The sequence below is a fragment of the Nocardioides ginsengisegetis genome (assembly GCF_014138045.1).
GTDB lineage: Bacteria > Actinomycetota > Actinomycetes > Propionibacteriales > Nocardioidaceae > Nocardioides > Nocardioides ginsengisegetis.
This window is the reverse complement of sequence record NZ_JACGXA010000001.1, coordinates 2,208,063-2,265,733: the sequence shown is the minus strand read 5'-3', so window position 1 is coordinate 2,265,733 and position 57,671 is coordinate 2,208,063. Positions and strand designations below refer to the sequence as shown.

Genomic DNA, 57,671 nt, shown 5'->3' with positions numbered 1-57,671 from the left:
GCCGCGCCGCAGGGTCGCGTGCGCGTCGGTGTCGGACCGCTCGATGCGCACCGGCACACCGGCCGGCCGCACCAGGCCCCGGCCGCCGAGGCGGATCGCGCGCCACAGCCGAGAGCGGTCGCTCTCGCTGAGGTCCCGCGGCTCCCACCCGGGCTGCGCCCGGCGCAGGTCCTCGTGGTGGACGAAGTACTCCAGGGTGTTGAACGCGACGTCCACCGGCGGCAGGGCGTACGGCGTGAGGCCGGGCCGGCGCAACCGCTCCACGAGCACCGCGAAGTCGCGGCGGCCGACACGCTCCATCGCCTTCTCGGTCAGCACCTCCAGCCCGGGGACCGCGATGCCGGTCGCCCCCAGCGGGCTGTGCTCGCGCACCAGGCAGTGCTCGACCAGCTGCTTGGCCGTCCAGTCGCCGCACAGCGTCGGGGCGTCCTCGCCGACGGCCAGCGCGGTGTCGCACATCGCGACCCGCTCCCGCCGTGCGAGCGACGTACTGCCCGTGAGCGCGCTCAGGGAGAGGGTCATGGCGGTGATCGTAGGGCCGATGCCGGGCCGCGCGGGAGGAAGCAGGACGCAACCCCCGGGAATGGGGTGCCGTCGGTGTCGCCGACTACCCTGAGCCAGTGGCAGATGAACGGGTGGAGCGTCGCGCCGCGACGACGCGTCAGGGCTTCTCGGTGCTCCTGGTGGCGATCCGTCGCGAGCCCTGGATCTTCACCCTGTCCGCGGTCGGGAGCCTGCTCTTCGGCGCGTTGACCGTGGCCGACGCCTGGGTGCTCGGCTGGTCCACCGACCACGTCGTGCTGCCGGCTTTCAAGAACGGCGAGATCGGCAACGGCCTGCTCGTCGCGATCCTCGCGCTCTTCGTCGGCGTGGCCATCCTGCGGGCGATCGGCATCGTGGCGCGCCGCCTGGGCGCCGGCGTCATGCAGTACCGCATGCAGGCCCACACCCGCCGCGCCGTGACGCGTCAGTACCTCTCCCTCCCCATGGAGTGGCACCAGCGGCACCCCACCGGGCAGCTGCTCTCCAACGCCAACTCCGACGTCGAGGCGGCCTGGGGCCCGATCGCGCCGCTGCCGATGGCGGTCGGCACGGTCGCGATGATGGTGATCGCGGTCGTCCAGATGTTCGCCGCCGACCTGGTCCTGGCGTTCGTCGGCCTGCTCGTCTTCCCGCTCGTCATCGCCGCCAACATCGTCTACCAGCGGGTCGCGTCGCCGCTGATGACCCGGGCGCAGCAGCTGCGCGCCGAGGTCAGCGAGGTCGCCCACGAGTCCTTCGACGGCGCGATGGTCGTCAAGACCCTGGGCCGCGAGGGCGAGGAGACCGCACGCTTCGCGGAGAAGGCCCACGAGCTGCGCGACGTCAACATCCGCGCCGGCCGGATCCGCGCCGCCTTCGACCCTGTCCTGGCCGCCCTGCCGAGCTTCGGCGTCCTCGTCGTGCTGGCCGTGGGCGTCGACCGGGTGATGAGCGGTGCCACCGCGGCCGGCGACGTCGTCACCGTCGCCTACCTGCTCACCATCGTGTCCTTCCCGATCCGCTCGATCGGCTGGCTGCTCGGCGAGTTCCCGCGCAGCGTCGTGGGCTACCGCCGGGTGCGCCAGGTGCTGGACGCGACCGGCGAGATGCCCTTCGGCGAGACCCCCGCCCCGTCGGGCGACGACCCGGCCGGCGCCCACCTGGTCGTCGACCACCTCAGCTACTCCTACGTCCCCGACCAGTCGCTGCTGTCCGACGTGAGCTTCGAGGTGCAGCCCGGCCGGACGGTCGCCATCGTCGGCGCCACGGCGTCCGGCAAGAGCACCCTGACCACCCTGATGACCCGTCTCGTCGACCCCGACGGCGGCCGCATCCTCGTCGACGGGGTGGACCTCCGCGACCTGGCGCGGGGCGAGCTCGCCGCCGCGATGGCCGTGGTCCCGCAGACGGCCTTCCTCTTCGACGACACCGTGCGCGGCAACGTCACCCTCGCCCACGACGACGATGCGACCATCTCCGACGACGAGGTCTGGGCGGCGCTGCGCGCGGCGCAGGCCGACGGCTTCGTCGCGGCCCTGCCCCACGGGCTCGACACCCGCCTCGGCGAGCGCGGTACGTCGCTCTCCGGTGGCCAGCGGCAGCGCATCTCGCTGGCCCGCGCGCTGGTCCGCCGGCCGCGGGTGCTGATCCTCGACGACGCCACGTCCGCGGTCGACCCCGAGGTCGAGGCCCGGATCCTGGCCGCCCTGCGCGACGGCGACCGCGGCACCACCCTCGTCGTCGTGGCCTACCGCAAGGCGACCATCGGGCTGGCCGACGAGGTGGTCCACCTCGAGGACGGCCGGATCGCCGACCGCGGCACCCATGCCGAGCTGCTGCGCCGCAGCAGCTCCTACGCCCACCTCGTCAACGCCTACGAGCAGCACGCGGAGCACGCCGGGCTGGCCGGGCACGCCGGCGAGACCGAGATGGCGGGGGACGCCTCATGACCACGCTCGCCCCCGACGGCACCCGCATGGAGACCGGCGAGGACCTGCCGGCCCTCGAGACGATCCGCCGCGGCGTCCACCACTCGCCCGAGCTGCGCGAGGGCATCGGGATCACCCTGCTGCTGGCCGTGCTCGCCAGCATCGGGCAGGTGGTCGTGCCGATCGCCGTCCAGCAGACCCTCGACCACGGCCTCGACGCCGCCGGCGGCCCCAACCTGCGCTTCACGGTCCTGATGGGGATCGGGGCCGCGGTCGCGCTGGCGGTGACCAGCTGGGCGTCGTACGCCATGACCAGCCGGCTGTTCACCAGCTCCGAGCGCGGCCTGGCCACGCTGCGGATCAAGGCGTTCCGCCACGTCCACGACCTGCCGCTCCTCACCCAGAACACCGAGCGCCGCGGCGCCCTGGTCTCGCGCGTCACCAGCGACGTCGACCAGGTCAGCCAGTTCCTGGTCTTCGGCGGCCTGATCTTCGTGGTCAGCGTCGGCCAGATCCTGGTCGCGACGGTCCTGATGGTGATCTACAGCTGGCAGCTCGCGATCGTCGTGTGGGTCTGCTTCGCGCCGCTGTTCCTCTCGCTGCGCTACTTCCAGCGCAAGCTGTCCGACGCCTACGGCACGGTCCGCCGCCAGGTCGGCGTGATGCTGTCCGCGATCTCCGAGCCCGTCGTCGGCGCCGCGGTCGTCCGCTCGTACGCCGTCGAGGACCGCACCCAGCGCCGCATCGACACCGCGATCAGCACCTACCAGGCCGCCAGCACCCGCGCCCAGGGCTTCACGGCGTTCTCGTTCTCCCTCGGCGGCATCTCGGCCGGCCTGGCCAACGCCGGGGTTCTCATCGTCGGCATCTGGCTCGGCTTCGCCGGCGACATCACCGCCGGCAAGGTGCTCGCCTTCGCGTTCCTCGTCTCGCTGTTCGTCGGTCCCGTCCAGATGGGCACCCAGATCCTCACCGACGCCCAGAACGCCATCGCCGGCTGGCGCCGCGTGATCGGCATCCTCGACACCCCGGCCGACCTGGTCGACCCCGGCAGCGACGGCCAGGTGCTGCCGCGGGGCCCCATCGACGTGCACTTCGAGGACGTCACGTTCTCCTACCCCGGCGGGCCGCCGGTGCTGCGCGACGTGACGATGGAGATCGCCGCGGGCCGCCGCGTCGCGATCGTGGGGGAGACCGGCTCGGGCAAGTCGACCTTCGCCAAGCTCCTCACCCGGCTGATGGACCCGGCCGAGGGTGCCGTGCTGCTCGACGGCGTCGACGTCCGCGAGATCGCGCAGGTCTCGCTGCGGCGCAGCGTGGTGCTGGTGCCGCAGGAGGGGTTCCTCTTCGACGACACCATCGCCGCCAACGTCCGCTACGGCCGGCTGGGCGCCACCGAGGCCGAGATCCTCGCCAGCGCCGACCAGCTCGGTCTCGGCGACTGGGTCGCCGGGCTGCCGCGGGGGCTGGAGACCCGCGTGGGCCAGCGTGGCGAGTCGTTGTCGGCCGGCGAGCGCCAGCTCGTCGCGCTGCTGCGTGCCCACCTCGCCGACCCCGACCTGCTCGTGCTCGACGAGGCCACCAGCGCGGTCGACCCCGCCCTGGAGATGCGCATCGGCCGCGCCCTCGAGACCCTCATGAGCGGCCGCACCTCGGTCACGATCGCCCACCGCCTCTCCACCGCCGAGAGCGCCGACGAGGTCGTCGTGGTCGACAAGGGCCGGATCGTCCAGCGCGGTCCTCACCGCCAGCTGGTCGCCGAGGACGGCGTCTACGCCGGCCTGCACGCCAGCTGGGTCAGTCAACAGGGCTCGTGACCCACCCGCGATACTGGAGCCCGTGACCACCCTCGACCCCGCGATCGCCGACCGCCTCAAGCGCACCGACACCGGACTGGTGCCGGCGGTGGTCCAGCAGCACGACACCGGCGAGGTGCTGATGCTCGGCTGGATGGACGACGAGGCCCTGGCCCGCACGCTCACGACGGGGCGGGCGACCTACTGGAGCCGGTCCCGCCAGGAGTACTGGGTCAAGGGCGACACCTCCGGCCACGTCCAGTGGGTCAAGGAGGTCCGGCTCGACTGCGACGGCGACACGCTGCTCGTCAAGGTCGACCAGGAGGGCGCGGCCTGCCACACCGGCGACCGCACCTGCTTCGACGCCGACCTGCTCGGATCCGCCGATGGCTGAGCGGTCCCGCCGCCGCACCTTCGGGCCGGTCGTCCTGCTCGGCCTCGCGGCCGGCACCCTCACGGCCGTCGCCGGCAACAAGACCTGGGCCACCGTCGACGTCTCGGCGCGGTCCACCCGCCTGGGCGCCGACTGGTACATGGGCTTCGGCGGCAGCGTCGACGCCGGCAAGATGCCCGTCACCACCGCCCTGGCCCTCGTCGTGCTCGCCGCCTGGGGCGTCGTCCTGGTCACCCGGGGACGCGTACGCCGCGGGGTGGCCGTCCTCGGTGCGCTGGCGGCGATCGGCACCCTCGCGGCCGTCGTCGTGGGCTGGTCCCAGGTCGGCGACTCGCTCCGCGCCGACCTGTCCGGGGTCGGCGTCCTGGACGCCAGCACGAGCCACACCGGCTGGTTCTGGGCAGCCGCCGTGGGCGCCGTGCTGTCGGTCCTCAGCAGCGTCCTGGCCGTCCTGCTCACGCCCCAGTGGCCCGAGATGGGCAGCCGCTACGACGCACCCACCGGCGGCGACGACCCGACGCCGCCGGCCACGCCGCTGGAGGAGCAGACCAACATCGACCTCTGGAAGGCGATGGACGAGGGCCACGACCCCACCGCCTGACCCGGCGCCGGCACCGGCTGAATAGACTGTGCCCCGCACGACCGATCCCGCCCCGAGGAGCACGCATGTCTGACAACCACGGCAACACCCCGGCAGCCTGGAGTGCCGTCGCGGTCGGCCTCCTCGCCTTCCTGGTCGGTGGCATCGGCCTCATGCTCGACCCGGTCTCGATGACGATCTTCTGGATCGGCGTGGCCATCGGAGTCGGCGCCATCGTGCTCTACGTCGTGATGGCCAAGCTCGGCTACAACACCGAGAGCCACTGACGGACACCCTCCCGCGCTCGGGCACCGGCCGCCTGCAGCGACTGGCCTCCCCGCTCGCCGTCGGCGCGGCCGCGGCCGCCGGGGCGGTCGCCCTGCACGTGCGCGACCCGCACACCGACGGCTCCTGGGGGCACTGCCCCACGGCGCTGCTCGGCTTCTGGTGCCCGCTGTGCGGGAGCCTCCGGGCGGTCAACGACCTGACCCACCTCGACCTCGGCGCCGCCGCGTCGAGCAACCTGCTCCTCGTCGTGGCCCTCCCGGTCGTCCTGGTGCTGTGGGTCCACCGCCTCGTTGCGTGCTGGCGCGGCGGCCCGGCCCTGGCGCCCGTCGCCGTCCCGCCGGCCGTCTGGTGGACGCTGGCGGTCGTCGTCACGGCGTTCACCCTGGCCCGCAACGTCCCGGGCTCCTGGCTCGCTCCCTGATCCCGTCTCGGTCGGGCAACCGCGCGGGTGAGAGGCTAGGGACCGGCCACCCGCACCCACGATTCCCTGAGATGGAGGACCCGATGTCCGTGCTCGACGACATCGTCGCCGGCGTACGCATCGACCTCGCCGCCCGGGAGGCCGCCACGCCGATCGCGGACCTGCGCGCCGCGCTGGCCGACGTCGACCCGCCGCGTGACCCGATGCCGCACTTCCGGGCAGCCGGCTCGAGCGTGATCGCCGAGGTCAAGCGCCGCAGCCCCTCCAAGGGCGCACTCGCCGACATCCCCGACCCCGCGGAGCTCGCCACGGCGTACGCCGCGGGCGGGGCCGCCGCGATCAGCGTGCTGACCGAGGAGCGCCGCTTCGGCGGCAGCCTGGCCGACCTGCGGGCGGTGCGCGAGGCGGTCGACACCCCGATCCTGCGCAAGGACTTCATCGTCACCGGCTACCAGCTGGTCGAGGCGCGCGCGGCCGGCGCCGACCTCGCGCTGCTGATCGTCGCCGCCCTCGACGACAGCGAGCTGACCCGCCTGCACGACATGGCCCGCGAGCTCGGCCTGACCGTGCTCGTCGAGGTCCACGACGAGGCCGAGACCGAGCGGGCCGTGGCCCTCGGTGCCGAGCTGATCGGCGTGAACGCGCGCAACCTCAAGACGCTGGAGATCGACAGCGACGTCTTCGGGCGGCTGGCGCCGCTGGTGCCCGACGACCGCGTGAAGGTGGCGGAGTCCGGCATCTTCGGTCCCCAGGACGTGCAGCGCTTCGTCGGGGAGGGGGCCCGCGCGGTCCTCGTCGGCGAGGCGCTCGTGAAGGACGGCGACCCGCGTGGAGCGGTCGCCGCGATGACGGGAGTCGAGGCATGACCACCACCACCTGGGACGCCGACGAGCGTGGCTGGTTCGGGGGGCCCGAGCACGGTTGGGGCGGCCGGTTCATGCCCGAGGCGCTCGTGGCCGCGCTCGACGAGCTGACCGTCGCCTGGCAGGACGCCATGGCCGACCCGTCGTTCGTCGCGGAGTTCGAGGCGATCCTGCGCGACTACGCCGGCCTCCCGAGCCCGCTCTACTTCGCCGAGCGGCTCTCGGACAAGGTCGGCGCCCGGATCCTGCTCAAGCGCGAGGACCTCAACCACACCGGCGCCCACAAGATCCGCAACGTCCTGGGCCAGGCCCTCCTGACCAAGCGGATGGGCAAGACCCGCGTCATCGCCGAGACGGGCGCCGGCCAGCACGGCGTCGCCAGCGCGACGGCCGCCGCCTACTTCGGCCTCGACTGCACCGTCTACATGGGCGCCGTCGACACCCGCCGCCAGGCGCTCAACGTCGCCCGGATGAACCTCCTCGGCGCCAAGGTGGTGCCGGTCGAGTCCGGCAGCGCGACCCTCAAGGACGCCATCAACGAGGCGCTCCGCGACTGGGTCGCCAGCGTCGACCACACGGCGTACCTCTTCGGCACCGCCGCCGGGCCGCACCCCTTCCCCAGCATGGTCCGCGACTTCACCCGCGGCATCGGCGACGAGGCACGCGCCCAGTGCCTCGAGCAGTACGGCGCCCTGCCGGACGCCATCGCCGCGTGCGTCGGCGGCGGCTCCAACGCCATCGGGCTGTTCACGGCGTTCCTCGAGGACGAGGGCGTCGAGATCTTCGGCTTCGAGGCCGGGGGAGAGGGCGTCGACACGCCCCGCCACGCCGCCACGATCCACGCCGGCCAGTCCGGTGTCCTGCACGGCGCCCGCACCTACGTGATGCAGGACGAGGACGGCCAGACCGTCGAGTCGCACTCGATCTCGGCCGGCCTGGACTACCCCGGCGTCGGCCCGCAGCACGCCCACCTGGCCGCCACCGGCCGGGCGACCTACCTGCCCGTCACCGACGACGAGGCCATGCAGGCGCTCGCGCTGCTCAGCCGCACCGAGGGGATCATCCCCGCGGTCGAGTCCGCCCACGCGGTGGCCGGCGCGCTGCGCCTCGCCGCCGAGCGTCCGGGCCAGACGATCCTGGTCAACCTGAGCGGCCGCGGTGACAAGGACATGGGCACCGCCATCGAGTACTTCGGGCTGGGCAACCCCGACGAGGTCACCGAGGAGCCCGTGGGATGACCGTGACCAGCACGCGCATCGCGTTCGAGAAGGCGAAGGCCGACGGCCGCGCCGCCCTGGTCGGGTACCTGCCGGCCGGCTTCCCCGACGTGGCCGGCGGCATCGACGCGCTCAGGGCCATGGTCGAGGCGGGCTGCGACGTCATCGAGGTCGGCCTGCCCTACAGCGACCCGGTCATGGACGGTCCGACCATCCAGGCCGCCGCACAGCAGGCGCTCGAGGGCGGCATCCGCACCACCGACGTGCTGCGCACCGTCGAGGCGGTCGCCGCCACCGGCACGCCCACGGTCGTGATGACCTACTGGAACCCCGTCGAGCGCTACGGGGTCGAGCGGTTCGCCGCCGACCTGGCGAGCGCCGGGGGAGCGGGCCTGATCACGCCCGACCTGACGCCCGACAGCGGCCCCGAGTGGATCGCGGCGGCCGACGCGCACGACCTCGACAAGATCTTCCTCGTCGCCCCCTCCTCGACCGACGAGCGGATCGCGATGACCACCGCGGCGTGCCGCGGCTTCGTCTACGCCACCGCCGTCATGGGCGTCACCGGCGCTCGCACCACCACCAGCGACCTGGCCGGCCCGCTCGTCGCCCGCACCCGCGCGGCCACCGACCTGCCGGTGGGCGTCGGCCTCGGCGTCAGCAACGGCGACCAGGCGGCCGAGGTGGCGTCGTACGCCGACGGCGTGATCGTCGGCTCGGCGTTCGTGCGCACCCTCCTGGACCACCCCCACGACCGGGCCGCCGGCCTCCGGGCGCTGGCCGCGCTCACCGAGGACCTGGCCGGTGGGGTGCGGCGTGCGTAGGAGCCTGACGACCAGGACCCTGCTCGCCGTCCTCTCGCTCGTCCTGCTCGCCGGGTGCAACAGCTCGGCCGACGGCAAGGCGGCGACGCTCCAGGGCATCACCCTGGACCAGCCCTACGTCGTCCCGTCGACGCCGCTGACCGACACCTCCGGTGCCAGCTACTCGCTCACGAAGGACACCGACAAGCCGCTCACGCTGGTGTTCTTCGGCTACACCAACTGCCCCGACATCTGCCAGGTCGTGATGTCCACGCTGGCCAGCGCGATGACCCGCCTCGACGCCAGTGACCGCGCCCAGGTCGACGTCGTCCTGGTCACCACCGACCCGGCGCGCGACACCGGACCGGTGCTGACCCGCTACCTCTCGCACTTCGACCCGACGTTCATCGGGCTGACCGGCGACCTCGACACGATCGCGGCGATCGGCAGGCCGATGGCGGTCGCGGTCGAGCAGGGCAAGAAGCTGCCCAGCGGCGGCTACGAGGTCGTGCACAACACCCAGGTCAGCGCGATCGGGGGCGACGACAAGGTCCACATCCTCTGGACGCAGGACACGTCCGCCGCCACGATCGCCTCCGACGTACACCTGCTGCTGGAGAAGTCATGATCACCTCCCTGTCGATCCCGAGCCCGTCCCAGGGTGTCTGGTACCTCGGCCCGGTCCCCATCCGGGGCTACGCCCTCGCGATCATCCTCGGCATCGTCGTGGCGATCTGGATCGCGGAGAAGCGCTGGGTCGCGCGCGGCGGCAAGGACGGCGACGTCAGCGACCTGGCGATCTGGGCGGTGCCCTTCGGCCTCGTCGGCGGCCGGATCTACCACGTGATGACCGACCACGCGCTCTACTTCGGCGAGGGCAAGCACCCCATCGAGGCGCTCTACGTGTGGCGCGGCGGCCTCGGGATCTGGGGCGCGATCGCGCTCGGGGCGCTGGGCGTGGTGATCGGCGCGCGGCGCAAGGGCATCCGGCTGCTGCCGGTGCTCGACGCGATGGCGCCGTCGGTGCTGGTGGCGCAGGCGCTCGGCCGCTGGGGCAACTGGTTCAACCAGGAGCTCTTCGGCAAGCCCACCGACCTGCCCTGGGGCCTGGAGATCGCGCCGGAGAACCGGCCGCTGGGCTACGAGCAGTACTCCACGTTCCACCCGACGTTCCTCTACGAGTTCCTGTGGGACCTCGGCGCCTTCGGTTTCGTGGTCTGGGCCGACCGCCGGTTCCGCCTCGGCCACGGCCGGGTGATGGCGCTCTACGTCATGGCCTACACCGCGGGCCGCGGCTGGATCGAGATGCTCCGCATCGACGACGTCGAGCTCAAGGACGTCGGTGGGCTGCGCTTCAACGTGTGGACCTCGATCGTGCTGTTCGTCGCCGCCGCCGTCTACTTCGTCGTCTCCAGCCGTCGCCGCCCCGGTCGCGAGGAGCAGGTGTACGTCGATCGCCCCGACGAGACCGTGGCGTCCGTGGAGACCTCAAACTAGGGCGCTCGTCACGCGTCCGCGCCGCGGTCGGGCCCTGCTCGGCCCGCTGATCCGGTGGTAGCCTGAGTCCTCCGCTAGGGCCAATGTCGTCCCCTGCAATGCACGATCTGCAGTTCCTCTTGCACGGCCGAATCTGCCTGATGTGAGCTCGGCACCAGCCGGGCCGCACGGCACAGACGACGACGGGAGAATGCCCGGTGCCTTTCCAGCACGCATTCCCGCCGCCCCAAGGGCTCTACGACCCCCGCCACGAGCACGATGCGTGTGGCGTGGCGTTCGTCGCGACCCTGACCGGCGTTGCCAGCCACGACATCGTTGCCAAGGCGCTCACCGCGCTGCGCAACCTCGAGCACCGCGGCGCCGCGGGTGCCGAGCCCAACTCCGGCGACGGTGCCGGCATCCTCATGCAGGTGCCCGACGCGTTCCTGCGCGACGTCGTCGACTTCGACCTCCCGGCGCAGTTCGCCTACGCCGTCGGCACCGCCTTCCTCCCCGGTGACGAGGAGGAGGTCGCCAAGACCCGTCGCCGGATCGAGGAGATCGCCACGGAGGAGGGCCTCGCGGTCCTCGGGTGGCGTGACGTCCCGACCGACCCCGACATCCTGGGCGCGACCGCGCTCGGCGTGATGCCGGCCTTCAGCCAGGTGTTCGTCTCCGGTGCTGCCTCGCGGCTGTCCGGGATGGCGCTGGAGCGGCTGGCGTTCGTGCTGCGCAAGCGCGCGGAGCACGAGACCGACGTCTACTTCCCGTCGCTGTCCTCGCGCACGCTCGCCTACAAGGGCATGCTGACGACCGACCAGCTCGACAAGTTCTTCCCCGACCTGACCGACCCGCGGGTCGCGTCGGCGATGGCCGTGGTCCACTCGCGGTTCTCCACCAACACCTTCCCGAGCTGGCCGCTGGCCCACCCGTTCCGGTTCATCGCCCACAACGGCGAGATCAACACCGTCATGGGCAACCGCAACTGGATGCGGGCCCGCGAGGCGCTGCTGGCCTCCGACCTCATCCCGGGCGACCTCGAGCGGCTCTACCCGATCTGCACCCCCGGTGCGTCGGACTCCGCGTCGTTCGACGAGGTCCTCGAGCTGCTGCACATGGGCGGCCGCTCGCTGCCCCACTCGGTGCTGATGATGATCCCCGAGGCGTGGGAGAACCACACCGAGATGGACCAGAAGCGCCGCAGCTTCTACGAGTTCCACTCCGCGCTCATGGAGCCGTGGGACGGCCCGGCGTGCGTGGTGTTCACCGACGGCTCCCAGATCGGTGCGGTCCTGGACCGCAACGGCCTGCGCCCCTCGCGCTACTGGGTCACCGACGACGGCCTGGTCGTGCTGGCCTCCGAGGTCGGCGTGCTCGACATCGACCCCGCGACCGTGGTCCGCAAGGGCCGCCTCCAGCCGGGCCGGATGTTCCTCGTCGACACCGACGAGCACCGCATCATCGAGGACGAGGAGATCAAGTCCGAGCTCGCGGGGGAGCACCCCTACGACGAGTGGCTGCACGCCGGCCTGATCCACCTCGACGACGTCACCGAGCGCGAGCACGTCGTGCACACCCACGCCTCGGTCACCCGTCGCCAGCAGGTCTTCGGCTACACCGAGGAGGAGCTCCGGGTCCTCCTCACCCCGATGGCCAACACCGGCGCCGAGCCGATCGGCTCGATGGGCACCGACACCCCCATCGCGGCGCTCAGCGCCAAGCCGCGACTGCTGTTCGACTACTTCGCCCAGCTGTTCGCCCAGGTCACCAACCCGCCGCTGGACGCCATCCGCGAGGAGCTCGTCACCTCGCTCAACGGCACCATCGGCCCGGAGGCCAACCTGCTCGAGCCGCAGCCCGCGTCCTGTCGCCAGGTCGTGCTGCCGTTCCCGGTGATCTCCAACGACGACCTCGCCAAGATCCGCCACATCAACCGTGACGGCGACATGCCCGGCTTCATCACGCACGTCGCCCGGGGCCTGTACGACGTCGAGGGCGGCGGCACCGCGATGGCCGAGCGGATCGAGGAGATCTGCCAGGAGGTGTCCGGCGCGATCGCGGACGGCGCACGCATCATCGTGCTCTCCGACCGGCACTCCACCGCCGAGCTCGCGCCGATCCCGTCCCTGTTGCTGACCGGAGCGGTCCACCACCACCTGGTGCGCGAGAAGACCCGCACCCAGGTCGGCCTGCTGGTCGAGGCCGGCGACGTCCGCGAGACCCACCACGTCGCGCTGCTCGTCGGCTACGGCGCCGCCGCGGTCAACCCCTACCTCGCCATGGAGTCCGTCGAGGACCTCGCGCGGGAGGGCTACTACGTCAAGACCGATCCCGAGGCGGCCGTCGCCAACCTCGTGAAGGCGCTCGGCAAGGGCGTGCTCAAGGTGATGTCCAAGATGGGCGTCTCCACCGTCGCGTCCTACACCGGCGCCCAGATCTTCGAGGCCGTCGGCCTGTCGCAGTCCGTCGTGGACCGCTACTTCACCGGCACCACCTCCAAGCTCGGCGGCATCGAGCTCGACACGATCGCCGAGGAGGTCGCCCGGCGCCACGCCGCGGCGTACCCCCGTGGCGGCATCGCGCCGGCCCACCGCGAGCTCGAGATCGGCGGCGAGTACCAATGGCGCCGCGAGGGCGAGCCGCACCTGTTCGACCCGGACACGGTCTTCCGCCTCCAGCACGCCACGCGCGCCGGTCGCTACGACGTGTTCAAGCAGTACACCCAGCGCGTGGACGAGCAGTCCGAGCGGCTGATGACGCTGCGCGGCCTGTTCCGCTTCAAGGACGGCGCGGCCACCGGGCGCACCCCGATCCCGATCGAGGAGGTCGAGCCGGTCTCCGAGATCGTCAAGCGCTTCTCGACCGGTGCGATGTCCTACGGGTCGATCAGCCAGGAGGCGCACGAGACCCTCGCGATCGCGATGAACCGGCTGGGCGCGAAGTCCAACACCGGTGAGGGCGGCGAGGACGCCGACCGGCTCTACGACCCCGAGCGCCGCAGCTCGATCAAGCAGGTCGCGTCGGGCCGCTTCGGCGTCACGTCGGAGTACCTCACCAACGCCGACGACATCCAGATCAAGATGGCGCAGGGCGCCAAGCCCGGCGAGGGCGGCCAGCTGCCCGGCCACAAGGTCTACCCCTGGGTGGCCAAGACCCGGCACTCCACGCCGGGTGTCGGGCTGATCAGCCCGCCGCCGCACCACGACATCTACTCCATCGAGGACCTGGCGCAGCTGATCCACGACCTCAAGAACGCCAACCCGTCGGCCCGCGTGCACGTCAAGCTGGTCTCCGAGGTCGGCGTCGGCACGGTCGCGACCGGGGTGTCCAAGGCCCACGCGGACGTCGTGCTGATCTCCGGCCACGACGGCGGCACGGGCGCGAGCCCGCTGACCTCCCTCAAGCACGCCGGTGGTCCGTGGGAGCTCGGCCTGGCCGAGACCCAGCAGACGCTGCTGCTCAACGGCCTGCGCGACCGGATCGTCGTGCAGACCGACGGCCAGCTCAAGACCGGCCGCGACGTCGTCGTGGCGGCGCTGCTCGGCGCCGAGGAGTTCGGCTTCGCGACCGCACCGCTGGTCGTCTCGGGCTGCATCATGATGCGCGTCTGTCACCTCGACACCTGCCCGGTGGGCGTCGCCACCCAGAACCCCGTCCTGCGCGAGCGCTTCTCCGGCAAGCCGGAGTTCGTGGTGACGTTCTTCGAGTACGTCGCCGAGGAGGTCCGCGAGCTGCTCGCCGAGCTCGGCTTCCGCAGCCTCGAGGAGGCGATCGGCCACGTCGAGACCCTCGACGTCGCCGACGCGGTCGACCACTGGAAGGCTGCGGGGCTCGACCTCTCGCCGATCCTGCACATGCCCGAGCTCCCCGAGGGCGCGGCGCTGCACAACACGACCGGCCAGGACCACGGCCTCGACAAGGCCCTGGACAACGAGCTGGTCCGGATCGCCGAGCCCGCCCTGGAGCGGGGCGAGCCCGTCCGCGCCCAGCTCGAGGTGCGCAACGTCAACCGCACCGTCGGGACGATCCTGGGCCACGAGGTGACCAAGCGCTACCGCGGCGAGGGCCTGCCCGACGGCACGATCGACATCACCTTCACCGGGTCCGCGGGCCAGTCGTTCGGCGCGTTCGTCCCGAGGGGCGTGACGCTGCGCCTCGAGGGCGACGCCAACGACTACGTCGGCAAGGGCCTCTCCGGCGGCCGGATCGTCGTACGTCCCGACCGGGCGGCGACGTTTGACGCCTCGCAGCAGATCATCGCCGGCAACGTCATCGGCTACGGCGCCACCTCGGGCCAGATCTTCCTCCGCGGTGTCGTCGGCGAGCGCTTCTGCGTCCGCAACTCCGGCGTCCACGCGGTCGTCGAGGGCGTCGGTGACCACGGCTGCGAGTACATGACCGGCGGCATCGTGGTCATCCTCGGCCAGACCGGGCGCAACTTCGCGGCCGGTATGTCCGGCGGCTACGCGTTCGTGCTCGACCTCGACGAGGGCCGGGTCAACCACGAGCTGGTCGACCTCGGCAAGGTCGAGGGCGACGCCGCCGACGAGCTGCACGCCCTGGTCAGCGCCCACTTCGAGGAGACCGGGTCGACCGTCGCGGAGGAGCTGCTGGCCGACTGGCCCGCCGCCCTCGCCCGGTTCACCGAGGTCATGCCCAGTGACTACAAGCGGGTCCTCGACGCTCGTGCCGAGGCCCTCGAGGAGGGCCTCGACGAGGAGCAGGCAGCGGCCCGGATCATGGAGGTCCTCCATGGCTGAGCGCAGCGAAGACATGGAAATTCAGCACAGCATGGTGGGCCGTTGCTCGCCGACGGAGGAGGCGTGCAATGGCTGATCCGAAGGGTTTTCTGAAGGAGGGCCGCGAGGTTGCCACGCGCCGTCCGGTGGACGAGCGCGTCAAGGACTGGAACGAGGTCTACCCGGACGGCATCGGCCGGGCCCTGCTGCCGATCATCAGCAAGCAGGCCGGACGCTGCATGGACTGCGGCATCCCGTTCTGCCACCAGGGCTGCCCGCTCGGCAACATCATCCCCGAGTGGAACGACCTGGTCTGGCGTGACGACTGGGAGGGCGCGATCGAGCGCCTGCACGCGACCAACAACTTCCCGGAGTTCACCGGTCGCCTCTGCCCGGCTCCCTGCGAGACCGCCTGCGTCCTGGGCATCAACCAGGACCCGGTGACCATCAAGAACGTCGAGGTCTCGATCATCGACAAGGCATGGGAGTCCGGCTACGTCCGGCCCCAGCCGCCGGAGTGGCTCTCGGGCCGCACGGTCGCCGTGATCGGCTCGGGCCCCGCCGGCCTGGCCGCCGCCCAGCAGCTCACCCGGGCCGGCCACACCGTCGCGGTCTACGAGCGCGCCGACAAGATCGGTGGCCTGCTGCGCTACGGCATCCCCGAGTTCAAGATGGAGAAGAAGCACCTCGACAAGCGCCTGGACCAGATGCGCCGCGAGGGCACCGTCTTCCGGGCCGGCGTCAACGTCGGCGAGGAGCTGACCGGCGCCAAGCTGCGCGAGCGGTACGACGCCGTGGTGCTGGCCATGGGCGCCACCGAGGCCCGTGACCTGCCGGTCCCCGGGCGTGAGCTCGGCGGCATCCACCAGGCCATGGAGTTCCTCCCGCAGGCCAACCGGGTCTCGCTTGGCGAGGAGGTCGAGGGCCAGATCACCGCGACCGGCAAGCACGTCGTCATCATCGGCGGCGGCGACACGGGCGCGGACTGCCTCGGCACCTCCACCCGCCAGGGCGCGGCCTCGATCACGCAGCTCGAGATCATGCCCGAGCCGCCGACCGAGCGCCCCGCGGGCCAGCCGTGGCCGACGTACCCCATGACCTTCCGGGTCTCCTCGGCCCACGAGGAGGCGGGGGAGCGGGTCTACGCCGTGTCCACCCAGGAGTTCCTCGGCGACGAGGACGGCAACGTCCGGGCCCTGCGCCTGGTCGAGGTCTCCTTCGAGGGCGGCAAGCTCGTCGAGCACGAGGGCACCGAGCGGGAGATCCCGGCCGAGCTCGTCCTCTTCGCGATGGGCTTCACCGGCCCCGAGAAGCCGGGTCTGGTCGAGCAGCTCGAGGTCGACCTCGACGAGCGCGGCAACGTCGCGCGCGACAACGGCTACATGTCCTCGGTCCCCGGCGTCTTCGTCGCCGGCGACGTGGGCCGCGGGCAGTCGCTCATCGTCTGGGCGATCGCCGAGGGCCGTGCCGCGGCGGCCGCCGTCGACACGTTCCTGACCGGGTCGACCACGCTGCCGGCGCCGATTCCGCCGACCGCACGGCCCCTCGTCGTCTGACACACCAGCCCCACACCAGCACCGCACCCCCGCCGTCTCGGCGGGGGCGCGGCGTGGTTGTTGGAACGATCTAATCCGGCTAGGGTTCTCGGGTGCGTAGAGCCAAGATCGTCTGCACCCTCGGCCCGGCCACCGCGTCCCCGCGACGCATCAAGGAGCTGGTGTACGCCGGCATGGACGTGGCCCGTCTGAACATGAGCCACGGGTCCCACGAGGACCACGCCGAGTCCTACCGCCTGGTGCGCGAGGCCTCGGACTCCAGCGGCCACGGCGTCGGCATCTTCGCCGACCTCCAGGGCCCGAAGATCCGGCTCGAGACGTTCGCCGACGGTCCGGTCCAGCTGCGCCGTGGCCAGCAGTGGACGATCACGACGCGTGACGTCGAGGGCGACGCCGAGATCTGCGGGACGACGTACAAGGGACTGCCGGGCGACGTGAACGTCGGCGACCCGATCCTCATCGACGACGGCAAGGTCCGGCTGCGGGTGACCGGGGTCGACGACACCGACGTGACGTGCGACGTGCTGGTCGGCGGCAAGGTCAGCAACAACAAGGGCATCAACCTGCCCGGCGTCGCGGTGTCGGTGCCCGCGCTGTCGGAGAAGGACATCGAGGACCTGCGCTTCGCGCTGCACCTCACGGTCGACTTCATCGCGCTGAGCTTCGTCCGCAACGCCCAGGACGCCGAGGACGTGCGCCGCATCATGCGCGAGGAGGGCGTGATGCTGCCCGTCATCGCCAAGATCGAGAAGCCGCAGGCGGTGGAGAACCTCGACGAGGTGATTGCGGCCTTCGACGGCTTCATGGTCGCGCGCGGTGACCTCGGGGTGGAGTGCCCGCTCGAGGACGTGCCGTTCCTCCAGAAGCAGATCATCGAGAAGGCACGGCTCAACGCCAAGCCGGTCATCGTGGCCACCCAGATGCTCGAGTCGATGATCTCCAACCCCGCGCCGACGCGCGCCGAGGCCTCCGACGTCGCCAATGCCGTCCTTGACGGCGCCGACGCGGTGATGCTGTCGGGCGAGACCAGCGTGGGGGAGTACCCCGTCCACACGGTCGAGACCATGGCCCGCATCATCACCTCCACCGAGAAGCACGCGATGGAGGGCGTCTTGGGCCAGGTCAAGGAGATCGACTGGGACCCGCACACGCGCTCCGGCGTCATCGCCAAGGCGGCCGAGGAGGTCGCCGAGCGGGTCGAGGCGAAGTACGTGGTCGCGTTCACCAAGTCGGGTGACTCCGCCCGCCGGATGTCGCGCCTGCGTGGCCCGATCCCGGTGCTGGCGTTCACGCCCGAGGCGTCCGTGCGCTCGCAACTGTCGCTGTCGTGGGGCGTCGAGACGTTCAAGACCCTCGAGGTCGAGCACACCGACGAGATGGTGCGCCAAGTCGACGAGCAGCTCCTCCAGATCGGCCGCGTCGAGGAGGGCGACCTCGTGGTCATCATCGCCGGCAGCCCTCCGGGCATCCCCGGCTCGACCAACGCCCTGCGGATCCACCGGATGGGCGACGCCATCAACGAGGCGGCCCCGGCCTACCGCCGCAAGCAGACCCCCTGACCGACCGCGGACTGTTCCCTGGCGCCCGCGCCGCCCGCATGCGCGGGCGCCTCGGTCTGGCGCTGGGGTCCTGTGTGCGCAGGATCATCATTCCTGTGCTTTCGGTGATGATCCTGCGCACTCCTGCGGTCGGAATCACCGGTTAACCGGTGATTCCGACCTTCGCAGGGGGTGCGCCGAGGGCTCGCGATCGCCTACGCGGCGCAACCGCACTGGTGCCCCGGGTGGGATTCGAACCCACACTGGATGGTGTTTGAGACCACTGCCTCTGCCGTTGGGCTACCGGGGCCTGCGCGGGCGAAACCCTATCCGATCGGGGCGGCCGGCCACCCCTTGGCCAAACAATACTAATCAACTACAGGTAAACAAGAAGAGGCCGCGCAAGCACACCGGGAGTTCCCCATGTTCAGTCCCACGCAGTGGAGTCGCGCCAGCAACCAGCGGGCGGTCGACAACGCCCGGGCCGCCGCGACCGAGCTGAGCCGCCTCCGGGTGGAGCGGGAGGACGTCGAGCTGTTCCTCGCCGAGGTCGCCGAGCGGCACACCGCGGCGACCCAGCCCGCCTGAGCGGGCCGCCTGCCGATAATCTGTGCGGCGTGACCCAGCAGGAGAACGCCCCCACGCCGTCCGGCACGCGCCGCGTCGTGATCGCCGAGGACGAGGCGCTGATCCGCATGGACCTCGCGGAGATGCTCACCGAGGAGGGGTACGACGTGGTGGGCCAGGCGGCCGACGGGGCCAAGGCGATCGAGCTCGCCGAGTCCCTCCGCCCCGACCTGGTCATCCTCGACGTGAAGATGCCGGTCCTCGACGGCATCGCGGCCGCCGAGCGGATCGCCAGCAACCGCATCGCCCCCGTCGTCATCCTGACGGCCTTCTCCCAGCGCGACCTGGTCGAGCGGGCCCGTGATGCCGGGGCCATGGCCTACCTCGTCAAGCCGTTCAGCAAGGGCGACCTGGTGCCGGCCATCGAGATGGCCGTGAGTCGCTTCTCCGAGCTGACGATGCTGGAGGGCGAGGTGGCCGACCTCCAGGAGCGGCTCGAGACCCGCAAGGCCGTCGACCGCGCCAAGAGCATCCTCCAGCAGCAGCTCCAGCTCTCCGAGCCGGACGCCTTCCGGTGGATCCAGAAGACCGCCATGGACCTGCGTCTCTCGATGCGCCAGGTCGCCGAGGGCGTCGTGACCCACGGCCCCGGCATCGCCGGCTGACGCGCCGTCCACGTCCGATCGGTGCCCGGCGGGCAGATGTCGTCCAGATCACAAATCGACAACGCAGGCGAACTTGCCGAAGAAATTCCACCGTCGCCGCTCGCCAAGCACTAGTTTGACGGCCATCGACATGCTTCGCGCCCTGAGGCGCGGGGTCCGTGAGCCCGATGGAGGGACTTCCATGATTCGCTTCTCCAAGTCAGCCCGGATGTTGGCCGTGGTGGCCGCCGCCGGTCTGGCGCTCAGTTCCTGCGGCAGCGACAACAAGAGCGACAACGCCTCCAGTGGCAGCTCTGGCGGCAGCGAGCTCTGCGGCAAGAACCTCGCCTTCCTCGGCGCGCTGACGGGCGACGCCGGTGCCCTCGGCCAGAACATGGTCGGCGGTATCGAGCTGGCGCTCAAGGAGTACAACGACAAGCACGCCGACTGCCAGATCGGTCTGAAGAAGTTCGACTCGCAGGGCAGCCCGGACACCGCTCCGGGTCTGGCGACGCAGATCGTCAACGACGACACCATCTTCGGCCTCATCGGTCCCGGCTTCTCCGGTGAGTCGCTCGCGACCGGCAAGACCTTCTTCGAGGCTGGCCTCCCGTCGATCTCCCCCTCGGCCACCAACGTGACCATCACCCAGCAGGGCTGGACCACGTGGCACCGGGTCATCGGCAACGACGACGCCCAGGGCGCGGCGGACGCGCAGTACCTCACCGACAACGGCGCCGCCAAGGTCTACGTCGTCGACGACGGCCAGGACTACTCCAAGGGCCTCGCCGGCAAGGTCACCGACACCCTCGGCGACGCCGTGGTCGGCACCGACCAGATCTCGGTCGGCCAGACGGACATGTCCGCCGTGGTCACCAAGGTCAACGCCGCCAAGGCGGACGCGGTCTTCTACGGTGGCTACTACACCGAGGCCGGCCTGCTCGCCAAGGCGCTTCGCCAGGGCGGCTTCAAGGGCACGTTCATGTCGGGTGACGGCTCCGAGGACCCGAACTTCGTCAAGGTCGCCGGTGCGCAGGCCGCCGAGGGTGCGGTCCTGTCCGCTCCCGCGGGTCCGCCGCCGGCCGACTTCGGTGCCACGGGTCTCTACGCCACGCAGTCCTACGACGCCGCGAACATCTTCCTGGCTGCGCTGGACGACGGTGCCAGCACGGGTGAGGAGATCAACACGTTCATCGGCAGCTACACCGCTGACGGCGTCAGCGGCCCGATCGAGTTCGACGAGAACGGCGACATCACGCAGTCCAAGATCTACGCGTACTTCGTCAAGAACGGGGAGCTCGACGTCGAGAACCCCCAGGCGATCTCGTGATCCGTTGATCTGACGCACTGACCCGGGCTGCGGCCGGGGAGACCTTCTCCCCGGCCGCAGCCACTCAGATCGGCTGAGGAGAACTTTCTGTGGATTTCGGCGCCCTGTTCGGCAGCTTGGACAACTTCCTCAGCTTCACCATGGGTGGGCTGGTGTTCGGGGCGATCTACGCCCTCATCGCGCTCGGCTACACGATGGTGTACGGCGTTCTCCAGCTCATCAACTTCGCCCACTCCGAGGTCTTCATGTACGGCACGTTTGCCGTCGCATGGGTCTTCATCGCGTTGCACGGCACCGGCTCGGCGACGTGGAGCCTCGGCCATGCGATCCCCTACCTCCTGGTCGCCCTCATAGCGGCCATGCTCCTCTCGGCCGGCGTGGCGTTGCTCCTCGAACGCCTGGCCTACCGCCCCCTGATCAACAAGGGGGCGCCGAAGCTCATCGCCCTGATCTCGGCCATCGGTGCCTCGTTCGCGCTCGCCGAGGCGATGGGGCTCCGCGACCGGATCGCGAGCTGGGTCGGCCTCGACGGCAAGCTCGCCAACTACGTCGCGCCCAACAAGGCGCGCGACGTCTTCTCCAACCCGGTCTCCATCCAGCCGCACGGCCTCTTCGAGATCGGCGGCTACAAGGTCACCGACGTCGACCTGGTCATCGTCGTCGCGGCGCTCGTGATGATGGTCGCGCTCGATCAGTTCGTCCGCCGCACCCGCTTCGGTCGCGGCATCCGTGCCGTGGCCCAGGACCCGGAGTCTGCGGCCCTCATGGGCGTCAACTCGACCCGCGTCGTGCAGCTGACCTTCCTGATCGGTGGCCTGATGGCCGGCGCGGCCGCCACCCTCTACATGATGAAGATCGGCTCGACCCGCCAGAACGCCGGCTTCCTGCTGGGCGTCAAGGCGTTCACCGCCGCCGTCATGGGCGGCATCGGCAACCTGCGCGGCGCACTCCTCGGCGGCCTGATCCTGGGCGTCATGGAGAACTGGGGCTCGGCCGTCTTCGGCTCGGAGTGGAAGGACGTCGTGGCCTTCATCCTCCTGGTCCTGATCCTGCTGGTCAGGCCGTCGGGCCTGCTCGGTGAGTCGCTCGGAAAGGCACGCGCATGATGGGCCGCGACCTGGGCATCGCCCGCCGTTGGGACCGCGTCGTCGACCGCTACCAGGCCTCGTCCCGGCCGGTGAAGATCGTGGCCGTCACGCTGGTGCTCGTCTTCGCCTACGCGCTGCCGCTGCTGCGGCCGCCCATCATCACCACCCAGAGCATCGACTTCGGTGGCGTGATGTTCCGCGTCATCGCCTTCGCGCTCGTCGCGCTGGGCCTCAACATCGTCATCGGGTACGCCGGCCTCCTCGACCTCGGCTACGTCGGCTTCTACGCGTGCGGCGCCTACACCACGGCCGTGCTCACGACCTACCACTGGCACTGGCCGTTCTTCCTGGCGCTGCCGGTCGCGATCCTGGTCACGATGGTCACCGGCGTCGTCCTCGGGGCGCCCACCCTGCGCGTGCGCGGCGACTACCTCGCCATCGTCACGCTCGGGTTCGGAGAGATCATCCGGATCACGGTCACCAACGTGGAGTGGCTCGGCGCTGCGGCGGGCATCAAGGACATCGCCCACCCGAACAACATCGGCAAGGCGCCCACCCCGCCCTTCGACCCGGGTGGCATGTTCGCCATCCCGCGCCTGACGTGGGAGGGCTTCGTCCCCTCAGTCGACCACAAGCACGAGACGCACGTGCTGATCTTCGGCGCGCTCGACGCGATCCCGTACTACTGGCTCGTCCTCACGGTGCTGATCCTGGTCCTCATCGGCGACCGCCTGATCAAGGCGAGCCGGGTCGGCCGGGCGTGGGAGGCCACGCGCGAGGACGAGGACGCCGCCGAGTTGATGGGCGTGCAGACCTTCAAGTACAAGCTCATGGCCTTCGCGCTCGGCGCGGCGATCGGCGGCCTCTCCGGCTCGTTCTACGCCAGCAGCCAGAGCGGCTACATCAACCCCTTGAGCTTCCCGCTCCTGCTGTCGATGCTCTTCGTGGCCTCCGTCATCGTCGGTGGCGCCGGCAACCGCTGGGGAGCCATCGCCGGTGGTGCGCTCGTGGCCTACCTGCCCGAGCGGTTCCGTGACTTCGCCGACTATCGCCTGCTGGTCTTCGGCCTCGCGCTCACCGTCCTGGCGGTCTGGCGGCCGGAGGGGCTGCTGCCACCACGCCGGACACGGCGGGCCAAGAAGGCCGAGGCGGAGATCGAGGCCCTCGAAGAGGGAGAGCTGGACGAGGTGGACCATGCCTGAGGCACGCGCACTGCTCGAGGTCGACAACGCGACCCTGCGCTTCGGTGGCCTGACCGCCCTGGACCAGGTCACCTTCGACATCCGCGAGGGCGAGATCCTGGGGCTGATCGGGCCCAACGGCGCCGGCAAGACCACCTGCTTCAACGCGATGACGGGTGTCTACCAGCTGACGTCGGGCCAGATCCGGTTCGACGGTGACTCGCTGGCCGGCCGCAAGCGCCACTCGATCACCAAGCTCGGCATGGCCCGGACCTTCCAGAACATCCGCCTGTTCAAGGCGATGACGGTGCTCGAGAACGTCATGGTCGGGGCCGACGCCCACAGCAAGGTGAGCTTCTTCGAGGCGCTCTTCCGGATGCCCCGACACCGGCGCACCGAGGCCGCATCGCTCGCCCGGGCCAAGGAACTGCTGGACCTGGTCGGGATCAAGGCCCGTCACGACGAGCTCGCCACCAACCTGTCCTACGGCGACCAGCGGCGGCTCGAGATCGCCCGCGCCATGGCCACCAACCCCAAGCTGCTCTGTCTCGACGAGCCGGCCGCAGGCTTCAACCCGGCCGAGAAGCAGCGGCTGATGGAGCTGATCCGGAAGGTGCGCGACCAGGGCATCACCGTGCTGCTCATTGAGCACGACATGCGCCTGGTCATGGGCGTCACCGATCGCATCGTCGTCCTGGAGTTCGGGCGCAAGATCGCCGAGGGCACGCCCGCGGAGATCCGCGACAATCCTGCCGTCATCGCCGCCTACCTGGGAGTGGACGAAGAAGATGCTTCTTGAGGTCGAGGGCCTGTGCGTCAACTACGGACACATCGAGGCGATCCGCAACATCAGCTTCTCCGTCGAGGAAGGCACGATCGCGACCCTGATCGGCGCCAACGGCGCCGGCAAGACCACCACGATGAAGACGCTCTCCGGCCTGCGCAAGGTCCGTGAGGGCAAGGTGGTCTTCGCGGGCAAGGACATCACCCACCTGCCGCCCTTCGAGCGGGTCAAGATGGGCCTGAGCCAGTCGCCCGAGGGACGCGGCATCTTCCCGGGCATGACGGTGCGCGAGAACCTCGACATGGGCGGCTACGTCCGCAAGGACAAGGCCGGCCTGGCGGCCGACCTGGAGCGGGTCTTCGGGCTCTTTCCGCGGCTCCAGGAGCGCTTCGACCAGGTCGCCGGGACGATGTCCGGTGGCGAGCAGCAGATGCTCGCGATCGGGCGCGCGCTGATGGCGCGCCCGCGCCTGGTCCTGCTCGACGAGCCGTCGATGGGTCTGGCCCCCAAGCTGATCCAGCAGATCTTCTCGATCATCACCGAGATCAACGAGCAGGGCACCACCGTGCTGCTCGTCGAGCAGAACGCCGCCCAGGCCCTCAAGCGGGCCCACACGGCCCACGTGCTCGAGACCGGCGAGATCAAGCGCTCGGGCACCGGGGCCGAGCTGGCCGGCGACGACGCCGTCAAGGCGGCGTACCTCGGCGGCGACCTCTGACCTGACCGACCCCCGAAGGGGCCGGTCAGGGACCGCTCAGAGGACCTTGGACAGGAACGCCTTGGTGCGGTCGTGCTGGGGGTCGGCGAGGACCTGACGCGGGTCGCCCTCCTCGACGATCACGCCGCCGTCCATGAAGGCGAGTCGGTCGCCGACCTCACGGGCGAAGCCCATCTCGTGGGTGACGACCATCATCGTCATGCCCTCGGCGGCCAGGTCCTTCATGATCGACAGGACGTCGCCGACCAGCTCGGGGTCCAGGGCCGACGTGGGCTCGTCGAAGAGCATCATGTCGGGGTCCATCGACAGGGCACGGGCGATCGCCACGCGCTGCTGCTGGCCGCCGGAGAGGTGTGCTGGGTAGGCCTTCTCCTTCTCCGAGAGACCGACCTTGGCCAGGTTGGCCCGGGCCACCTGGACCGCCTCGTCGCGCGAGCGCTTCTTGACGCGACGCTGGGCCACGCACAGGTTGGCCAGGACGTCCATGTGCGGGAAGAGGTTGAACTGCTGGAAGACCATCCCGATCCGGCTGCGGACCGCGTCGAGATCGGTCTCCGGGTCGGTGATGTCGATGCCCTCCACGAGGATCCGGCCCGAGGTCGGCTCCTCGAGGCGGTTGACGCACCGCAGGAGGGTCGACTTGCCCGAGCCGGACGGCCCGATGACGCACACGACCTGGCCCTGGTCGACCCGGAAGTCGATGCCCTTGAGCACCTCGTTGTCCCCGAAGTACTTGTGCAGGTCGGAGACCTGGATCGCGGGGGTGGCGCTGGCGGTCGTCGTCATCGAGATGCCCTCTGCTGTCGGCGTTCGAGATGGGCGACCAGCTGGGTGGCCGGGATGGAGATCACGAGGTACACCAGGGCGATCGCGAGCAGGGGGCTGGCGTTGGCGTACGTCGTCAGGCCGTTCTGGCCGAAGGACGTCAGCTCGACCTGGTTGGCCTGCATGCCCACGATCGCGAGGAGCGAGGTGTCCTTGACCAGGAGGATGAACTCGTTGGTCAGGGGCGGGATCACGATCCGGACCGCCTGCGGCAGGATCACGGTGACCATCGTCCAGAGGCCGTTCATGCCCAGCGAGCGGGCCGCCTCGTGCTGGCCCTTGGGCACCGCCTGGATGCCGGCCCGCAGGGTCTCGGCCATGTAGGCCCCCGACACCAGGATCAGCGCGATGATGCCGGCGCCGATCGTGCCGCCCGGAGGGATCCAGCCGAACGCCAGGGGCACGCCGAGCGCCATGAAGATGATGACGACCAGGGCCGGCAGTCCGCGGAAGAACTCGATGTACGCCGTGGCCAGCCAGCGGTAGAGCCGCAGCGGGGACAGCTTCATCAGTGCCAGCACCAGCGCCAGCAGGATGCCGCCGGCGAAAGCGGTCACGGTGTACTTCACCGTGTTCTTCGCCGCGGTCAGGATGATGTCCGGCCACAGCTCCTTCCACGTGTCCTTGTCGAGGAAGTTGGCCGAGATCGCGTCCCGGTTGGCCCGGAGGACGACGAGCAGGACCACCGCCGCCAGGACGGCGTACAGCGTGCCGTCCCGGAGGCGGCGGCGGGTGGAACGCTTGAGGGTCACTTGGCTGTCGCGAAGTAGGAGTCGTAGATCTTCTGGTAGCTGCCGTCGGACTTCATGTCGCCGAGCGCCTTGTCGACTGCGTCGATGAGACCGGTGTTGGTCTTCTTCATGGCGAAGCCGTACTTCTCACCGGTGTCGTAGGTCTCGACGACCTTGAACGCGCCGCTCTGGCTGGGGTCGTTCTGGTGGTCGATGTTGACCGGGAGGTCCTGGAGCAGGGCGTCGACCTGGCCGGCCTTGAGGGCGGCGTACATCTCACCGTCGCTGGGGAAGACCACGATGTCCGCGCCCGAGGCGTGGTCGTTGGCGTAGGCCTCGCCGGTGGTGCCCTTCTGGACGCCCACCTTGACGCCGGAGAGGTCGGAGATGCTGGCGATGCCGGAGTCGGCGCCGACGAGCAACGACTGCTCGGAGTCGTAGTAACCGTCGCTGAAGCCCATCGCCTGCTCGCGCTCCGGCGTGATGGTCATGGCGCTGGCTACCAGGTCGCACTGGTTGGAGTTGATCGCGAGCCCGCTCTTGAGGGCGTCGAAGGAGGAGTCCTTGATCTCGACCTTGACGTCGAGCTTGGCCGCGATGGAGTTCACGACGTCGACGTCGAAGCCCTTGAACCCGGTGTCGGAGGACTTGTCGAAGTCCTCGAACGGCGGGTAGGGGACGTCCGAGCAGACGGTCAGGGTGCCGTCACTGATCAGGCCGAGGTCGTTGCCGGAGCTGGACGTGGAGGAGCCGCCGGAGGAGCACGCGGTCATGCCGAGCGCGAGGGCCGACAGGGTGGCGGCCACGAGGGCGCGCGAGGGTCGATTCTGCATGCGGCCAATTTTAGGCCTGTCCCGGCCGGTGTGGTCGGGCGAACCGCCGACCGCGGGTCTCAGGTGTACGACGAGACGATCTCGACCAGGACCGGGGCCACGAGCAGCGCTGGGAGCAGGTCGGCGACCGGGATCTCCCGGATCCGGAGCAGGCGCAGAGCCACGCCGACCAGGAGCAACCCGCCCGTGGCCGTCAGCGCCGAGAGGTGCGGATCGGGCAGCACGTCACCCAGCAGGAATCCGAACACCGTCAGGCTGCCCTGGATCACGACCACGGTGAGCGCGCTGGCGGCGACGCCCCAGCCGAACGACGCCGCGAAGGCGATGGCCGCGAAGCCGTCGAGCACGGACTTGAGGAACAACTGGTCTGCACTATTGCCGAGGCCGTCGTTGAGCGATCCCAGGATCGTCAGCGGGCCCGTGCAGAACAGCAGTGAGGCCGTCACGAAGCCCTCGATGAAGCGGTGCCGCTCGACGGTGCCGTGGTCGCCGGACAGTCGGGTCTGCAGCCAGCCGCCGAACGACTCGACCCGCTGCTCGAGCCGGAGCAGCGACCCGGCGATGCCGCCGATCAGCAGCGAGCCGAGCACGATCAGCATCGGCGCGCTCGAGCCGACGGCGTCGGCCAGTCCGCTGTCGAGCACGGCCATCGCCGACGTGGCGGCGATCAGCAGCGTCACCAGGCCGAGCGCGTCGGTGACCACGTCGCGGGTGCGGACGGGCAGGCGGTTGCCCAGGAGGACACCGATGGTGGCTCCGAGAAGCACGGTCGCCACGTTGACGAGGGTGCCGATTCCGGCGATCACGGGGTCTCCTCTGACAATCCGGGGAGGCTGAGCGTAGTCTCGCGCCCGTGGGTCGCAGATCGGGGGACCAAGACGCGCTGCCCACTCAACTCCGGAAGGCGGGACGATGAGTCGTTCGCTGGTGTCCTTGCGTTGTGCGCTGCCGTCCGACGCACCCCAGCTGGCTGTGCTGTGGAGCGACGTCATCCGACGCGTCGAGCACGACGAGCAGGTCGCCGACCTCGTCTCGGTCATCGAGTCGGCCGCCATCTCCGACACCGAGCGCCTCGTGGTCGCCGAGTACGACGGCGAGCTGGCCGGCGCGGTCTACCTCCGCATCACCCCGCTCAGCCCCATCAACCTCGAGCCCACCGTGCAGGCCATCTCGCCGCACGTCCTCCCGCAGTACCGCCGCAAGGGCGTCGGTCGCTCGCTGATGGACGCCGCGGTGTCCTACGCCGAGGAGAACGGCGTCGGCCATCTCGCCACCGCCGCGGCCTCCGCCTCCCGCGACGCCAACCGCTTCATGGCCCGCCTGGCGCTGGGCCCGCAGGCAGTCTTCCGTGTCGCCACCACCCACGCGGTCCGCTCCAAGCTCACCGCCCAGAGGCCTGCGCTGCAGCGCACGAGCGGCCGTCAGCTGACCCACGTCCTCGCCGCGCGACGGTCGTTGCGGCGAGCCCAGAGCACTTCGTCGTAACGGTTGTCGCCCGCTTCGCGGGCGGGTTGCCGCTGCGCGGGGCTGCCTCCCCGGGGGTTCCTCCACCCGGGCAGGGCCGGCGGGACGATCCCACGGTCCCCTCGCGAGTCCCTGGGGTCGCCGTGTCGCCGCTACAGGCGGTTTCCTTCCGTGTTCGCCGTCGGCGGCGCCACGCCGACCTTTTACGGGACCTCGCGAGGGGCCCGCGTGCTCGCCCCACCGTCCCGGCCTGCTTCCCGGCCACCGGGCGGGCGGGGGTCAAGGGTCGCCACCTGACCCGTTCCGCGCTGACGCGGAATGTCCCGTGTCTTGCGGCAGCGCAGACTGGTTGGTCGACCGGATCTTGTTCCCCGCCCGCCCGGGAGCCGGGCGGCGAGCCGTGGGGACGGGCGGGCGCGCACGCGGCGACGATGCGAGGTCCCGTCAAAGGGAGGCGCGGCGCCGCCCGGCGGCGGCCCGGCAGGAAACCCACGCCGTGGCGAGCGACGCGGCGAGCATAGGGACTCGCATCGTCGACGTGGGAGCGACCGTCCGGCCCCACCACCCCGCGCCGAGATGTCCCGGGGAGGCAGCCCCGCGCAGCGGAAATCCGCCCGCGAAGCGGGCGAAAAGCTCAGCCCACCCGCTCCGCGGGGATCAGCGCGCAGGTGATCCGTGACGTGCAGACCCTCTTGCCGCGCTCGTCGGTGATCACGACCTCGTAGCACGCCGAGGTGCGGCCGAGGTGGATCGCGGTGGCGACGCCGGTGACCGTGCCGGAGGTGGCGGCGCGGTGGTGGGTGGCGTTGATGTCGACGCCCACGGCGACCTTGTCGGGCGCGGCGTGGGCGTAGGAACCGACCGAGCCGAGCGTCTCGGCCAGCACCACCGACGCGCCACCGTGCAGGAGCCCGAAGGGCTGGGTGTTGCCCTCGACGGGCATCGTGCCGACGACGCGCTCGGCCGACACCTCGTGCAGCTGGATGCCCATGCGGTCGTTGAGCGCGCCCATGCCCTGCGGCATCGCGGCGACGTACTCCTCGATCGTCATCTGGTCGTGCGGACGGTGTGCGGAATCGGCGCTCATGCTGCCATTGTTGCCGACCGTCCGGCTGTCCACGGCGACGGATAGAGTCGCGGGGTGCCTGAGCTCGCTGCCACTCCTGTCGACACCGCCCGCCCCCGTCTGCTCCTGCTGGACGGCCACTCCCTGGCCTACCGCGCGTTCTTCGCGCTCCCGGTGGACAACTTCTCGACGACGACCGGCCAGCACACCAACGCGGTCTACGGCTTCACCTCGATGCTCATCAACGTGCTCCGCGACGAGCAGCCGACCCACGTCGCGGTCGCGTTCGACGTCTCGCGCCAGACGTTCCGCATGGAGGAATACGCCGAATACAAGGCCAAGCGCAACAAGACCCCCGACGAGTTCAAGAGCCAGCTGCCGCTGATCGAGGAGGTCCTCGACGCGCTGCGCATCCCGTTCCTGAAGAAGGACGGCTACGAGGCCGACGACATCATCGCCACCCTGGTCACCCAGGCGCTCGCCGACGACCTCGACGTCCTGATCCTCACCGGCGACCGCGACTCCCTGCAGCTGGTCACCGACCACTCCACGGTGCTCTACCCCATGCGTGGGGTCTCCGACCTCGCCCGGATGACGCCGGAGGCGGTCGAGGCCAAGTACGGCGTGCCGCCCCACCGCTACCCCGAGATCGCGGCGCTGGTCGGGGAGGACTCCGACAACCTGCCGGGCGTGCCCGGCGTCGGCCCCAAGACGGCGGCCAAGTGGATCAACCAGTACGACGGCCTCGACAACGTCATCACCCACGTCGACAAGATCACCGGCAAGGCCGGCGACAACCTGCGCGCCCACCTCGGCGACGTGATGCGCAACCGCCGCCTCAACGCGCTGGTGCGCGACCTCGACCTCGAGCTGACCCCCGCCGAGCTGGCCGTCCGCGCCTGGGACCGGCAGGAGGTGCACACGCTCTTCGACAGCCTGGAGTTCCGGGTGCTGCGCGACCGGCTCTTCGAGACGCTGCAGTCCGAGGAGGAGATCGACGACTCCGGCTTCGAGATGGCCGGGCAGCGCCTCGCCCGGGGCGAGGTCGCCGGCTGGCTGGCCGAGCACGCCGCCCCCGCGTCCGGCGTCCGCACCGGCGTCTCCCTGACCGGCACCTGGCGGGCCGGCACCGGCGAGGTCTGGTCGGTGGCGCTCGCGGCGCCCGACGGCAGTGCCGCGTGGTTCGACGCCACCGAGATCAGCCCCGAGGACGACGCGGCGGTGGCCGCCTGGTTCGCCGACCCCGCCAGCGCCAAGGTCCTCCACGACGCCAAGGGCCCGATGCTGGCGCTCGCCGCGCGGGGGTGGCCGCTCGCCGGACTGGTCAGCGACACCGCCCTCGCCGCCTACCTCGTCCGCCCGGACCAGCGCTCCTACGACCTGGCCGACCTCACGCTGCGCTACCTCAAGCGCGAGCTCAAGCAGGAGACCGCCGACAGCGGCCAGCTCACCTTCGACAGCCTGGAGGGTGCCGACACCGGCGCGGCCGACACCGCGATGCTGCACGCGCGCGCGGTCCTCGACCTCGCCGAGGCCCTCGACACCGCCATCGACCAGCACGGGGGAGCCCAGCTGCTCGCCGAGATCGAGCTGCCGCTGGTCAACCTGCTGGCCCGCATGGAGCAGATCGGCATCGCCGTCGACACCGACCACCTCGAGTCGCTCGAGGGCCACTTCGCCGGTGAGGTGAAGAAGGCCGCCGAGGAGGCCTTCGGCGTGATCGGCAAGGAGATCAACCTCGGCTCGCCCAAGCAGCTCCAGGTGGTGCTCTTCGACGAGCTCGACATGCCCAAGACCAAGCGCACCAAGACGGGCTGGACCACCGACGCCGACGCCCTGCAGCAGCTCTACGAGAAGACCGAGCACCCCTTCCTGCTCGCGCTGCTGCGGCACCGCGACGTGACCCGCCTGCGCCAGACCCTCGAGGGCCTGCTCAAGACCGTGGCCAGCGACGGCCGCATCCACACCACGTTCAACCAGCTGATCGCGGCCACCGGCCGGCTCTCCAGCACCGACCCCAACCTCCAGAACATCCCGGTCCGCACCGAGGAGGGGCGACGGATCCGTGAGGGCTTCGTCGTCGGGGCCGGCTACGAGTGCCTGATGACGGCCGACTACAGCCAGATCGAGATGCGGATCATGGCGCACCTGTCCGAGGACGCCCTGCTCATCGAGGCGTTCAAGTCCGGCCAGGACTTCCACTCGATCACCGCGGCCCGGGTCTTCGGCGTCCCGGCCGAGGACGTCACCTCCGAGATGCGGGCCAAGATCAAGGCGATGAACTACGGCCTCGCCTACGGCCTGTCGGCGTTCGGCCTCAGCCAGCAGCTCCGCATCGAGCCCGGCGAGGCGCGGGGCCTGATGGACGAGTACTTCCAGACCTTCGGCGGGGTCCGCGACTACCTCGCCGGGGTCGTCGACGAGGCCCGCCGCAGCGGCTTCACCGAGACGATCCGCGGCCGCCGCCGCTACCTGCCCGACCTGACCAGCGACAACCGGCAGCGCCGCGAGATGGCCGAGCGGATGGCCCTCAACGCCCCGATCCAGGGCTCGGCCGCCGACCTGATCAAGGTCGCGATGCTCAACGTCGAGAGTGCGCTCGCCGAGTCCGGGCTGCGCTCACGGATGCTGCTCCAGGTCCACGACGAGCTCGTGTTCGAGGTCGCCGAGGGGGAGCGGGAGGCGCTCGACGCGCTGGTGCGCGCGCAGATGGGCGGCGCGGCCGACCTGGCCGTCCCGCTCGACGTCTCCGTCGGCACCGGCCGCAGCTGGCACGAGGCCGCCCACTAGGCAGGTCAGACAGGTCAGACGGGCGGAGCGGCCGGGGCGGCGGGGGCGGGCAGCCGCATCCGCCACAGGCTGAGCGCCAGCAGCAGCACGAACAGCGCGCCGTCGACCACGGTGACGGCCAGGATCAGTCCGGTCAGGGAGTGGATCCACGCGCTGGCGCCGACCAGGCCCAGCACGGCCAGCCACACGACGTACGCCGACCGGGTGCCCTGACGCGCCAGCACGCTGTAGACGAGCAGCTGCAGCATCGAGAGCAGCGTGCCGATGACCGCGAACCGCCACAGGTCGGACTCGATGTCGAGGTAGCCGTCGCCGCCGACGAAGACCATGGCGATGCCCGAGAGCAGCCAGGCGCCGAGGGTGCAGACGACACCGATGACCGCGACTGCCGCGAGGCTGCGCACGAGCGCCCGGCGCCGCTCCTCGACCGTCGACATCGACGGGAAGGCGACCACGACCACGAACTGCGGCAGGAACAGCACGGCCTTGGTGAGGATCAGGCCGCCGGCGTAGAGGCCGGCGTTGTGGTCGTCGAGGATGTTGCGGGCGACCACGATGTCGAGGTTGGACAGCACGAAGAAGGCGAGCAGGGCCTGGGAGCTGATCAGCGTCTCGCGGACGATCGGCCGGGCGAGGTGGTCCTCGCTCGTCTCGCCCTCGTCGCGGCCGTGGCGCAGCGCCCACCAGCCGATGACGGCGGGCACGAACAGGCCGACCATCACGCCGAACATCGCCGAGGTCTCGCTCGGCCGCCAGAGGATGAAGGCCGTGCCGATGAGCAGACGCGGGACTCCGACGGCCATGTAGACGCCAGCCAGCGGCAGCCAGCGGCGCTCGCCCTGGAGGATGCCGGCCTGGCCGCCCATGATCGTCAGCGGGACGGCGGCGACGGCGAGCAGGATCGCGGGGACGATGCTGTCGAGCCGGAGCAGCACCCACACGGCGGGGGAGACGAGCAGCATGACGCCGCCGAGCACGAAGGCGGCCTTGTAGGTCACCGCGAGGATGACCTGCTCGATCTGGGCGACGTGGCCCGGCGTCGCCGAGATGCGGCGGGCGGCGGTGGCCTGCAGGCCGAGCTGGAGCACGGCGATCACCATGAGCAGGGCCATCAGGCCGGCGATGGCGCCGTAGTTGCTCGGCCCCATCAGCCGGGCCGCGACCATCTGGAAGCCGTAGGTGGCGACGTTCATCACCGCCATCGCGACCGCGATGCCGGCGCTGCCGCGGAGGAGTCCGCGCAGACGGCTGGGTGCTTCCCCCGTCATGGTGCTCACGACTCGAGCCTAGATGGTCACCCTGTCCGGAACCTGACCGGAGACCCTGCAATGCCTCAGAAGGGGTCGGCGGCGCCGTCGTGGCCGAGCAGGCGCGCCAGCGGGCGCAGCCGGAGCCTGAGGAGGACCTTCACCACGAGGTTGCGCACCCACCACGGCAGCTCGGCCAGCATCCGGAGCCGGTCGCGGCGCGAGGGCGGCGCGACCTGCAGTCGGGCCAGGGACCCGACGCGCCCGGCGTAGCGCAGCGACCGCGACGGCAGGACGTCACGCAGCAACGCGGTCGTGACGCCGAGGGAGGAGAACGCGTCGTGGACCAGCACCCAGCCCCCGGGGGTGACGTGGTGGGCCCAGTGCAGGTCGTCGCGGACCGTCCAGTGGTCGTGCTTGCCGTCGACGTAGACGAGGTCGAGGGGCCCGGTCCAGTCCCGGCGGACGTCGGCGCTCGTGGCGACCCGGACGTCGACCCGGCCGGCCACCCCGGCCCGGGCCAGGTTGGCGCGGAAGGACTGCTCGGTGCCGGGGGCGCCGTACCGCCAGTCGGAGGGGAACGGGTCGACCGCGACCAGCCGCGCTCCCACGGGGAGCGCGGCGGCGAGCACGACCGCCGACCGGCCGTGGTGGCTGCCGATCTCGACGGCGACGCCGCCCGCGGGCACCTGCGACGCGGCCTCGCGCAGGAGCGCCGCCTGGTCGGGTGTCAGCCAGCCGGGGATCGCCTCGAAGTCGCCGACGGGGCGGGGAGTGACGGCCATAGGGTGAGCCTATGCGTCGACGGCCCCGGGATCTCGCGCTCGACGCGTGGCCCCTGCTGCTCGCCGTCGTGCTCACCCTGCCGCTGCTCACCCACGGCGGCTATCCGCTGGCGCGCGACCTGGTGTTCGTCCCGCACCAGCCGTGGACCGACGCCTCGGTGGGCCTCGGCCACGCGGCGCCGCGGGCGGTGCCGCTCGACGCGGTGGTCTCGCTGCTGACGAAGGTCGTCGACGGGGGAGTGCTGGCCCGGCTCGTCCTGCCGCTCGTCCTCGCGACCGCGGGCTGGGGCACGCATCGCCTGGTCCGCGAGCTCGGCACCGTCGGCCGGCTCGCCGCGGGCGGCTTCGCCGTCTGGAACCCGTACGTCGTGGAGCGGCTCGCGCTGGGGCAGTGGGCCCTGCTCGCGGCGTACGCCGCCCTCCCGTGGCTGGTGATGGCGGCCCGGCGCTTCCGCGAGGGCGGCGGCCCGCGCGACCTGGGCGCCGTGACCGCCTGGCTGGGCCTCGCCGCCCTCACCCCGACCGGCGGCGCCCTCGGCGCCGTGGTCGCCCTGGTGGCCGGCGCCCGTCGTGCCCGCCGCACCTGGTGGCTGGTCGGCGTCGGCGTGCTCCTCAACCTGACCTGGCTCGTCCCGTCGCTGCTCGGTCCGGGTGGCGGCACGTCCGACCCGGCCGGGGTCGACGCGTTCTCCGCCGGGGCGGAGGGTCCCGGGGGAGTGCTGACCGCGCTGGTGGGCCTCGGCGGCATCTGGGACGCACTGAGCGTGCCGGCCACCCGCGACTCGTGGTGGTCGACCGTCACGGCGGTGCTGGTGGTGGCCGTCCTCGCCATCGGTGCGCGCCGGGTGCCCGACGTGCATCGCCTGGCCGCGCTCGGCGGCGTGGGGCTGCTGCTGGCGTTCGCCTCGAGCGTCCCCGGGGGCGACGACGTCGTCCGCTGGCTCGTCGACACCGTGCCCGGAGCCGGGCTGCTGCGGGACAGCCAGAAGTTCCTCGCGCCCTTCGTCGTCCTCGTCGCCGCGGCCTTCGGCGTCGCGGTCGACCGCGCCGTCGCCGCCGTGCGCGCCCACGGGCCCGAGGTGGTGCTCGCCGTCGCCCTGCTCGCGGTGCCCCTGCCCGTCGCGCTGGTGCCCGACGGCCCGGGCCTGACCTGGGACACCGTGCGGCCCGTCGACTACCCCGCGGGCTTCGACGAGGTGGGCGCGCTCATGGATGCCGGACCGCCCGGTGCCAGCGTCGTCACGCTCCCGTGGCGCTCCTACCGCGTCTTCGCCTGGGGCAACGGGCTGAGCTCCTCCGACCCCGCGCTGCGCTGGTTCGACCGTCCCGTCCTGGTCTCGACCGACCTCCAGGTCGGCGACACACGCATCGACGGGGAGGGTCCGGACCAGCCCGACCTCACGACCGCCCACGACGTCACCTGGGTGCTGGTCTACCTCGACGACCCCGAGTCGAGCCGGCTCGAGCTCGGCGGGCTGGACGCGGTCTACCGGGACGAGCAGGTCGCGCTCTACCGCGTCCACGGCGCCGTCGCACCGCCCGGTGCCTCGGTCGAGGACCGGGTGCTCGTCGGGCTCGTCGACGCCCTCGCGCTCCTGGCGGTCCTCGTCGGTCTCGGCGCTGCCCTGGCGCGTCGTCGGGTGGGTCACGAAGAACCCGTGGAACGCGGGTTGCCCTGATACGCTCTGCCACGCCAGAGAGAGGGAGGCACCGTGCCGCTGCTGCTGAAGTTCCTGTTGCCCGCCATCGCGGGTGGCTTGACCGCGTCCGTGACGATGTACGGCGTGGTGTACTCGCAGACCAAGGCGCCCTCCACCAACCCGGCCAGCCAGCCGATCATGGTCTACGGCGACCAGTCCTGACGCCGGACTGATCAGGTCCGCTGCGCCTCGCGCAGCACCTTCTCCACCACGTCGGTCGTCCCTGACCACGAGAACTCCGCCGCGCGCTCGGCCGCCCGGCGCCCCAGCCGCTCCCGCAGCTCCGCGTCGGTGAGCAGCGTCCGCACGTGCGCCACCAGGCCGTCGAGGTCGTCGGCCAGCAGTCCCGTGCACCCGTCCACGACCGACTCGGCCGTGCCGCCGGCGTACCGGTAGGCGACGGTGGGCGTGCCCTGCACGGCGGCCTCCAGGACCGCCAGCCCCCAACCCTCCTTGACCGAGGGCAGCACCATCAGCCACGACTCCCCGAGCAGCCGGTCGCGGGTCGCCGCGTCGACGTGGCCGTGGAACGTGACGGCGTCCTCCAGTCCGAGCCGGCGCACCTCCGCGAGGAGCTCCTCGTGCCACCAGCCCTCGCCGATCACGTCGAGGTGCAGGCCCTCCACCTCCGGGCGCAGTACGTCGATCGCCGCGAAGGCGTGCTCGACCTGCTTGTGCGGCACCAGCCGCGCCAGCACCGACACGCGGGGCGTGGCCGACCGGGTGGCGCCGGCCGGGGCGGCCGAGATCCCGTTGCGGACCACGGTCAGGGACGACCGCGGGATGCCGATCGAGGCGAGGTCGTCCAGGGAGGCCTGCGAGACGGTCAGGTGCGGGTGCCGGCGGTAGAGCCACGGCGTGACGCGACGCTCCACGAACCAGCCGAGGTTGCCCCAGAAGCCGGGGTAGATGATGTGCCACTGCTCGCGGTGGACGTGGTGGACCAGCGCCACCAGGCCGCGCCGCCGGACGAGCGGCGCGCCGAAGGGGAGCCCGTTGATGACGTCGACGACCACGTCGCAGGACCGGCCGCGGGTCGCCAGCCACAGCAGCCCGCGGAGGTAGACGGTGAGCCGGCCGCCGAGCCGCACGATCTGGACGCCGTCGAGCGAGGACCGGGCCGCGGAGCCGGGGTGCCGGGCGCACAGCATCGTCACCGCGTGCCCGCGCCGGACCAGCTCGCGGGCGACCTCCTCGACGAAGACCTCCGACCCGCCGCCGTCGGGGTGGGTGGAGTCCCGCCAGGTCAGGAACGCGACGCGCACCTCAGCCGCCCGTCAGCTCGGTGCACACCGGCGGCGCGAGCCCGCGCTCGACGCTGACGCCGATGCCCCGGGCGGCTGCGGCGGCGGTGTCGACCACCGGGGTGATGTCGATGGGGTGGGTGATCCAGTCCTCGTCGTACTCCGAGGACGGCACGTAGCCGACCTGGCCGCCGGGCGTCGAGCTGACCTCGGCGTAGCCGAGCTCGGCGCGGTCGAGGATGCCGACCCGGATGCTGCCGGGGTTGAGGATGTCGAACCACTGCCCGGGCTGGCTGCCGTAGCGGGTGACGAGCAGCAGCCGCGCCCGGCCGTCGCCGTCGGTCTGGATCCACACGGTGCTGGGGATCTGGGTGCCCACCCGCGCCAGCAGCACGCGGGTGGCGTCGGCGGACCGGCTGACCGTGACCGAGACGACGAGGCTGCGCCGCTCGACGAGCAGCCACGGCGTCGCGTCCTCGCCCGTGGCGAGGTAGAGCGCGTCGCAGTCGCCCTGCACGTAGATCTCGTCGGTCCGTCCCTGCTCGGGCAGCCCCGTGCCGTGGGTGACCAGCGCCCGCTGGGCTTCGGGGGTGAGCCGGTGCTGGAGGTCGAGGTACGACGCGAGCCGCGGTCCGCCGTACGTCGTCGCGGCCGCGGCGTAGCCGGTCAGCATCGCCGCCCCGGTGGAGAACAGCGTGGCCAGCGCAGCCAGCCCGACAAACGTGCCGAGCAGCAGGCGCCGCCCCCGCAGCCAGTGGGTGAGCGCGACCGTGCCGACGGCGCCGCCCAGCACCAGCGCGGGCACGAACTCGCAGGTGTAGCGGAAGGCGAAGTAGCCGTAGGCCATGACGCCGCCGGTGACGAGCACGCCGGCGACGAGGGGGAGCCGGAGCATCCGGCGCGGCAGGTCGACCCCCGGGCGGAACAGCACCGGCACCGACAGCACCGTCAGGGCGAGCAGCCACGGCATGAAGGCGGTGACGCTGCCGGTGCGGTAGCTCTGGTCGAGGAAGGCCCCGTCGTAGGCGCGGGCCGGGTGGGGCGGCGTGGTGACGAAGGGGAAGTAGTCGGTGAAGCGGATGCCGTCGAGGCGGAAGTAGGCCATGAACGCGGTCGGGAAGAACTGCAGCCCCGTGATCGTCCCGCCGTTGACCGCGAGCGCCTCGCGGCGGTGCGCGTTGAGCGAGGTCCACACCTGGTCCTCGAGCGGGAAGAGGTAGGGGTTGCGGAACTTCGCGTAGTTGAGGGCCACACCGGCCAGGACCGGCAGCACGCCCGCGACCACGACGGCCCAGCCGGACCGGCGCCGCAGCCGGTGCACCCGGCCGGACAGCAGCCAGGCGCCGACCCCGGCCGTGGCGAGGCAGACCGCGAAGCCGCCCGTTGTGCGGGTCATGACAGCGCCGAGGTCGAAGGCGAGCAGCCAGCCGATCGCGGCGGGGTCGGGGGAGCGCAACACCCGGAGCATCCAGTACATCGCGCCGAGCACGAACGGCACGGCCCACGCGTAGACCTCGTGGTAGACCCAGGGCAGCGAGGCGTCGTAGGTCAGGGTGGTGCCGCCCAGGGCCAGCGCGAGGAAGACCGCGATCGACCCGGCCTCCAGCCGGGTGAGATCCTCCTGGCCGCACATCAGGTCGCGCACCAGCCAGACCAGCCGGGTGGTCACGACCGCGAGCACCACGAAGGCGAGCGCCATCGACAGCAGCGTCAGCCGGCCGTCGTACTCGTGGGTGGTCGCGAGCACCGGCATCCGCAGGATCGCCGGCCAGGGCCCGAAGTACATGTACTCGTGGCCGCGCAGCACGAAGCCCTCGATCGACAGGCTGTCGTCGGGCACCCAGAGGTGGCCTGCCATCAGCGCCCGCGCCTGGATGTCGAAGAAGTTCGAGGCGTAGCCCAGCCCGCTCGCCCGGCGGGTGAGGCTGGTGCCCCAGTCGAGCAGCGTCAGGAGGTAGGCAGCGGCACCGACGGTGACACCCGAGGCGGTCGCGACCGTGCGCCGCCGGGCAGCCACGTCAGGGCTCAAGCGCGCTCCAGGCGGTAGAGGAACTGGTAGCCGAACAGGGTCGGCCACATGCGCGTGGCCGCCCGGTCGGCGACCGCGACCCTACCGGCGATCCGGGCCGCGCGGTCGCTGGCGGCGCCGCGCTCGAGGATGTCGAACGGCGACCCGACGGTCTCGCGCTCGACGATCCGCAGGCCGCACTGGGCGATCAGCCGCTCGAAGCTCTTGCGGGTGAAGAACCGGACGTGGCCGTGGTCGAGCGGGCCGCGCTGGTCGTAGTCGAAGGTGCCGGTCGCCGCGCGGGCGCGGGGGTACCAGTGGCCGAAGTTGGGCACCGAGACCAGCACCTCGCCGTCGTCGGCCAGCCGGCCGGCGATGTCGGTGAGCAGCCGCTGCGGGTCGACGACGTGCTCGAGCACGTCGCCCGCGACCACGACGCGGTAGCCGGTGCCGGCGTCGGCGGGCAGGCCGGCGTTGAGGTCGGCCTCCACGAAGTGCTCGACGCGCCCCGCGACGCCCTCGTGCTTGACCAGGTCGACGCCGGTGACGCGGTGCCCATAGGCGCCGGCGAGCGCGGCGAACTGGCCGTCGGAGCAACCGACGTCCAGCACCCGCGACGGCGCGACCGCCGAGAGCCAGCGCAGCAGCACGCCGTGGGAGGAGTGCTCGGAGGGCTTGAGCTCGTAGGCGTCGAGGTCCGGACCGGCCGTCGCGGTCTCGCCGAAGCCCATCCGCCGCATCCGGAACTTCACCACGTCGACGCTGACGTCCTTGGCGTACTTCATGCCGTTGACGTAGCAGATCTCGTCGCCGTAGTAGGTCGGGATCGGCACCTCGACGATGCGCTTCCCCTGGGCGTGCAGGCCCAGGATGATCTCGGTGTCGAAGTCGAAGGCGTCGGTGTACGACGCGAGGTCGAGGTCGGCGAGCGCGTCGACGCGGTAGGCGCGGTAGCCGCTGTGCCACTCGGTCAGCTGCAGGCCGGTCAGCTTGTTCTGGAAGCTCGTGAGGATCTTGTTGCCGACGAACTTGTACATCGGCATGCCGCCCTCGAGGGCGCGGCCGCGCTCCATCATCCGGGAGCCGAAGACCGCGTCGGCGTCACCGTTGGCCAGGGGCGCGACCAGGTCCTCGATCCGCTCGGGGGCGTACTGGCCGTCGCCGTGCAGCAGCACCACGATGTCGAGTCCGTGCTCGATCGCCCAGGCGTAGCCGGCCTTCTGGTTGCCGCCGTAGCCGAGGTTCTCCTGGTGGCGGACGACGGTCAGCGGCAGCGTCGAGCCGCTCTGGAACCGCAGGCCGACCTCGTAGGTGTCGTCGGAGCTGGCGTCGTCGCACACGAGCACGTGGTCGACGGTCTCGGCGAACGACGCGGGCAGCCGCGACAACGTCTCGGCCAGCGTGCCGGCGGCGTTGTAGGCGACGACGAGGACGCCGACGCGCGGAGCCTGCTTCGCGGGGCCCGGCCGCGTGGGGCCGGACTGCGTGGGGTGCTGCATTGATTTCTCCCTGACGGTCCCCAACCCAGCCGCCGGTCGCGACTGCCTCCCATGAGGGACCGGGACGGGATTCTATCCGCTCCGCGGGGTCGCGACCGCCGCTTCGTGGCACACTTCCGGCCATGCCGGACAGCTCGCTCATCGACTACGCCCGCCTCGAGCAGGACCTCGACGGCAAGGCGGCCGCCTACGCCGCGGCCGCGCCGTTCCCGCACGTCGTGATCGACGGCGTGCTGCTGCCGGAGGTCTTCGACAAGGCGGCCGGCGAGTTCCCCGGTATCACCGACGAGTTCTGGAAGGGCTACCTCCACGTCAACGAGACGAAGTACTCCAACACCCAGCCCGACTCGTGGGGTCCGACCCTCCACGACGTGGCGAAGGAGTTCTGCTCGCCGGCGTTCGTGGCCTACCTCGAGAAGCTGACCGGCATCGACAACCTGATCCCCGACTGGTCGATGGACGGCGGCGGCCTGCACCAGACGCTGACCGGCGGCCACCTCAACATCCACGCCGACTTCACCACCCACCACACCCACGAGGACTGGGCGCGGCGGGTCAACATCCTGCTCTACCTCAACACCGAGTGGCGCGACGAGTGGGGCGGCAAGCTCGAGCTCTGGGACAAGGACATGACCGCCTGCCAGGCGAAGGTCACCCCCGCCGGCAACCGGATGCTGGTGTTCACCACGGCGTACGACACGTTCCACGGGCACCCCGACGGCCTCACCTGCCCGCCGGACGTCGCGCGCCGGTCGATGGCGCTCTACTACTTCACGCAGGGCACCGACGTGGAGCGTCGCTCCACCAACTACCGGGCGCGCCCGGAGGAGTCCGGGCTCAAGAAGGCCGCCATCGGCGCCGACCGGATCGCGCTCGACGTCTACGACCGGGTGAAGCGCCGCTTGGGCATCAAGGACGAGTCGGTCAACCGCCTGTTGACCCGCATCGACCGGCTCCGCCGCCGCACGTAGGGCCACACCCCCGCGGACAGCTCCTCCCAGACGGGCGAGCGCAGCAGCGTGGTCACCCGTCGCTCGGCGACCCGGTGGCCGAACCACACCATCGCCGCGCACACCAGCACGGCGAGGACGGTCCGCGCCTGCCAGCGCCACTCGTGGGTGTGCCGGGAGACGAAGTAGAAGACGGGGTAGTGCCACAGGTAGATGCCCAGGGACCAGCGGCCCAGCCAGGTCAGCACCCTGTTGCCGACCGCGCGCGTCACGGCGGGCGGCGGCACGGCCAGCGAGCAGCTGACCACGAACGTCACCAGGGCGGCGTCCAGGAGCAGGCCCCACCAGGAGAAGTACGACGCGTTGCTGACGTTGAGGTGCAGCAGCGGCACCAGCGCGACCAGGCTCACGGTCGCGGCCGGGCGCGCGTAGGGCCGCAGCGACCCGAGGTAGGGCAGGGCGGCCGCGGCGAGGGCGCCGGCGACGGGTGCGTCCATCCGGACGGTGGAGCGCAGCAGCGAGACGTAGAGCAGCTCGGTGCCCGAGACGTGGAAGCGCCACCACGCGCACAGCACGAGCAGGGCGCCGAGCGCGACGACCAGCCAGGCCCGGTGGCGGCGCAGCAGGTGCACCAGCAGCAGGATCACGACGAAGACCTGGAGGTCGACCGAGAGGTACCACAGGTGGCCCAGGTCGGACCGGGCCGCGACCGAGTGCCCCTGGAGGTACCAGTTCCAGGTGTAGGTGCCGATGTGCAGGACCGACGCCCGGGTCACCTTGTCGGAGAACGGGTCGCCGAGGTCGAAGACCGAGACCAGCACGACGACGCCGAGCAGCAGGTAGAGCTGTCCGGAGAGTCGCAGGAAGCGGCGTACGAACGCGACGGCGGGGTTGAGGCCGACGGGGGAGTCCAGGCCGCGGAGCAGCGCGCGCGTCGAGACGAAGGCGCCCACCACGAAGAAGATCGAGACGCCGTAGTTGCCGCTGCGGAAGATCGCCGACGGCACGGCGTGGTCGGAGATCCACGTGACCGGCCAGAGCGCCCAGCCGTGGGAGACCACCACCAGCAGGATCGCGATGCCCCGGATGCCGTCGAAGACGTCGACGCGGCGCGCGGGCGCGGTGGGGAGGTCGGTGGACACGGCACGAACTCTAGTGAAGACAGTTACCCGCCGGTCAGTGCTGTTACAGTTCGGCCGTTCTGCACGTGCTCTGGGAGGGGATTCTGTGCGTAGAAAAGTAGGAGCGGTGCTCGCCTTCGTGGGCGGCTTCCTCGTCGTCCTCGCCATCCTCGCCCAGGCGTATGCGCCCGGTGCCCTGGAGAAGACGCCGATCGACGTCAACACCACGACGGAGCTCGAGGGCACTGCCTCGCTGCCGGACGCCTCGGGCGACCTGCAGGAGACGCCCGTCAAGGCCTACAGCATCACGCACACCGACTCGGAGAAGTCCGACGACAACGTCGCGGTCTTCCAGAACTTCGCCTGCCTGGTCAAGGACGAAGGTGACGTCACGACGTGTGTCTCCGCCGACGACCCGCAGGACCGCCTGATCAACGCGTCCGAGGACAACTTCGCCGCGGACCGCGTCGACGCGCTGGCCGTCAACGACCCGAAGTACCTCCCCGCCGACGCCGTGCCGCACGAGGGCCTGGTCAACAAGTGGCCGTTCCACTCGAAGAAGACGACCTACCCCTACTGGGACACGGTCCTGCAGACGACGGTCGACGCGACGTACGACCGGACCGAGACCCTCGACGGTGTCGAGTGCTACGTCTACGTCGCGACGGTCTCCGACGCCCCGGCCGAGGTGTCCGACGGCATCCAGGGCACCTACACCGACGAGAAGGAGTTCTTCATCGAGCCCCTGACCGGCGGCATCGTCGACCAGCGCGAGCACCAGCAGCGCTTCACCGACGACGGCGACGTCCTGCTCGACCTGACGCTGGCCTTCACCAAGGACCAGGTCCAGACGTTCGCCGACGACATCGGCGGCCAGGCCGACCAGCTCAACACGCTCACCAAGACCGTCCCGGTCGTGGGCTACGCCGTCGGCATCCCGATGCTGCTCATCGGGCTGGCCCTGCTGTTCCTCGGCCGCAACGGTTCCGCGCCGGGTGCGCCCAGCCGCCAGCCGGTCGCCGCGGGCAGCAAGTAGCCACCGGCCCCGAACGTCAGTCGCGCAGCTCGGCACCGAAGATCGCGGTGCCGGGCGTGTAGCGTCCGCGCGTCCCTGACCAGCCGCCCCAGACCCGGTCGTGGCCCTCGGGCCACTCCGGCTCCAGCAGGTCGGTGATCCGGAAGCCGGCCCCGGCCAGCAGGGCGACCCAGTCGCCCAGGGTGCGGTGGTGCTCGACGTAGGACACCACGCCGGTGAGGTCGTCGATCTCGACGTACGGCGTGCGGTCCCAGTAGGACTGGCTCGCCACCAGGCCCGGCTCGCCCGGGTCGTCGGGGAACATCCACCGCGTCGGGTGGGTGATCGAGAAGGCGTAGCGGCCGCCCGGCCGTAGCACGCGTGCGGTCTCCGCGACGGCCCGCTCGATGTCGGCGACGAACTGGAGCGCGCCGAAGGACGAGAAGACGACGTCGAAGCTGTCGTCGGCGAACGGCAGGTGCGTGGCGGTGCCGAGCACCGACGGCACGGCGATGCCGGTGTCCAGGTCGATCCGGCGCGAGTGCTGGAGCTGGCGGTGGCTGAGGTCGAGGCCGTAGGACCGGCCGCCGCGGTCGCGCACCCAGCGCGAGCACTGCCCGGCGCCGGAGCCCACCTCGAGCACGTCCCTGCCCGTGACGTCGCCCAGGATCCCGGCCTCGGCCTCGGTCAGCCCCTCGGGACCCCACACGAAGCCGGCGTCGCCGAGGAACTCGCCGTGCGTCGCCTGGTACTCGTCGGCGTAGCGGTCCCAGTCGGGGCCGTTGGCGTGCCGCGACTCGGCCTCGTCCACCGGCCGCCGCTCGACGCGGACGGGCGGATGTGCGGGTGCTGCGTCGGCGTCCACGACCGGCAGACTACTGCCATGGACCCCGCCGGCACCGACCTCGCCTCCCTCACGCCGCTCGCCGGTGGCTGGTCGGGGCAGACCTTCCTGGCCGGCGTCGCCGGTGAGCAGTCGGTGGTGCGCATCTACGCCGACCCGGGCCTGCGTGGCGCCGCGGCGCACGAGGTCGACGCGGCGCTGCTGCGGCTGGTGCGCGGGCTGGTCCCGGTCGCCGAGGTCCTCGAGGTCCGCCGGGCCGACCCGGCCACCGGGATGCCCGCCCTCCTGGTCACCTCGCACCTGCCGGGGGAGCGCGGCGACCTGCTGCTGCCCACCCTCGACGCCCCCGCCCGTGCCGAGCTCGGCGCCCGGCTCGCCGGGATCCTGGCCGACCTGGGCGGGATGCCCTTCCTGCGCTCGGGGCCCTTCGTCGACGGCGACCTGCGGATCGGCAGCTTCTGGCCGGACGGGCAGGACGTCGACGGGCTCCCGGCGTACGTCGACCTCGCGACACCGCAGCTGGGCTGGTGGACCCCCGACGAGCTCGACGGGCTCCGGGAGGTGGCCGTCGACGCCCAGGCGCTGCTCGACACGGTCGGCCGCGTCTGCCTCGTACACAGTGACTTCAACCCCAAGAACCTCCTCGTCGACCCCCAGACCCTCGAGGTCACCGGGGTCCTGGACTGGGAGTTCGCCCATGCCGGGCACCCCTTCACCGACCTGGGCAACCTGCTCCGCTTCGAGCGTGACGAGGACTTCACCGGGGCCGTCCTGGCCGCCTACGCCGACCGCCGCGGGACGCCGCCGGCCGACGCCCTGGCCCTCGCCCGGGCGGCCGACCTGTGGGCGCTCGTGGACCTCGCGACCCGACGCAGCGCCAACCCGGTCGCGGCCGCGGCCGACGTCCTGCTCCGCGAGGTGGCCCGCAGGCGTGATCCGGGGGCGGTCCCCGCCTGAGCCACCGCCTGGGCCACGCCTGCCGTCAGGGGCGCCCGCGGTTGGACTCCCGCGTGCGCCGCGGCGTAGTCTTGGACACTGCGCCTGCAGTCTGCCTGGGTCCCAGACCGAGTGGACACTGGCTCGCTATCAGCCCCACCGTCGGTGGAGCGTCTCATCGGTAGTGAAACCGGACTTCCGGCGTGCCCGCACGACTTCATCCATCCAAGGACCCAACTCCCTTATGACGAGCACCATCTCGATCCTTCCCGATTACGACGCGCCGCAGGTTGCGGTCAACGACATCGGTTCTGAAGCAGACTTCCTCGCGGCCATTGACGCGACCATCAAGTACTTCAACGACGGCGACATCGTCGAGGGCACCATCGTCAAGGTCGACCGTGACGAGGTCCTCCTCGACATCGGTTACAAGACCGAAGGTGTCATCCCTTCCCGTGAGCTCTCGATCAAGCACGACGTCGACCCCTCCGAGGTCGTTTCCGTGGGCGACAAGGTCGAGGCCCTGGTTCTCCAGAAGGAGGACAAGGAAGGCCGTCTGATCCTGTCCAAGAAGCGCGCCCAGTACGAGCGCGCCTGGGGCACGATCGAGCAGGTCAAGGAAGAGGACGGTGTCGTCGAGGGCACGGTCATCGAGGTCGTCAAGGGTGGTCTCATCCTGGACATCGGCCTGCGTGGCTTCCTGCCCGCCTCGCTCGTCGAGATGCGCCGCGTGCGCGACCTGCAGCCCTACGTGGGCCAGACCCTCGAGGCGAAGATCATCGAGCTCGACAAGAACCGCAACAACGTGGTCCTGTCGCGTCGTGCGTGGCTCGAGCAGACCCAGTCCGAGGTTCGCCACGGCTTCCTGACCCAGCTCCAGAAGGGCCAGATCCGCAAGGGTGTCGTCTCCTCGATCGTCAACTTCGGTGCGTTCGTGGACCTCGGCGGCGTCGACGGTCTCGTCCACGTCTCGGAGCTGTCCTGGAAGCACATCGACCACCCGTCCGAGGTCGTCGCCGTGGGCGACGAGGTCACCGTCGAGGTCCTCGACGTGGACATGGACCGCGAGCGTGTCTCCCTGTCGCTGAAGGCGACGCAGGAGGACCCGTGGCAGCACTTCGCCCGCACCCACCAGATCGGCCAGATCGTGCCGGGCAAGGTCACCAAGCTGGTGCCCTTCGGTTCGTTCGTCCGCGTCGAGGAGGGCATCGAGGGCCTGGTGCACATCTCCGAGCTCGCCGAGCGTCACGTCGAGATCCCCGAGCAGGTCGTCCAGGTCAACGACGACGTCATGGTCAAGATCATCGACATCGACCTCGAGCGTCGCCGGATCTCGCTGTCGCTCAAGCAGGCCAACGACACCGCCACCGCGACGGACGTCGAGGAGTTCGACCCGACGCTCTACGGCATGACGGCGACCTACGACGAGCAGGGCAACTACGTCTACCCCGAGGGCTTCGACCCGGAGACCGGCGAGTGGCTCGAGGGCTTCGACGAGCAGCGTGCGGTCTGGGAGGAGCAGTACGCCAAGGCGCACGCTCGCTGGGAGCAGCACGTCAAGCAGCAGGCCGAGGCCGCCAAGGCCGAGGTCGAGGCCGGCGAGGCCACCTCGTACTCCAGCGGTGGCACCGAGTCCACCGAGTCGGAGTCCGAGGGCGGCGGTTCGCTCGCGTCCGACGAGGCGCTGCAGGCGCTCCGCGAGAAGCTCACGGGCGGCGCCAGCTGATCCGCAGGTAACTGCCTCAGCACCCGCTGAACACACGCGAGGGCCCGGTCACCACACGGTGACCGGGCCCTCGTGGCATGTGCGGGGGAGTACGTCGGTCAGCGGGCTCGTACCAGGGCGTAGACCTGGTCGCCTCCGGAGAGACCGCCGCCCTCGGCGTACACGACGGCGATGATCTTGTCGCCCTTGGCGGCTGCCCTGGTCCGGTGGACCACTAGCCGGAGGTTCCAGATCTCGCCCTGGTCGAGCTCGGGTGTGGTGACGTCACCGCGCACGAGGCGTCGGGTGATGTCGTGACCACCGTGGAAGTAGCGCACGGTGAAGGCGTCGTTGCCGGCCCCCGCGGCCACGGGGTAGGCGTAGGTGGAGCTGCGGTTCTTGAGCCGGACCTTGAGGACGGCCTCGTCCCCGGCGTCGTGCAGGCGGAGCTTGACGCCCCTGTCCGTCCAGGCGCCGCCGGGCTTGCGGATCTTCAAGTCGGGGGTCCAGGCCGGGTCGCTGACGACGCAGCAGGTCCAGGAGACCGTCTTGGTCGTGGTGTTGCCGGCGCCGTCGGTGGCCGTGACGGTCACCGAGCGCGTGGATCCTGAGCCGATGGTGGCGCCGTTGGGCACGCTGCCCTCGCAGGACTGCAGGGTCGACCCACCGCGGTCCGTGCAGGTGTAGCTGATCATGAGGTCCTGGCCTACGTAGTGCTGCCCGTCCTCGACCCCGTTGATGGTGATCTCGGGCGCCTGCTTGTCCGGGGCCGGGGCGCGGAAGGCGCGGTAGGAGAACCACCCGGGCGCGGTCAGCGACCAGGACTCGGGGCCGGCCTGCGGGACCTCGCTGACGAACGGCGGGGTCGCCCCGGTGCTGTCCTGGCTGGCGGACCAGCCGACCAGCGTGGTGCCGTCGTCGAGGCGCTGGGCGTTGCCGGCGAAGGGTGCGTAGCGGCCGGTCGGCACGAAGCTCCGGACCAGGCGGGCGGTGTGGTTGACCTCGTCCAGCGCGTACTCCACGACCCGCGTCTGCGGCCGGGCCTTCCTGGCACCTGGGTTGGCCGGGTCGGGGCACATGTCGGCCGTCTGCGGCGCGACCGGGCCGGTGGTGTCCTTGCGCGAGCCGTTGTCGAAGAGCGTCAGGTGTCCGTCGGGCAAGATCCGCGCGTCGTGCTGGGCGCAGAAGCCGGCGTACGGGTCGTCGAGGAAGGTGAAGTCGTTGCGCTTGCCTCCCATCCGCCAGATCACGTCGCCGGGGGCGAAGCCGTCGTGGGCGGTGGTGGCGATCCGCATGACCTGACCCAGGTTGCGGAACGACGCGAGCAGGTCGCCGTTGGGCTCCATCTCGACGGAGTTGATGTGGGCGTAGTCCTGCCCCTTGCCGCCCCAGACGTAGCCCTCGGACGGGTCCGTGTGGCTCTTGGTCGTCCAGGTGAAGAGCGCGGCGCCCGCCGCGTCCTGGACCTGGATGACCGCGTCGAGCCACGGGACGTGCCCGGGCTCGTAGTACTCGCGGTGGTAGCCGACGAGGATCACTCGGCCGTCGGGGAGGTACTCCACGTCGTGGAAGTCGGTGTCGTCGGCCAGGATGCCCATCGACGGCACCGGGTCGAGCCGACGGGTGCCGGTCGTCTGGAGCTGGTCGTCGAGCTCGAGGACGCGGTAGCCGTACTCGGTGTCCTCGGGGCTGTCCTTGACCGGCTCGAAGACGGTGTACGCCGGACCGTGGGCATGGGCGGTGAAGTCGTTGGGCTCGGGCGCCTCACGCACGTAGGTCGGCACGCCGTTGTCGTCGAGCACGGTCTGGAAGGAGTGCGTCGACAGGAAGCTGCTCAGGCCCACCAGCACGTGACCGGCGGAGCCGGTGCCGGCGCTCGTGATCGTCGGGAAGCCCGGGGGCAAGTAGATCCAGGACTGGTGGCTCGTGCCGGCGGAGTCGGCGATCGCGACGGCGACCTCGTCGCCGGGGACGAGGTCGGTCAGCGTCAGCGGCTGGCCGTTGGTCGCGGGGATGCCGTTGACGGTGACCGTGCCATCGAGGTCGGTGGTGCCGGCCGTGACGGTCAGGGCGCCGTCGGTGGTGTCGTCGGTGTGCACGGCGTAGCGGTCGATGCCCGCGTCGTACGACGGCCAGGTGCTCACGCCGGCACCCTCGATCGTGACGCTGTGGGCCGGGGCGTCGGCGGCCTGGGTGGGAGCGGTCAGTGCGAGCAGCTCGAGAGCGGTGACGGCCACAGCCGCGACGAGAACCCCGGGACGCCACTGCATGGCGTCACCCTAAGGCCCCGGCCAGCGGCGGGACTGCCGAACTGCGGGTCGCGATGCGCGGCGCAGCGGGTCCGCCTGGGCGAGGCACGCCAGTGACCCCGCCGATGGCGGGATGCAGGGCGGTCAGGCTCGTCGGCGGTGCGCCGGGTGGCGGGTCACGTCGAGGGTGCCCTCGTGGTCGACGAGGTATCTGTGCTGGTGGGGGCTGGTCCACAGGAAGGTGCCGGGCTCGAGCTGGGTGTAGCGCCAGCCGCCATGGGTCTTCAGTCGGTGATGGCGCCGGCAGAGCGGGGCCACGTTGCACGGGCAGGTGACGCCGTCGTCGTCCCAGGGGACGACGTGGTCGCAGTCGCACGTGCGGGCCGGTCGGGTGCACCAGGGGAAGACGCAGTGGCCATCGCGAAGGCGGACGCGCTCGGCGATACGGTCGGGGACCTCGTAGGCGTCCACGCGGTCGTGGTCGGCGAGGTCGATGACCGGCTTCACGACCACCGCGAGGTCGGGGTTGCCGGTCCACTCGCGGATCTGGTCGATGGTGATGATCGTGGCGGTGTTCTCCAACCGCGCGATGCCGGCCCCCTCACCGGTGAGTTCCTGCTCGGCGAGGTGGACGTAGAGGACGAGCTGCTGGCCGGCCTTGCTGGTCTGGTTGCGGGCGAGATCCCCGAGGGCCATGGAGCGGCGTACGTCCAGGGACTCCTCGCAGCCCGCCTCCTTGAGGCGCTGGGCGCCGGCGGCGACGGCGTCCTCGAGGTCGAGGGCGTCCCGGAGGTCGAGCTCGCCCCAGCACCGGCTGGTCCCGTCGAAGGAGACGCGGCGGTTGTCGATGACGAAGTGGCGGCGCTCGGCGGCCTCCTGGCGCTTGCGCTCGGCCACCTCGGGGTCGTGGCGGGCAATCGCCTCGTCGATGAGGCGGTCGGTGGTGACGGGGCCGATCTTGTGGGCGACATGGGTGATGTGGCGGTCGACGTACGCCGCGGCATCGGCGGAGAGGGCCATGGTCTGGCGGGCGATGCGGCGGGCGCGCCAGGCGGGGATCTCGCCACGCCGGACCCGACCCCACAGACCGGCCAGGCGGTGGCGGAGCTCGACGGCCTCGCCGATATAGGCCGAGCCGACGTCGGTGGGGAGCCCGACCGCGGCGGCGAACTCGGCGACGCAGAACTCCGCGACCAGCGGCGCCCCCGGCCCGGCGACGGCGATGCCGGTGTCACCGAACCCGGCGGCCCAGTGGGTGGCGGCGTCGTCGATCGAGGCGGTCGAGTGCATGGCGGCCCATTCGGCGGCGAGCTCGAGGAGCCGGCACTCGGCGGCCTGGGCGACCTGCTTCTCGGCGCGGGCCGCGGCGAGCACCTCGGCCGGGGTCTCCGGCCGGGTCTCGGGTGCGGTCAGCGTCGCTGTCATGGGTTCATTCCAGCAGGGGCCACCGACATTTCTGCAGGTCAGAGCCCTTTTTCCACAGGGTCTGGCGAGATTCTTTGGTAAAGAAATCCTATGCTCCCGGCGCGTCAACCCCAGGTGGTGCGCCCGCGCATGCGGGCGGCGCGGGCGAAGCCCGTGCCGACAAGCGCGCCGCCCAGCCGACCGTCCGGGACCCGGGGTCAAGGGCGGCGAAGCCGCCGAAGGGAACCCTTGACGCCGGGAGACGGTTGGCTACGCGCGCGGGCGCACCGTCCCGGCACGAGTAGTTCTCCGACACGAGGCCGACTCTCGGCCCACTGGGTTTCGAGGCTCACCCGCTAGCGCGGCCTCGCACCCCAACCAGCGGAAGGCCTCAACCAGCGGACAGGAGGACCAGCAGGTGGGCGGCCTGCGCCTCGGTGGAGCCGGGCGGGTTGCGGTGGAAGCCGCCGTTGCCGGGGAGCAGCATGGCCAGCCAGAACGCCGCCCACAGCGGCCGGTAGGCGTCCATGCGCCGGGTCTCGTCGGGCGTCAGCCCCACCGCGTCGACCAGCGCGTCGGTGTCGAAGACACCGGACAGCCGACCGGCGATGTGCTCGACGTGGTCGGCCAGCTCGTACGCCGGGTCGCTGATGCCGCCGTCCTCGAAGTCGACGAGCCGGCAGGTCTCGCCGTCCCACAGGATGTTGGCGGGGTTGAGGTCCGAGATGCCGAGGACCACCTGCCGCGGCTCCGGCAGCACGTCGTTCCTCGCCAGCCACGCGCGGGCCACCGAGACCGCCTGCGCCACGAGCGCCGGGTCGCGGCACGCATCGAGGTCATAGGGGTCGGCAAACCACTCCACAAGGAGCCGTTGGTGCCCGGACGGTCCGTAGAGCCGCTCGGGGACCTGGGCGGCGTGCACCGACTCGAGGGGCACGGCGTACATCCGGCGCAGCGCCTGCCCGAGCGATGCCGTCTGCGACGGAGTCAGCGGCGCCCCACCGAGCGGCTCGCCGGGCAACCTCTCCATGACGACCACCGGGGCGCCGTCGGCGCTCTCCCGCCGCAGCGGCCGCGGAGCGACCCCGGGTGCGTGCTCGGCGAGGAGCGTCAGGCAGGCCCACTCGCGGTCGGCCTCGCCCCGCTCCCAGCGGACGTAGCGCTTGTGGACCTCGTGCTCGGTGAAGGTCAGGTCGTGGGTCTGCGTCTGCACGGCCGCCACCCTAGGTGCGGGGCAGCTGGTCTCGGCGCACCTTCCCGGTGAGCGTGCGCGGCAGCTCGTCGAGGAACGTCCACGTCTTCGGGCGCTTCGGGGGCGCGAGCCGCTCCCGCGCGAAGGCGTCGAGCGAGGCGGAGGACGCGGTGCCGACCACCGCCGCGCACACCCGCTGTCCCCAGCGGTCGTCGGGGACGCCGTAGACGGCCACGTCCACGACCGAGGGGTGCTCGCGGAGGGCGTGCTCGACCTCGAGCGGATAGACGTTGACTCCGCCGCTGATGATCAGGTCCTCACGGCGGCCGTCGAGGTAGAGGTAGCCGTCGTCGTCGAGACGGCCGAGGTCGCCGACGCTGAACCGGTCACCGCGCCAGGCCTCCGCCGTCTTCGCGGGATCGCCGTAGTAGGTGAAGCGGGCGTGCTCGGGCACGCTGCACCAGATCGTCCCGTCCTCGTCGAGGTGCAGCGTGCGCCCGGGCCGGGCACGGCCGACGGTCCCGGGACGCTCCAGCCACTCCTCGCTGCGGCACGCCGTGAACTGCCCCTCGGTCGAGCCGTAGAACTCCCACGTCGAGCCCGCCGGGAACAGCTCGATCAGCCGCTCCTTCACGCTCGCTGGGCACGGCGCCCCGGCGTGGGCGACGAGGCGGAACGACGAGAGATCGGGTACGCCGGCCTCGTCCCAGTGCGCGAACAGCCGCTGCAGGTGCGTCGGCACGCAGAACATCGTGGTCGGCCGCTCGCGCTCGATCGCGGCCGTGACCGCGGCGGGGTCGAACGGTCCGGGCACGACCATCCGCCCGCCCGCGAGCCGCGTCCCCATCCCGAACCGCAGCGGCGCGGAGTGGTAGAGCGGGCTGAGCACGAGGTTCACGTCGGTGGAGGTGAAGCCCCAGAGCTCGCGCTCCTCGGCCACGAGCGCGGACGCCTGCTCGTCGGACAGCAGCCCGCTGAAGACGCCCTTCGGCACGCCGGTCGTCCCGCTGGTCACGTGCATGGGCCGGCCGCGGGGGAGCCGCGAGCCCGACGACGGGACGGTCGCACGCAACGCGGCAACGGCCTCGTCGGACTCCACGACCAGGTCGGGCTCCAGCCCGGCCAGGATCCGCTCGCGTTCGTACGGCGTGAGCCTAGGGTCCAGCGGGATCGGGAAGATCCCGGCGGCCAGCAGGGCCATCACCAGCTCGACGTACGCCACCGAGCCGGGGACGAGCAGGGCGACCCGGGATCCCTCGCGCAGCTCGACTCGATCCACGCGAGGGACCCTACGGGTCGTTCCCGGGCCTAGGGCGCCTCGGTCCCGAAGACCGCCATCTCCGAGACGTCCGCGAAGCTGCAGCCGGAGTAGGGGCCGCTGGGGCAGTTGCTCCCGAAGCTCGGCGTCTGGTTGCTCAGGATCCAGAACTTCACGTAGCGGACGCCGGTCGTGCCGGCGGTCGGCGTGACGTCGTTGAGCGTCCCGTTGTCCGCGGCGGTGAAGGTGCCCTGGGCGGCGGTCGTCCAGGTGACGCCGTCGACCGAGGTCTCGATCCGGTAGCCCTTGGTCGCGGCCGTCGGGTCGTCACCACACGTCGCGTTGGGGTCGACCCCGAACTTCGTGATGTTGACGTTGGCGTGCATGTCGACGACGGCGAACTTCGGCACGAAGGTGCTGGCCGGGTCACCCTGGTCGTTGCCCGCCGTGCTGCCCCAGCCGGTGCCGAGGCTGAGGTCGATCAGCTCGTTCGGACCACAGCCGTAGGCCGTGTAGTCACCACCGGTGAAGTCGACGATCTCGGCGCCACCGCTGGTGGACGCGAAGTCCCGGATGATCGAGAAGTCCGTCGGCGCACTGGACGTGCTGTCGACGGGCTTGGCCTGGGGGAAGTAGCCCGGGCCGTAGGCCACGACCTTCTTGTAGGTGCCGGCGTAGAGGCCGCCGATGGAGTAGCTGCCGTCGAGCGCCGTGGTGTCGGTCGCCGCGTCACCCTGGCCGGCCACCGCCACGAGCGCACCCGCGACGGGGTTGCCGGTGGTCGGGTCGGTCACGACGCCGCTGATCGTCTGGTCGGCGGGCCCGCTCGGCGGGGTGTTGAAGTCCTCGGCCGGATCGTCGTCGCCGCCGTTGATGGCGCCCGCGAAGAAGCCCATGCCGCGGTGTGCGAAGACACCCCAGATCGCGGTGTTGTGGCTGCCGCCGTAGGCCACGTTGTCGGCCTGCACGATCGCGTTGCGCATGTCGAGGAACGACGGGTCGTCGGCCGAGATCGACATCGCGCGGGTGATCAGGCGGTCGGCGACGGCCGCGCCCAGCTTCTTGCGGAGGTCCCAGAGGGTCTGGCCCCAGATCTCACCGCTGGCGTGCACCTCCGCGCCGGGGATGACCGTGGCGAAGTCGCCGTAGGTGTAGCCGCCGCGCGACCCGTCGATCCGGGTGCAGCCCTTGGCGGTGGAGCCGACGGCGCAGTCGAGGTCCATCGTGCGGATCAGCGGCTGGCCGACGGAGACGTACTTCCCGACGAGCAGCTCGCCGGACTTGCTGGTGTCGGGCTGGAAGCCCTTCTTCACGAGGTAGTCCATGGCGTAGTAGTCGCTCCACGCCTCGCCCATCGAGCCGGGCTGGATGTCGTTGAGCGTGGAGACACCGCCGGCGTCGACCACCAGCCGGTTGGACAGGCCGTGGGTGTACTCGTGGTAGAGCACGTCGGCCTCGAAGGACGAGCTTGTCGGCAGGAACGGCTCCTGGTTGTCCGTCGTGCCGGGGAAGTGGAAGAGGTACATCTGCATGGTCGGAGACTGGCCGTCCGGCGGGGTGTCCATGTTGGCGTTGTCGATGTGGTTGCCGTCGGGGAAGCCGCCCGCGGTGTCGGCGCCGTCGAGCGCGTTGAGCTTCACCGGGTCGTGGTCGGACGTCTCGAAGTTGCCCGCCGCGCTCGTGAAGCTGATCGGCGCCTTCTTGAGGTAGTCGTGGAAGTTGCTCGCCAGGTAGAACGCCTGGGCGACGTCGGCCTTCATGTTGGTGCGCCAGGAGTCCTTCTTCTTCGGGTTCCAGGTGCAGACGTAGTGCGACGAGCAGAACTTCGAGGCGGTCGAGCCGAAGTGCACGAGGCTGAACTGCGCGCCGCTGCTGGTGCCCGGCACCGGCGTCTTCTCGGCGTTGTCGCGCTGGTTGTTGTCGTTGACGTCGGCCCACGCCACCACGCTGTTGCCGGCCAGCGTGGTCGCGCTCTTCTTCAGCCAGCCGCGACTGATGAAGTTGACGACCTTGGGCTTCCCGCCCTTGGCGGCGCCGGGGTAGTTGTCGTAGACGTAGGAGTCCCCGTCGGCGGAGTCGGTGGTCGAGCGGCGGAAGAGCACCGCGCCCGACGTCGCGTCGACGACGTGCTGGTAGGCGCCGCCGCCCGCGTGGACGTACGTCGACCATCCGGCGCGCAGGCCGCTCCGGGTCAGGAACCACACCGGGCTGGCCTGGTCACCGGCCGCGGCGGTGGTGCCGCCGACGTTGCGGGCGGCCGCCGATCGGGCCGCGGCCGCGTCCAGCGAGCCGGTGCCGGCCGCGGCGGCGAGCGCCTGAAGTCCGTGGACCGGGCTGCCCTGGACGGCCAACACGCGGCCGTCCCGGGTGACCTGCACCTTGAGCCCGTTGCCGAAGACGGGCCGCCCGGCGGCGTATTGCTGCCAGGAGAGGTGGTGCAGGCCCATGTCGTCGACGTAGTCCTTGCGGAACCGCAGGGTCTGCAGGTCGGCGGCGTCGAGGCCGAGCGCCGAGGCGTGCTGGCGGACGTAGGCCAGCGCGATCGAGCGCGCCGGGGCCGTGGACCGCCCGGTGAGGAAGCCGTCGAGGCGGCCGACGTTGCGGACCGTGCCGGTCAGCGGGTCGAAGTCGAGGAGCGCCTGGCTGCCCAGCGAGCGCTGCCAGGCCCGGTCGGCCTTGCTCAGGCCGGCGAGGCGCTGGCGCTCGGCGCGGACCATGGCCTTGTTGCCCAGGCGCCGGGCGTCGAGGTAGCCCGGGGTCCGGGCGGCATCGTGGCGCACGCTGCTGGAGGCGAGCCGGGACGTGGGCTGCTGGATGGCCGCCTGGCTCGGCAGGCCCAGCATGGTCACGGCCAGCGCGGTGCTGGCGACGGCGGCCGAGGCCACCCAGGTCTTCTTGGCATGGATCACGGCGGTGCCCCCGGAGTGTGAGGTCGTACGGCGCCGCCTCGGCGCCATGCTCGAACCTAGGCACCAACGGGCTACCGCGCCATCCCCCCGATGGGCTATGCGACCGCGCGTCGCCCTGGTCTGGGAGCATGCGCGCATGCGAGTGGGACTGACCGGCGGCGTGGCCTCGGGCAAGAGCACGGTCTCGGCGATGCTGGCCGAGCTGGGCGCGATCGTCATCGATGCGGACCGGCTGGCCCGCGAGGTCGTCGCGAAGGGCACCGACGGGCTGACCGAGGTCGTGGCCGCCTTCGGGCCGGAGGTGCTGACCGCCGACGGCGAGATGGACCGGCCGGCGGTGGGGGCGATCGTCTTCGCCGACGAGGCGAAGCGGCGCGTCCTCGAGGGGATCATCCACCCGCGGGTCCGGGCCCGGAGCGCCGAGATCGAGGCGACGGCCGGCCCCGACGACCTCGTCGTGCACGACATTCCGCTGCTCGCCGAGACCGGGGGCGCGCGCGTCTTCGACGCGGTGGTGGTGGTCGACGTACCCGTCGAGGTGCAGGTGGAGCGGATGCTGCGTGACCGCGGCTGGACCCGGGAGGACGCCGAGTCGCGGATCGCGGCCCAGGCGACCCGCGCGGACCGGTTGGCGATCGCCACCCACGTCATCGAGAACACCGGGACGCTCGAAGACCTCCGCCAGCGTGTGACGGAGGTCTTCGAGGAGCTGCGGGCGGGCTAGGCGGCGCGGGTCAGGCGGCGAGGTCCGGGTCGGCGAACCGGCGCAGCTTCTGCAGCGCCTCCCGCTCGAGCTGGCGGACCCGCTCGGCGGAGATGCCGTGCTTGAGCCCGATGTCGGCCAGCTTGTGCTGGCGACCGTCGACGAGGCCGTAGCGCGAGCGGATGATGTCCGCGGCCCGGTCGTCGAGCTGCCCGACCAGGCTGTTGAGCCGGTCGCGGGACTCGACGTCGATGAAGTTCAGGTCGGGACCCGGGGCGGTCTCCTGGGCCATCAGGTCGCCCAGCGACGTGTCGCCGTCCTCGTCGACGGGGGAGTCGAGGCTGACGTGCTCGCGGCCCCACGCCATCAGGTCGAGGACACGGTCGACGTCCATGCCGAGCTCGGTGGCGATCTCCTGCGGGTCGGGGTCACGGCCGAGCTGGCGCTCGAGCGTGCGGCGGGCGCCGCCGACCTGGTTGAGCTCCTCGACGACGTGCACGGGGAGCCGCACGACCCGCGCCTGCTGGGCGATGCCGCGGGTGATCGCCTGCCGCACCCACCACGTGGCGTAGGTCGAGAACTTGTAGCCCTTGGTGTAGTCGAACTTCTCGACCGCCCGGATCAGGCCGGTGTTGCCCTCCTGGATCAGGTCGAGCATCGGCATCTGGGCCCGGCCGTACTTGCGCGCGATCGAGACGACCAGGCGCAGGTTGGCGGTGATGAACGTGTCGACGGCCTTGCGGCCCTCCTCGGCGAGCCA

49 protein-coding genes and 1 tRNA gene (2 of these 50 cut by a window edge) are annotated in these 57,671 nt (G+C 71.2%); 30 read left to right on the top strand and 20 right to left on the bottom strand.

What is annotated here, in order from left to right:
• Nucleotides 1–522: the 5' portion of a TIGR03085 family metal-binding protein gene (locus FB382_RS10860; protein WP_182539064.1), read on the bottom strand. 138 nt of this gene lie to the left of the window's left edge; only the first 522 of its 660 coding nucleotides appear in the window; its start codon is at nt 520–522; its stop codon lies off the left edge, out of view.
• A 98-nt stretch (nt 523–620) separates the two neighbouring features.
• Here FB382_RS10860 and FB382_RS10855 point away from each other — a divergent pair, with 98 nt between their 5' ends.
• The 14 genes from FB382_RS10855 (at nt 621) to pyk (ending at nt 18,142) form a co-directional block, all read left to right on the top strand.
• Nucleotides 621–2,471: an ABC transporter transmembrane domain-containing protein gene (locus FB382_RS10855; protein ID WP_182539062.1), complete on the top strand. Its 1,851-nt coding sequence runs from the start codon at nt 621–623 to the stop codon at nt 2,469–2,471.
• Nucleotides 2,468–4,267 carry an ABC transporter ATP-binding protein gene (locus tag FB382_RS10850; protein ID WP_182539060.1) on the top strand — a complete coding sequence of 600 codons (1,800 nt, stop codon included), beginning with the start codon at nt 2,468–2,470 and terminating at the stop codon, nt 4,265–4,267. Before FB382_RS10855 ends, FB382_RS10850 begins: the two co-directional genes overlap by 4 nt.
• Before the next feature lie 22 nt (nt 4,268–4,289).
• Entirely contained in the window at nt 4,290–4,640 is a 351-nt protein-coding gene (hisI, locus tag FB382_RS10845) for a phosphoribosyl-AMP cyclohydrolase (protein ID WP_182539058.1), read from the top strand.
• Complete coding sequence (locus FB382_RS10840) at nt 4,633–5,241, top strand: Trp biosynthesis-associated membrane protein (protein ID WP_182539056.1); 609 nt, start codon at nt 4,633–4,635, stop codon at nt 5,239–5,241. Before hisI ends, FB382_RS10840 begins: the two co-directional genes overlap by 8 nt.
• 65 nt (nt 5,242–5,306) lie before the next feature.
• Nucleotides 5,307–5,507, top strand: a complete 201-nt coding sequence (locus tag FB382_RS10835) for an HGxxPAAW family protein (RefSeq protein WP_125036456.1) — start codon at nt 5,307–5,309, stop codon at nt 5,505–5,507.
• 98 nt (nt 5,508–5,605) lie between these two features.
• Nucleotides 5,606–5,929 (top strand): DUF2752 domain-containing protein, encoded by a 324-nt coding sequence (locus FB382_RS10830; protein ID WP_220481322.1) that lies wholly within the window; start codon nt 5,606–5,608, stop codon nt 5,927–5,929.
• A gap of 83 nt (nt 5,930–6,012) precedes the next feature.
• Nucleotides 6,013–6,795 (top strand): indole-3-glycerol phosphate synthase TrpC, encoded by a 783-nt coding sequence (trpC, locus tag FB382_RS10825; protein WP_182541469.1) that lies wholly within the window; start codon nt 6,013–6,015, stop codon nt 6,793–6,795.
• Nucleotides 6,792–8,030: a tryptophan synthase subunit beta gene (gene trpB, locus FB382_RS10820; protein ID WP_182539054.1), complete on the top strand. Its 1,239-nt coding sequence runs from the start codon at nt 6,792–6,794 to the stop codon at nt 8,028–8,030. The genes trpC and trpB overlap by 4 nt, the downstream gene beginning before the upstream one ends.
• Nucleotides 8,027–8,833, top strand: a complete 807-nt coding sequence (gene trpA / locus FB382_RS10815; protein ID WP_182539052.1) for a tryptophan synthase subunit alpha — start codon at nt 8,027–8,029, stop codon at nt 8,831–8,833. Before trpB ends, trpA begins: the two co-directional genes overlap by 4 nt.
• On the top strand, nt 8,826–9,440 hold the full coding sequence (locus tag FB382_RS10810) for an SCO family protein (protein ID WP_343055561.1): 615 nt from the start codon (nt 8,826–8,828) through the stop codon (nt 9,438–9,440). Before trpA ends, FB382_RS10810 begins: the two co-directional genes overlap by 8 nt.
• Nucleotides 9,437–10,309, top strand: coding sequence for a prolipoprotein diacylglyceryl transferase (lgt, locus tag FB382_RS10805; protein ID WP_182539050.1), 873 nt, complete (start codon nt 9,437–9,439; stop codon nt 10,307–10,309). Before FB382_RS10810 ends, lgt begins: the two co-directional genes overlap by 4 nt.
• Before the next feature lie 197 nt (nt 10,310–10,506).
• Complete coding sequence (gltB, locus tag FB382_RS10800) at nt 10,507–15,048, top strand: glutamate synthase large subunit (protein ID WP_182539048.1); 4,542 nt, start codon at nt 10,507–10,509, stop codon at nt 15,046–15,048.
• A gap of 68 nt (nt 15,049–15,116) precedes the next feature.
• Complete coding sequence (locus tag FB382_RS10795) at nt 15,117–16,583, top strand: glutamate synthase subunit beta (protein WP_182539046.1); 1,467 nt, start codon at nt 15,117–15,119, stop codon at nt 16,581–16,583.
• Nucleotides 16,584–16,675: 92 nt separating this feature from the next.
• Complete coding sequence (gene pyk / locus FB382_RS10790; RefSeq protein ID WP_182539044.1) at nt 16,676–18,142, top strand: pyruvate kinase; 1,467 nt, start codon at nt 16,676–16,678, stop codon at nt 18,140–18,142.
• Between the two features lie 213 nt (nt 18,143–18,355).
• On the opposite strand, the gene FB382_RS10785 is transcribed toward pyk, so the two are convergent.
• Nucleotides 18,356–18,431: transfer RNA gene (locus tag FB382_RS10785), tRNA-Leu, on the bottom strand.
• A gap of 113 nt (nt 18,432–18,544) precedes the next feature.
• Between FB382_RS10785 and FB382_RS10780 the strand changes: the two genes are divergently transcribed.
• The 7 genes from FB382_RS10780 (at nt 18,545) to FB382_RS10750 (ending at nt 24,433) form a co-directional block, all read left to right on the top strand.
• Nucleotides 18,545–18,709, top strand: a complete 165-nt coding sequence (locus FB382_RS10780; protein ID WP_182539042.1) for a hypothetical protein — start codon at nt 18,545–18,547, stop codon at nt 18,707–18,709.
• Nucleotides 18,710–18,738: 29 nt separating this feature from the next.
• Nucleotides 18,739–19,353 carry an ANTAR domain-containing response regulator gene (locus tag FB382_RS10775; protein ID WP_125036446.1) on the top strand — a complete coding sequence of 205 codons (615 nt, stop codon included), beginning with the start codon at nt 18,739–18,741 and terminating at the stop codon, nt 19,351–19,353.
• 181 nt (nt 19,354–19,534) lie between these two features.
• Nucleotides 19,535–20,662, top strand: coding sequence for a branched-chain amino acid ABC transporter substrate-binding protein (locus FB382_RS10770; RefSeq protein ID WP_182539040.1), 1,128 nt, complete (start codon nt 19,535–19,537; stop codon nt 20,660–20,662).
• Between the two features lie 89 nt (nt 20,663–20,751).
• Nucleotides 20,752–21,768 (top strand): branched-chain amino acid ABC transporter permease, encoded by a 1,017-nt coding sequence (locus tag FB382_RS10765; RefSeq protein ID WP_343055560.1) that lies wholly within the window; start codon nt 20,752–20,754, stop codon nt 21,766–21,768.
• The gene (locus tag FB382_RS10760) at nt 21,765–22,952 is read left to right on the top strand and encodes a branched-chain amino acid ABC transporter permease (protein ID WP_182539038.1); all 1,188 of its coding nucleotides are present in this window, start codon (nt 21,765–21,767) and stop codon (nt 22,950–22,952) included. The genes FB382_RS10765 and FB382_RS10760 overlap by 4 nt, the downstream gene beginning before the upstream one ends.
• Complete coding sequence (locus FB382_RS10755) at nt 22,945–23,730, top strand: ABC transporter ATP-binding protein (RefSeq protein WP_182539036.1); 786 nt, start codon at nt 22,945–22,947, stop codon at nt 23,728–23,730. The genes FB382_RS10760 and FB382_RS10755 overlap by 8 nt, the downstream gene beginning before the upstream one ends.
• Nucleotides 23,720–24,433: an ABC transporter ATP-binding protein gene (locus FB382_RS10750; RefSeq protein ID WP_182539034.1), complete on the top strand. Its 714-nt coding sequence runs from the start codon at nt 23,720–23,722 to the stop codon at nt 24,431–24,433. The genes FB382_RS10755 and FB382_RS10750 overlap by 11 nt, the downstream gene beginning before the upstream one ends.
• Nucleotides 24,434–24,469: 36 nt before the next feature.
• Here the strand turns inward: FB382_RS10750 and FB382_RS10745 are convergent, their stop codons facing one another.
• From FB382_RS10745 to FB382_RS10730, 4 genes are read right to left on the bottom strand one after another with little or no spacing between them, the layout of a single operon-like run.
• The gene (locus tag FB382_RS10745; RefSeq protein WP_182539032.1) at nt 24,470–25,219 is read right to left on the bottom strand and encodes an amino acid ABC transporter ATP-binding protein; all 750 of its coding nucleotides are present in this window, start codon (nt 25,217–25,219) and stop codon (nt 24,470–24,472) included.
• Complete coding sequence (locus tag FB382_RS10740; RefSeq protein WP_125036441.1) at nt 25,216–26,010, bottom strand: amino acid ABC transporter permease; 795 nt, start codon at nt 26,008–26,010, stop codon at nt 25,216–25,218. Before FB382_RS10740 ends, FB382_RS10745 begins: the two co-directional genes overlap by 4 nt.
• Nucleotides 26,007–26,822, bottom strand: coding sequence for an ABC transporter substrate-binding protein (locus FB382_RS10735; RefSeq protein WP_182539030.1), 816 nt, complete (start codon nt 26,820–26,822; stop codon nt 26,007–26,009). Before FB382_RS10735 ends, FB382_RS10740 begins: the two co-directional genes overlap by 4 nt.
• Before the next feature lie 59 nt (nt 26,823–26,881).
• Nucleotides 26,882–27,628, bottom strand: a complete 747-nt coding sequence (locus tag FB382_RS10730; RefSeq protein WP_182539027.1) for a DUF554 family protein — start codon at nt 27,626–27,628, stop codon at nt 26,882–26,884.
• Between the two features lie 106 nt (nt 27,629–27,734).
• Between FB382_RS10730 and FB382_RS10725 the strand changes: the two genes are divergently transcribed.
• Entirely contained in the window at nt 27,735–28,307 is a 573-nt protein-coding gene (locus tag FB382_RS10725; RefSeq protein ID WP_220481321.1) for a GNAT family N-acetyltransferase, read from the top strand.
• Nucleotides 28,308–28,920: 613 nt separating this feature from the next.
• Here the strand turns inward: FB382_RS10725 and FB382_RS10720 are convergent.
• Nucleotides 28,921–29,373 carry a hotdog fold thioesterase gene (locus tag FB382_RS10720; protein WP_125036439.1) on the bottom strand — a complete coding sequence of 151 codons (453 nt, stop codon included), beginning with the start codon at nt 29,371–29,373 and terminating at the stop codon, nt 28,921–28,923.
• Between the two features lie 54 nt (nt 29,374–29,427).
• Between FB382_RS10720 and polA the strand changes: the two genes are divergently transcribed.
• Nucleotides 29,428–32,142: a DNA polymerase I gene (gene polA, locus FB382_RS10715; protein ID WP_182539026.1), complete on the top strand. Its 2,715-nt coding sequence runs from the start codon at nt 29,428–29,430 to the stop codon at nt 32,140–32,142.
• A gap of 14 nt (nt 32,143–32,156) precedes the next feature.
• On the opposite strand, the gene FB382_RS10710 is transcribed toward polA, so the two are convergent.
• Nucleotides 32,157–33,410 carry a lipopolysaccharide biosynthesis protein gene (locus FB382_RS10710; RefSeq protein ID WP_182541465.1) on the bottom strand — a complete coding sequence of 418 codons (1,254 nt, stop codon included), beginning with the start codon at nt 33,408–33,410 and terminating at the stop codon, nt 32,157–32,159.
• A 65-nt stretch (nt 33,411–33,475) separates the two neighbouring features.
• The gene (locus FB382_RS10705) at nt 33,476–34,174 is read right to left on the bottom strand and encodes a class I SAM-dependent methyltransferase (protein ID WP_182539024.1); all 699 of its coding nucleotides are present in this window, start codon (nt 34,172–34,174) and stop codon (nt 33,476–33,478) included.
• 11 nt (nt 34,175–34,185) lie between these two features.
• On the opposite strand from FB382_RS10705, the gene FB382_RS10700 reads away from it, so the two are divergent.
• A complete protein-coding gene (locus tag FB382_RS10700) occupies nt 34,186–35,853 on the top strand; it encodes an MmpA family trehalose lipid delivery protein (protein ID WP_182539022.1) in 1,668 nt (555 codons plus the stop codon).
• A gap of 33 nt (nt 35,854–35,886) precedes the next feature.
• Nucleotides 35,887–36,036 (top strand): hypothetical protein, encoded by a 150-nt coding sequence (locus tag FB382_RS10695; protein ID WP_182539019.1) that lies wholly within the window; start codon nt 35,887–35,889, stop codon nt 36,034–36,036.
• Nucleotides 36,037–36,047: 11 nt separating this feature from the next.
• On the opposite strand, the gene FB382_RS10690 is transcribed toward FB382_RS10695, so the two are convergent.
• Genes FB382_RS10690 through FB382_RS10680 form a run of 3 tightly spaced genes read right to left on the bottom strand, consistent with a single transcriptional unit; the run spans nt 36,048 to nt 40,625 of the window.
• Entirely contained in the window at nt 36,048–37,139 is a 1,092-nt protein-coding gene (locus FB382_RS10690; protein WP_182539017.1) for a glycosyltransferase, read from the bottom strand.
• A gap of 1 nt (nt 37,140) precedes the next feature.
• Nucleotides 37,141–39,147, bottom strand: a complete 2,007-nt coding sequence (locus FB382_RS10685) for a hypothetical protein (protein ID WP_182539015.1) — start codon at nt 39,145–39,147, stop codon at nt 37,141–37,143.
• Nucleotides 39,144–40,625, bottom strand: a complete 1,482-nt coding sequence (locus FB382_RS10680; RefSeq protein ID WP_182539013.1) for a bifunctional glycosyltransferase/class I SAM-dependent methyltransferase — start codon at nt 40,623–40,625, stop codon at nt 39,144–39,146. Before FB382_RS10680 ends, FB382_RS10685 begins: the two co-directional genes overlap by 4 nt.
• 122 nt (nt 40,626–40,747) lie before the next feature.
• Between FB382_RS10680 and FB382_RS10675 the strand changes: the two genes are divergently transcribed.
• Nucleotides 40,748–41,596, top strand: coding sequence for a 2OG-Fe(II) oxygenase (locus FB382_RS10675; RefSeq protein ID WP_182539011.1), 849 nt, complete (start codon nt 40,748–40,750; stop codon nt 41,594–41,596).
• Here FB382_RS10675 and FB382_RS10670 read toward each other — a convergent pair.
• Nucleotides 41,506–42,717: an acyltransferase family protein gene (locus tag FB382_RS10670; RefSeq protein ID WP_182539009.1), complete on the bottom strand. Its 1,212-nt coding sequence runs from the start codon at nt 42,715–42,717 to the stop codon at nt 41,506–41,508. The genes FB382_RS10675 and FB382_RS10670 overlap by 91 nt on opposite strands.
• A 106-nt stretch (nt 42,718–42,823) precedes the next feature.
• Between FB382_RS10670 and FB382_RS10665 the strand changes: the two genes are divergently transcribed.
• Complete coding sequence (locus FB382_RS10665; RefSeq protein ID WP_182539007.1) at nt 42,824–43,732, top strand: porin PorA family protein; 909 nt, start codon at nt 42,824–42,826, stop codon at nt 43,730–43,732.
• Between the two features lie 16 nt (nt 43,733–43,748).
• Here the strand turns inward: FB382_RS10665 and FB382_RS10660 are convergent, their stop codons facing one another.
• On the bottom strand, nt 43,749–44,576 hold the full coding sequence (locus FB382_RS10660) for a methyltransferase domain-containing protein (protein WP_182539005.1): 828 nt from the start codon (nt 44,574–44,576) through the stop codon (nt 43,749–43,751).
• Nucleotides 44,577–44,594: 18 nt separating this feature from the next.
• Here FB382_RS10660 and FB382_RS10655 point away from each other — a divergent pair, with 18 nt between their 5' ends.
• Nucleotides 44,595–45,512 (top strand): phosphotransferase family protein, encoded by a 918-nt coding sequence (locus FB382_RS10655; RefSeq protein WP_182539003.1) that lies wholly within the window; start codon nt 44,595–44,597, stop codon nt 45,510–45,512.
• Between the two features lie 223 nt (nt 45,513–45,735).
• Entirely contained in the window at nt 45,736–47,217 is a 1,482-nt protein-coding gene (rpsA, locus tag FB382_RS10650) for a 30S ribosomal protein S1 (RefSeq protein WP_182539001.1), read from the top strand.
• 98 nt (nt 47,218–47,315) lie between these two features.
• On the opposite strand, the gene FB382_RS10645 is transcribed toward rpsA, so the two are convergent.
• The 5 genes from FB382_RS10645 to FB382_RS10625 all read right to left on the bottom strand — a co-directional run bounded on the left by FB382_RS10645 (nt 47,316) and on the right by FB382_RS10625 (nt 56,256).
• On the bottom strand, nt 47,316–49,466 hold the full coding sequence (locus FB382_RS10645; RefSeq protein WP_182538999.1) for an aryl-sulfate sulfotransferase: 2,151 nt from the start codon (nt 49,464–49,466) through the stop codon (nt 47,316–47,318).
• 123 nt (nt 49,467–49,589) lie between these two features.
• The gene (locus FB382_RS10640; protein ID WP_182538997.1) at nt 49,590–50,870 is read right to left on the bottom strand and encodes an HNH endonuclease signature motif containing protein; all 1,281 of its coding nucleotides are present in this window, start codon (nt 50,868–50,870) and stop codon (nt 49,590–49,592) included.
• Between the two features lie 370 nt (nt 50,871–51,240).
• Nucleotides 51,241–52,062 (bottom strand): phosphotransferase, encoded by an 822-nt coding sequence (locus tag FB382_RS10635; protein ID WP_182538996.1) that lies wholly within the window; start codon nt 52,060–52,062, stop codon nt 51,241–51,243.
• A 10-nt stretch (nt 52,063–52,072) separates the two neighbouring features.
• Nucleotides 52,073–53,320 (bottom strand): class I adenylate-forming enzyme family protein, encoded by a 1,248-nt coding sequence (locus FB382_RS10630; protein WP_343055559.1) that lies wholly within the window; start codon nt 53,318–53,320, stop codon nt 52,073–52,075.
• A gap of 29 nt (nt 53,321–53,349) precedes the next feature.
• A complete protein-coding gene (locus tag FB382_RS10625) occupies nt 53,350–56,256 on the bottom strand; it encodes a M36 family metallopeptidase (RefSeq protein WP_182538994.1) in 2,907 nt (968 codons plus the stop codon).
• Between the two features lie 88 nt (nt 56,257–56,344).
• On the opposite strand from FB382_RS10625, the gene coaE reads away from it, so the two are divergent.
• Nucleotides 56,345–56,932: a dephospho-CoA kinase gene (coaE, locus tag FB382_RS10620; RefSeq protein ID WP_182538992.1), complete on the top strand. Its 588-nt coding sequence runs from the start codon at nt 56,345–56,347 to the stop codon at nt 56,930–56,932.
• Nucleotides 56,933–56,942: 10 nt separating this feature from the next.
• Here coaE and FB382_RS10615 read toward each other — a convergent pair whose 3' ends face one another.
• On the bottom strand, nt 56,943–57,671 hold the 3' portion of the coding sequence (locus FB382_RS10615) for a sigma-70 family RNA polymerase sigma factor (protein WP_125036422.1). Its footprint extends 228 nt past the window's final position; the window shows 729 of its 957 coding nt (coding positions 229–957); its start codon lies beyond the right edge, outside the window — the gene reads right to left on this strand; the stop codon is at nt 56,943–56,945.

Bases quoted from the DNA above. Each gene is read 5' to 3' on its own strand.
- FB382_RS10760 (WP_182539038.1), top strand. From the start codon at position 21,765: ATGATGGGCCGCGACCTGGGCATCGCCCGCCGTTGGGACCGCGTCGTC.
- FB382_RS10750 (WP_182539034.1), top strand. From the start codon at position 23,720: ATGCTTCTTGAGGTCGAGGGCCTGTGCGTCAACTACGGACACATCGAG.
- FB382_RS10780 (WP_182539042.1), top strand. From the start codon at position 18,545: ATGTTCAGTCCCACGCAGTGGAGTCGCGCCAGCAACCAGCGGGCGGTC.
- FB382_RS10710 (WP_182541465.1), bottom strand. From the start codon at position 33,410: ATGACGGGGGAAGCACCCAGCCGTCTGCGCGGACTCCTCCGCGGCAGC.
- FB382_RS10625 (WP_182538994.1), bottom strand. From the start codon at position 56,256: ATGGCGCCGAGGCGGCGCCGTACGACCTCACACTCCGGGGGCACCGCC.
- rpsA (WP_182539001.1), top strand. From the start codon at position 45,736: ATGACGAGCACCATCTCGATCCTTCCCGATTACGACGCGCCGCAGGTT.
- FB382_RS10795 (WP_182539046.1), top strand. From the start codon at position 15,117: ATGGCTGATCCGAAGGGTTTTCTGAAGGAGGGCCGCGAGGTTGCCACG.
- lgt (WP_182539050.1), top strand. From the start codon at position 9,437: ATGATCACCTCCCTGTCGATCCCGAGCCCGTCCCAGGGTGTCTGGTAC.
- FB382_RS10840 (WP_182539056.1), top strand. From the start codon at position 4,633: ATGGCTGAGCGGTCCCGCCGCCGCACCTTCGGGCCGGTCGTCCTGCTC.
- coaE (WP_182538992.1), top strand. From the start codon at position 56,345: ATGCGAGTGGGACTGACCGGCGGCGTGGCCTCGGGCAAGAGCACGGTC.
- FB382_RS10720 (WP_125036439.1), bottom strand. From the start codon at position 29,373: ATGAGCGCCGATTCCGCACACCGTCCGCACGACCAGATGACGATCGAG.
- FB382_RS10835 (WP_125036456.1), top strand. From the start codon at position 5,307: ATGTCTGACAACCACGGCAACACCCCGGCAGCCTGGAGTGCCGTCGCG.
- FB382_RS10745 (WP_182539032.1), bottom strand. From the start codon at position 25,219: ATGACGACGACCGCCAGCGCCACCCCCGCGATCCAGGTCTCCGACCTG.
- FB382_RS10680 (WP_182539013.1), bottom strand. From the start codon at position 40,625: ATGCAGCACCCCACGCAGTCCGGCCCCACGCGGCCGGGCCCCGCGAAG.
- FB382_RS10640 (WP_182538997.1), bottom strand. From the start codon at position 50,870: ATGACAGCGACGCTGACCGCACCCGAGACCCGGCCGGAGACCCCGGCC.
- FB382_RS10655 (WP_182539003.1), top strand. From the start codon at position 44,595: ATGGACCCCGCCGGCACCGACCTCGCCTCCCTCACGCCGCTCGCCGGT.
- trpC (WP_182541469.1), top strand. From the start codon at position 6,013: ATGTCCGTGCTCGACGACATCGTCGCCGGCGTACGCATCGACCTCGCC.
- FB382_RS10700 (WP_182539022.1), top strand. From the start codon at position 34,186: ATGCGTCGACGGCCCCGGGATCTCGCGCTCGACGCGTGGCCCCTGCTG.
- FB382_RS10705 (WP_182539024.1), bottom strand. From the start codon at position 34,174: ATGGCCGTCACTCCCCGCCCCGTCGGCGACTTCGAGGCGATCCCCGGC.
- FB382_RS10770 (WP_182539040.1), top strand. From the start codon at position 19,535: ATGATTCGCTTCTCCAAGTCAGCCCGGATGTTGGCCGTGGTGGCCGCC.
- FB382_RS10850 (WP_182539060.1), top strand. From the start codon at position 2,468: ATGACCACGCTCGCCCCCGACGGCACCCGCATGGAGACCGGCGAGGAC.
- trpB (WP_182539054.1), top strand. From the start codon at position 6,792: ATGACCACCACCACCTGGGACGCCGACGAGCGTGGCTGGTTCGGGGGG.
- FB382_RS10675 (WP_182539011.1), top strand. From the start codon at position 40,748: ATGCCGGACAGCTCGCTCATCGACTACGCCCGCCTCGAGCAGGACCTC.
- FB382_RS10735 (WP_182539030.1), bottom strand. From the start codon at position 26,822: ATGCAGAATCGACCCTCGCGCGCCCTCGTGGCCGCCACCCTGTCGGCC.
- FB382_RS10725 (WP_220481321.1), top strand. From the start codon at position 27,735: ATGAGTCGTTCGCTGGTGTCCTTGCGTTGTGCGCTGCCGTCCGACGCA.
- FB382_RS10645 (WP_182538999.1), bottom strand. From the start codon at position 49,466: ATGCAGTGGCGTCCCGGGGTTCTCGTCGCGGCTGTGGCCGTCACCGCT.
- trpA (WP_182539052.1), top strand. From the start codon at position 8,027: ATGACCGTGACCAGCACGCGCATCGCGTTCGAGAAGGCGAAGGCCGAC.
- FB382_RS10755 (WP_182539036.1), top strand. From the start codon at position 22,945: ATGCCTGAGGCACGCGCACTGCTCGAGGTCGACAACGCGACCCTGCGC.